Origin of the sequence: Acinetobacter colistiniresistens (genome assembly GCF_000413935.1) — a bacterium.
Taxonomy (GTDB): Bacteria; Pseudomonadota; Gammaproteobacteria; order Pseudomonadales; family Moraxellaceae; genus Acinetobacter; species Acinetobacter colistiniresistens.
Map to the genome: position 1 here is coordinate 230,686 of NZ_KE340380.1, position 57,671 is coordinate 288,356.

Genomic DNA, 57,671 nt, shown 5'->3' on the forward strand with positions numbered 1-57,671 from the left:
ATTCACCTGTATTTAACCGTACGTTGGGCTTATTAACCGGACAAGTGGTTGGACGTTCCCGTTATGCCGAAGATCAACTCAAGGCCGCCATAGCACGAGGTGTAACGCAATATGTGCTGGTTGGGGCCGGGTTAGATTCTTTTACCTTACGACAAGCACAGCAGTACCCACAGCTCAAGATTTATGAAGTCGACCATCCGGATACCCAAGCCGCTAAACAAAACAAACTACAGCAATTGGGTGAGCTGCCAGAGAATGTGGAATTTGTTGCCATCGATTTTGAAAAGCAGTCGATTGCTGATGCATTATCGCGCAGTACTTTTCAACAGGATCATATTGCTTTTTTCTCATGGCTGGGAACAACTCATTATCTGGAACCTGAAACGACATTAAAAACCTTGGCCAGTATTGCAAAGATTGCAGCGCGAGAAAGTGAAGTGGTGTTGGATTATTCGATTGATTATCGAGAGTTGGATGGGATAGAGCGTTTGGGAACTTTGTTTGTCTCTCAATTTACCCGTTTTCTCAAAGAACCTTTAAAAGGGCAATTTAGACCTAGGGTATTGCATCAGGCAGTCATGCAAATGGGATATATCGTCATTGAGGATTTATCTGGCAATGGTTTGAGTGAGCGTTATTTTCATGCCCGTCCCGATCATATCCGTCATACCATTGCCACACATATGTTACATCTGCGGTTACAGAGTATTTGATTCAATTTTAGAAAAGAAAAAGCCCTTAAACACATTTGAGCACTTAAGGGCGGTATGGATTAACGGCGTTGGTTATAAACCGCTAAAGCTGCTGGTAAGTTTTTACGCATATCGCTGATACGTTGAGTATTTGATGGATGCGTTGACAAGAACGAACCACCAGCACCAGCGCCATCTAAACGATTCATTTTTTCCCACAGGCTGATTGCCGCATTTGGGTTATAACCTGCTTTCGCCATGAGCATTAAACCGCCGTAATCGGCACGACTTTCCAAGTTACGTGAGTACGGTAGGCCGACCCCGACTTGGCTGCCTAAATCGATTGCAGCGCTGCCTAGATCACCAATGCTACTGCCAGCATAAGATTTACCAATACCAATCGCAAGATTGGTTAACGCTTGAGCGCCAATTTTGCTTTTAGCATGTTCTTCGAGCGCGTGAGTCATTTCATGTCCCATCACCGCTGCAATTTCATCATTGGTTAAATTGAGCTTGTTGACAATACCGGTATAGAAAACAACTTTACCGCCGGGTGCAACATAGGCATTCACGGTATCAGATTTTAATACCGCCAGTTGCCAGTCAAAACGCTGACCAGTCTGGTTCATTTGATCCGCATACGGTTTTAAGCGATTAAAGACAGTATTGATACGTTGATAAGTACTTGAGCTGCTATCCAGCTGGTTTTTGGCACGTGCTTCTTGGGTCATCTTAGCGAAGCTTTGTGCTGATTGCGCATTTAAAGTTGCGCTATCTGCGCCTGCCATGTCTGCGAAAGAGGCGCAGCCAGAAATTGTCATTACGGTCACAGCACAAAGGCTCAAAGCGAATTTCTTCATACTTATTCTCTCCAAATCAGTATCTTATGAATATAGTCGTGATCAGGGTGGATTATAGAAAAAGTTGGCGGTAGTTAATATTCTGAATAGCTCTATAATCATTGTAATTATGTAATCAGTAAAGCTTATTCTGTATAAAAAATAAAAGCCAGTGACAGGCACTGGCTAGGTTAGAATCAATCCGATCTCAGATCAAATTAATCCTCATCATCATACTCATCTTCAGAGAAGGTGTTTTCTTCTAAAGAAGCATCAAAAATAAGGATGGCTTTACCATCGGTCTGGATCATGCCTTGGTCTTCAAGTGTCTTGAGGACACGGCCAACCATTTCACGAGAACAACCGACAATACGACCAATCTCTTGGCGAGTGATACGAATCTGGCGACCATTCGGCAAAATCATTGCCTCAGGCTGCGCAGATAAGTCAATTAAACAACGCGCGATACGACCTGACACGTCAATGAAGGCCAAATCGGTTACTTTACGTGTGGTGTTTTTAAGACGGCGTACCAGCTGAGCAAATACGGCGTAGCTCAAATCTGGGTATTGCTTGCTTAACTCATGGAAATTGTCATAGGAAATTTCTGCAATTTCGCAGACATCTCGCGTACGTACTTCTGCGGTACGTTGAGGATTCTTTTCAAAAAGACCCATTTCACCAAAGAAATCACCAGGGTTGAGGTAAGCAACAACGATTTCTCGTTCGTCATCTTCACGTAAGATAATTGACACTGAACCTTTTAATATTAAATACAGTGATTTTGATTCCGTTCCAGCGTCAACAATCGTGGTGCGTTTAGGGTATCTATTAATATGAGCACGTTTTAGCAAAGCTTTTACTGATTCAGGTAGTTGACCTGGTGATAAAGCATCAGTGCTAAGTTGTGAAAAATTTGAAGTCATGCTTAAAATTTCCGAATTTGGATAAAACCGATCGCACAGACTCTTGTAAGAGCCTTTTCTACACAGAAGAGATGAAATTCCTTATCAACTCATTTTATGTTAGTGTACAAGAACAGAGTAAATTTATAACGTTTTTCGGGTAGTTGCAATGCAAACAAGTGTACATTGGTTAGAGAATGTTGCTTTTGAGGCGAAATCAGAAAGTGGCCACACTGTGGTGATGGATGGTTCTGCTGAATATGGGGGTGAAAACCGTGGTCCACGTCCTATGGAATTGATTTTAATGGGACTTGGTGGGTGTGCTTCGTTTGATATTGTGACTATTTTAAAGAAATCTCGCCAAGATGTGACGGATGTTGTATGTCAGCTTAAAGCAGAAAGGGCAGATGCCATTCCAGCAGTATTCACAAAAATCCATTTGCATTTCGTGGTCACTGGCAAAGCGGTAAAAACCAAGCAAGTTGAAAAGGCCGTTGAACTCTCAGCTGAGAAATATTGCTCAGCCAGTAAAATGCTTTCAGATGGCGGTGTTGAAATCACCCATGATTTTGAAATTATTGAAGCTGCTTAAGTTATAAATTATTAAGTTCTACTAAAAAGTGATCTATTTTTATAGATCACTTTTTTATAAGCTTTTCTTTTTATTTTAGAAACAATTGTGGATCTACCCGAGCGTTATTTAGACTCATTCCCCAATGTAAATGTGGTCCAGTAACACGTCCAGTTTTACCGACGAGTCCAAGCGTTTCACCTTGACGAATCTGCTGTCCTTTTTGCACATTAATTTTACTCAAATGGCAGAACATGCTGACCAAGCCTTGGCCATGATCAATCAGGACGGTATTACCATTAAAGAAATAGTTGCCTGTTGCTATCACGACGCCATTTGCAGGCGCAATGACGGTTTGTCCAACAGGTGCAGGAATATCTAGACCAGAATGCGGTGCACGCTCTTCGCCGTTGAAAAATCGTTTACGGCCGAAAGAGTTGCTGAATTTACCTGCGGTAGGGCGGATAAAATTGGGAAATTGTGTCCATGTGCTCGGTGTAAATGAGCTGTAAATATCATTCTGCTCTTTGGCTTCTCTGGCATATCGATCAAGTTGCTCTTGATTAGGACTGACATAGTCCTGATTTTTGACGTTGAGCCGTTGCTCCGCGTATGCATACGGTTTGACCTCAACCTGAATCGGATCGTTATTGGTGGTTAAGGTTAAAGTCCCTAAGGGTGCGGAAAGGGGAATACCAAACACGGCATAGCGCTGAGCCCCTTCTTGGGAAATCAAAACAGGTTTTTGTTGATAAAAGACTTGAGTTGTATTGGTCGTTAATGGAATCACTGCAATACCACCTGCACGCCTTGAGTCTTGTGGCAGCTGTGCAAACGCAGCATGAAGTGGAAGAAGAGAAGCAACGCTGAGTAAAATTGTTTTTAGCGACATGATGAGCATTTTTAGTTGAAGCAAAGCGTTAAGCTAAAACGTTCACCTTAAAATCACAATAAGGATTTTGTGCAAAACAGAATAGACAGAAAAATTATACAAAAGATACTTGAAATAGATTGTTTATACACCCATATTAATACTGAGTTTTATCTCTTGATATTTTTATAAAATATTGAAAAATATATAAATTTTATTTGAAATTTTTAAAAGCGTTCCCATCTAAGTGATAAGTTAAAAATTTGTTGTGAGGAATAACAAGAATGCGATTTGAAAAATTTACAAACCGCTTACAGCAAGCACTCTCAGATGCACAATCATTGGCAATGGGTAAGGATCATACTTCAATTTCAGGAATTCATATCCTGACCACCTTACTTGAAGAACCTGCCAATCTGAGTTTGTTGCAACAAGCGGGCGCTCGTTTACCAGAGTTAAAGCAAAAATTGGAACAAGCCCTGCAAAATGCGCCAACCTTGGCCAATCCTACGGGTGATATCAATCTGAATCCTGAAGCGGTAAAGGCCTTGAATTTAGCTGACCGTTATGCACAAAAGGCAGGAGATGAGTTTTTATCTACCGATTGGGTGTTGTTAAGTTTGGCGGAAACGGGTGAAACCAAAACGATCTTAAATAGCGTCGGTGTAACACCTGAAAGCCTACGTAAAGTAATTGAAAATATTCGAGGAAATGACAAAGTCATGAGCAACAATCATGAAGATCAACGTGACTCACTGAATAAATATACCATTGATTTAACTGAACGTGCTTTAGCAGGCAAGCTCGATCCTGTGATTGGTCGTGACGATGAAATTCGCCGTACTATTCAGGTTTTATCCCGTCGTACCAAAAATAACCCAGTATTGATTGGTGAGCCTGGGGTGGGTAAGACTGCGATTGTGGAAGGCTTGGCACAGCGTATTGTCAATGGTGAAGTACCTGAAGGCCTGAAGAATAAACGTGTATTGTCATTAGACCTCGGTTCATTGCTTGCAGGTGCGAAATATCGTGGTGAATTCGAAGAACGTCTAAAAGCAGTACTCAAAGACCTTGCTAAACATGAAGGCGAGATCATCCTGTTTATTGATGAGTTACATACACTCGTCGGTGCTGGTAAGGGCGATGGTGCAATGGATGCAGGCAATATGTTGAAACCTGCGTTAGCACGTGGTGAATTACGTTGTGTCGGCGCGACCACTCTGGACGAATATCGCCAGTACATTGAAAAAGATGCGGCGCTCGAGCGTCGTTTCCAGAAAGTATTGGTCGATGAACCAAGTGTTGAAGATACGATTGCGATTTTACGTGGTCTCAAAGAGAAATATGCCACCCACCATGGGGTGCAAATTTTGGACTCGGCTATTATTGCTGCAGCGAAGATGTCACATCGCTATATCACCGATCGTCAGTTACCTGATAAGGCGATTGATCTGATTGATGAAGCAGCATCTCGTATCAAAATGGAAATTGATTCCAAGCCAGAAGCTCTGGATAAACTTGATCGCCGTTTAATTCAGTTGAAAATGCAATTGGAGGCGGTGAAAAAAGATGAAGATGCTGGCAGTAAAGCCGAAGTCAATCATCTTGAGCAGCAAATTGCTGAAAAGCAAAAAGAGTACAATGATCTGGAAGAAATCTGGAAAGCTGAAAAAACACTGGTTGAAGGTGACAAGAAGGCGCAGGTTGAACTTGATCAGGCACGTGTTGCTTTAGAGAAGGCAAAACGTGAAGGTGATCTGGCAGAAGCAGCACGTTTGCAATATGGCGTGATTCCAGAGTTGCAGAAGCGTTTAGAACAAGCCGAGGTGGCTGAGGAAAATGAAGAGCCGAAGCTGATTCGTACCAAAGTCACCGAAAATGAAATTGCTGAAGTGGTCAGTGCTGCAACAGGTATCCCTGTGGCGAAAATGTTGCAAGGTGAACGTGAAAAACTGCTGAATATGGAAGAGTTCTTACATAATCGTGTGGTTGGACAAGATGAAGCAGTGGTTGCCGTGTCGAATGCAGTCCGTCGCTCACGTGCAGGTTTATCTGACCCGAATCGTCCAAGCGGCTCATTCTTATTCCTTGGGCCAACAGGTGTGGGTAAAACGGAGCTGACCAAAGCATTGGCAAACTTCTTGTTTGACAGTGATGATGCCATGATTCGTATTGATATGTCCGAATTTATGGAAAAACACTCAGTCAGTCGTTTGGTGGGTGCACCTCCGGGCTATGTGGGTTATGAAGAAGGTGGGGTGCTCACTGAAGCGGTACGCCGTAAGCCTTATAGTGTGGTGTTATTTGATGAGGTAGAAAAAGCCCATCCAGACGTATTCAATATCTTATTGCAGGTATTAGATGATGGACGTTTGACCGATTCGCAAGGTCGTGTCATCGACTTTAAAAATACGGTGATTGTGATGACTTCAAACTTGGGTTCACAAGATGTGCGTGAGCTTGGTGAAGGGGCAACAGATGATGAAGTTCGTACTGTGGTCATGAATGCTGTTACGCAGCACTTCCGTCCTGAGTTCATTAACCGTATTGATGAGCTGGTGATCTTCCATTCACTTAAAAAAGCACAGATTCGTGGCATCGCGGATATTCAGTTAGATCGTTTACGTTCACGTTTGAGTGATCGTGATATGGGCTTAACTGTGGATGATACAGCGTTTGATTTATTGATTGATGCTGGTTTTGATCCTGTATATGGTGCACGTCCACTAAAACGTGCAATTCAGCAACAAGTTGAAAATAACTTGGCTCAGAAAATACTCTCTGGTGAGTTTCAACCTGGAGATAATATTTTGATCAAAGGTGATAGTGGTCATCTGGTGTTCGATAAAGTGAAACTCAGCTAAGTTAAACTTGAATGATTGACAAAAAAGATGGTGATGAAAATCACCATCTTTTTTTATATTGGTGCAACTGGTCAGATTTTTGCGGGAATATTACCAATGACATTGCGGCTTCATGAAAAACTTGCTAGTTTCTGAACAAATAAGAAAAAAATTCAGGATGAATTGCAATGGAAAATAAAAGACATCATTGCACAAATGTTTGTGTAATTATGTTGATGATTGCCTTAACTTCAATGGCGCACGCTGTTCAGCCATTAAGTGAGAGTACACTCGCCTTACAAACCGCTATGCTGAACAATGCGCTGCCCAGTATTCTGATTAAAGCACAACAAGATGCCTTGAAACCTGAGGAAGAACGTTGGCGTTCGCAACGAGTCCTGAGTGATAAGTACTTAGGTGAAATTCGTGTCAACACTATTTTGGGAGGCGTGTTATCGCCCCATGAAGAACAGAAAAAAGTGATGGCGGTTGATCCGAGAGATAAGAGGATAGCCACCATCAAGCCACATGAGCAACCATCTGACCGATACATGATTTATGAATTCGAATCAGGCAATGTTCATGTGACCTATAACGATGATGTTAAAGCCGAACTGGTTGTTAGATAGCAGGGTGCTGAATTTTCCAGGCACGATGAATTTTTTGATTGCGTTTAAAATCTAGACCAATGGTTTCTGAGGTGATTTCTTCGACTTGATACATCGCCTCAATTTCTTCATCTAGCTCAAAACCACGGTAGTTATTTGAGAAGTACAAGGTTCCGTCACTGGTTAAACGATTCATTGCACGTTTTAGCAGTGAAACATGGTCACGCTGTACATCAAAAGTTCCATAGAATTTTTTCGAATTCGAGAACGTTGGTGGATCAATGAAGATCAGGTCATATTGTTCATGACCTTCTTTTAACCATTCAAAGCAATCACTGGCAAAGAACATATGCTGTTCATCGGCATGATCTACAGTCAAGCCGTTTAAGACAAAGTTTTCTTTAGACCAGTTCAAGTAGGTATTGGATAAATCGACACTTGTGGTACTGGCTGCGCCACCTAAGGCCGCATGTAAGCTTGCAGTCGAGGTATAGCTATACAGATTAAGGAAGTGTTTGCCACGTGCTTCTTTGGCAATTCTTAAACGCATTTGACGGTGATCAAGGAATAGACCTGTATCTAGATAATCGGTCAAGTTCACCAAGATACGTGCTTTGCCTTCCTGAACGATAAAACGTTTAGATGCGGTACTTTGTTTGGTGTATTGGTTTGCACCGGCTTGTTTTGCACGCGTTTTGATAAAGATCGCATCACGGCCTAAACCAGTTACAGCACGAATAGCTGCAAGCGCCAAGTTAAAGCGTTTTTTTGCTTTTTCTGGATCAATGGTTTTTGGTGGTGCGTATTCTTGAACATGCAAACGATCTCCGTATAGATCGACTGCAACATTAAAGTCAGGCAAATCTGCATCGTATAAACGTAGGCAGAATACATTTTCTTTTACAGCCCATTTTTTCAATGTTTGCATATTTTTTTGCAAGCGATTGGTAAAGTCTTCAGCACCTTCAATTTTCTCAAATTGTTGTGGTTGCCAAGTTGCAAGGAAAGGCTGTGTCACTGTCGCAGGTTTAACTGTACCAAAACGGATATAAATTGGTAATTTACCATTCATCAACCGTAGTGTTTGTGGATCATTGATGGCAAGAACATCTGCCTGTTCAATTTGTGCTGCAATCACAGCAACAGACTGATTTGGGAAATTCTTTTGTAATAGTCCAGACAAACCTAAATAGAATGAACGGCTAGACGCTTTATCACCTAAGCGCTCGCCATAAGGCGGGTTGGTGACGATAAAGGCTTTTTTGCCTTCAGCGTGGAAGTCATCCCAATCTGCCAGAGTACGTTCTTCAATTTGGATCTGATCCAGTAATTTTTCAAAACCAGCAGCGATGATGTTTTGGCGAGTGGCTTTGACCGCTTCCCAATCCGCATCGTAGGCATAGAATTTCGGTAAAGGTTGTTCTAAAGCCTTTTGATGACGCTCTGCTGCTTCAGCTTTGAGTGAGAGCCATAGATCACGGTCATGTCCATGCCAGCCATTGAAGCCAAAACGACGAACTAAACCAGGTGCACGATCGGTCAAGATCAAGAGTGATTCAATAATAAATGTGCCTGAACCACACATCGGGTCAAGGATAATATCAGGTTCATACTGGGCTAATTGGGCTTTTTGCAGAATCGCTGCAGCTAAGTTTTCTTTGATCGGGGCATCAGTCATAAAATGACGATAACCACGTTTATGCAGTGAATCGCCCGATAAATCTAAGCAATAGGTGTGTTCTGTTTTACCAGCTAAAACGTAAAGGGTAATTTCAGGTTGTTTAATATCAATACTTGGGCGTTTACCCACGGCTTCCATAAAGGAATCGACTACACCATCTTTTACACGTAGGGTAGCAAATTGGGTATTAACTTTAATTTCGCGCTCCACATGCAAGCGGACTGCAAAGGTGCTTTGTGGTGCAAAAATCAGTGACCAATCAAAGCTGATCGCACCCTCATAAAGTTCTTCTGCTACATCACGTGCATCATGCGTATGTTCGAGTTCATGCGTATGAATTGGTAACAGGACGCGAGAGGCAAGACGCGACCACATACAAACGCGATAGGCATTTTCGAGCGTGCCTTTAAATATTAAACGCCCAGCAAAACGTTGGATATTTTGAATGCCTAAATCTTCAAGCTCTTGTTGTAATAAGGTTTCAAGCCCGTCCGCACAGGTCACCCAATAGTCTGTTAGACGTGGTTTAGCATTCATTCAAATTTCCAAAACATTTTTAGCAATTGGCTATTTTAACTGATTTTTGTTTGTTCTGTCGGTGCATATTTGTGTGATTGTTAGCTTTATCAGCGATTCATTGCATTTTTGGCTAAATTTCTGCTGCCCTAATTTGTTTATACTGTGATTTAAGTCATTTTTATTCTGAATTTTATTAGAGAGTTGGTATAGCTTTTGCTTCTACATTCGCAGCACATCAGTGAGGTGATTTTAATTAAAACTGATGAACTTTAATAATTTTAATTTGATGGCTGTGAGGATGTTATGAAGGAAAGCATGAAAAACGAAGTATTGGTCAATGCTGAAGCGTTTACGATTGCAACTCAAATGTATGTCCGTTTAAGACGTGTATGTGGTCGTGTGATTGATGTGATGTATTTGGTGAATAATAAAAGCTATGCCCAACATGTGCTTGAGCTTGCCTTGGCGACCGAAGATCCAGAATTGGAGCGCTTTGTGATTCGTTTAAGCCCACTGGTCGATTTATATCCAGAAGCAACTTTACTGGTTGACGAAGCAAAAACCGAGGTGAAAAAGCAATCTGTCGAAGTTTTAGAAAACTATCCAGTGGAAGTGACCGAGGAGGAAATTTATCAGGCACAGGTGCATCATCACTATATTGGTGCATTAAGATAGATTATAAGTCATTAAAAAATAGAAAATAAGCAAGGGGTGTAGCTCGGATGCTTACATCCTTAATTTGTTCTGTTTCGCTAGAGAGTCGCAGCGCAATTTTCAGAAGTAATGCTAATCTCTTGCATACCAATCAAAAAATAAGACGATGAAAAAAATCTAAAAGATTTTTACTTAAGTGCTGAAAAGTTCAACTGCGAATGAAATCCAAAGTCTGTATAATGCGTTAACTTAACGTGTTAGGAATCTCTTATGCACTTGGCGGCATTGCATACTTTGAGTCAGATCCAGCTCAATCAACAAGGAAATCTCAAGCACTTTTTAACCATTGAAGGTCTTTCCAAAGAAACCTTAACCAAGATTCTAGATACAGCGCAAAGCTTCTTAGATGAAAATAATAATTTGATCAATCGTCCGTTGCTTGAAGGGCTGACGGTGATGAATCTATTCTTTGAAAATTCTACTCGTACCCGTACTACTTTTGAGGCTGCAGCAAAACGTTTGTCTGCCAATGTCTTAAATATTGATATCGCGCGCTCAAGTACCTCTAAAGGTGAAACCTTACGCGATACATTGTGGAATCTGGAAGCCATGGCGGCGGATATTTTTGTGGTGCGTCACTCATCCTCTGGGGCAGCACATTTTATTGCCAAAGATGTGTGTCCAAAAGTTGCAATTATCAATGCTGGTGATGGTCGCCACGCGCATCCAACCCAAGCAATGCTGGATATGTTAACCATCCGCCGTGAAACCAAAAAACCATTTGAAGCGTTAAGTGTTGCCATCATCGGCGATATTAAACATTCACGTGTGGCTCGTTCTAATGTCGCTGCGTTGCAGACATTGGGCTGTAAAGATATTCGTGTGATTGCGCCGAATACCTTATTGCCAGTGAGCTTTGATGAATATGGTGAACATGTACGTCTGTTTAATAAAATGGATGAAGGTGTTAAAGGTTGTGATGTGATTATTGCCTTGCGTATCCAAAATGAACGTATTGACTCACCAGCGCTTGCTTCACAAGCTGAATTCTACAAAATGTATGGTTTGAACAAAGAGCGTCTGGCATTGGCCAAGCCTGATTGTATTGTGATGCATCCAGGTCCGATGAACCGTGGTGTCGAGATTGATTCGAGTGTTGCCGATGGCGATCAGTCCGTGATTTTGAAACAAGTCACCAATGGTATTGCTGTTCGTATGGCGGTACTGGCACTTGCAATGCAAGGGCAGTTACAAGAACAAGGTTTAATTGAAGCGATTGCACTGTAAGGGATAGATCACATGAGTATTGTAAAAATTGAAAATGTCCGTGTGCTCGATCCAATTCAAAACACCGATCAAGTTAAAACGGTTTATATCGAAAATGGCAAGCTGATTGATGCTGTAAGCCAGTTTGATGAAAGCATTGACGGTCAAGGCAAATGGTTAATGCCAACCATGGTTGATCTGTGTGCGCGTTTGCGTGAACCGGGGCAGCAACAACATGGAACTTTAAAGTCTGAAGGTAAAGCGGCGCGTGCCAATGGTATTCTGCATGTCATCACTCCACCAGATTCGAAGCCAATCGTGCAGGATAATGGCGCTTTGATTCATGGTTTGATTGAAAAAGCATATTTGGATGGCGGCATTTATCTACATATTATTGGTGCACAAACCCAAGGTTTGAATGGTAAACAACCTGCCAATATGGCGGGATTAAAGAAGGGGGGATGTACTGCGGTTTCAAATGCCAATGCTGCATTTGAAAATGATGACGTGGTCATTCGTACCCTTGAATATGCTGCAGGCTTGGGCTTGACCGTGGTGTTCTATGCCGAAGAACCGCAGATTGCCAAAGATGGTTGTGCCCATGAAGGTTTTATTGCGTCTCGTCAAGGTTTACCGATGATTCCAGCGATTGCTGAAACGGTCGCGATTGCAAAATACTTGATCATGATAGAAGCAACAGGGGTAAAAGCACACTTTGGACTCTTGTCTTGTGGCGCTTCGGTTGAATTGATTCGTGCAGCAAAAGCCAAAGGTTTACCTGTAACGGCAGATGTTGCCATGCATCAGCTACACTTAACTGAACATCTGACCGATGGTTTTAATTCACTTGCGCATGTGCGTCCACCATTACGTTCTGAGCAAGACAAGGCCTTGTTACGCCAGGGCGTTAAAGAGGGGGTGATTGATGCAATCTGTACGCACCATGAACCGTTAAGCAGCTCTGCAAAAATGGCACCATTTGCTGAAACACAGCCAGGTATTAGCGCTTTTGATACCTATGTGGGCTTGGGGATACAGTTGATTCAGGAAGGTGTTTTTGAGCCACTGGAGTGGGTTGCAAAAGTGACTTCAACGCCTGCTCAAGTTGCAAATATGACTGAGCGCTGGCAGCAAGAAGCAGGCTGGGTTTTGGTTGATCCTGAACTACAGTGGGCTGTTTCTAAAGAAACAATCGTTTCTCAAGGGAAAAACACCCCACTACTTGGACAGCAGTTGACCGGTAAAGTGCTGCATACATTTGCCTGAAATGAACTAAAAAACAGCGGAATAAGGCGATAAGGCCTTATTCCGCTTTGTAAAATGTGAAGTAGATATTGTATTTAAATTTTACAAAACTGATAAAGATTAAAAAAATAGATTAAAGTAAAAAAATAAATTGAGATATACCTTACATAAAATTATAAAAATGAGAATTACATTATTTAAAACTTAAATAATTGGAGCTTAACAATATGTCTATGAATCCAATGGAGTTACTTAAGCAAAAAGTATCGTCTATGATTGTGAATGATCAAACCTGTTTGGTTAATGAGAAAAATGATGTCTTATCAAGATTTTATCCAATTTTTTTATCTATTTTTCTAGATAAGCCTGAATTGATTGATCAGCTAAAAGAGAAACTGACCCCTTCAGTTTTTGATTTGCTGGAAGAAAATGCACGGGTAAAAAATGCATTGCTGATAAGATTGGCTGCAGGCAAAGTTGCAGTTACAGAAGTGGAAATCACATTAAATCGAGCCATTCCTAAAAGTTTAGCGGTACTTTCAAACGAAGTGGGGAATGAGGCAATCAGTATTCTGCATTATCTTCGAGAACATAAAGAATCAATCTTTGCCTTACTGCCCAATTGGTCTGATGAAGTGCTTGCATTATTGGATGAGGTGGAGATAAAAGAACCTTTATTAGAAACAATGCATGAACCAGTTGAGCTGCCTCCTGAAAAGAAATCGTATCGTTTATTTCCTTTTCTTACTTTGATTTTTGCCAGTTTCTCTTTGCTGTTTCTCTACCATTTAACTAAGTAATGGACAACCTATCCAAGATATAAGTAGCGCAGTTCAATATGAATCTGGGCAAGGTGCTAAAGCGCTGTCTTTGATCAGTTTTGTAAAGTGTGATGTAAGTATTGTATTTAAATTATTTAAAAACGAGTAAAAACTAAACAAATGATTAAAATAAAAAAACATCAGCTTGCTTGTACTTCGCATTTTTCTTAAGCGATCTGAATATTATAAATTTAACTGATTGGAGTGAATAACAATGTCAATAAACCCAATGGAATTGTTAAAGCAACAAGTAACATCTGTACTTGTAAGTAGCCAAGATAGTCTGGCTAATGAAAAAAGTAACCTGTTATCCAAATTTTATCCGATTTTTCTTTCGGTCTTGACTGCCAAGCCAGAACTGATTCAGAAACTCAAGGAATCGATTTCACCTTCTTTATTCGATTTGTTTGGCCATAATGATCAAGTCAAAAATGCACTTTTATCAAATTTGACAGACGGTCAACTGTCTACTGCTGAAGCAGAACAAACATTAAACCAAGCGATTCCGAAAAGCCTTGTTGCTTTGACCAATGAGGCTGGCAATGACTCTCAGAGTATTGTCAATTATTTAAAACAGCATGCTGATTCCATTCGTTCACTTTTACCTGCATGGGCATTGGGTTTACTTGCGCCATTAGGACTGGTCTCCAGCGCATCTGCCTCTGTTTCAAATTTTGCCAATAATGCAACTGAAACAGCAACCAAATCACGCGCTTGGCTGCCGATTGTGGCGCTGATTATTTTAGCGCTACTGGTCGCATGGCTATGGAAATCTTGTCAGCACCAACAAATGGCTGTACCTGTAAATAATGAAGATACTGCAGCTTCACAGGTGACTGCTACAGATGCTGCTCCAGCCAGCTTGAGTTTAAGTACCGATGCAAATGCTAAAGTTGTGCAGTGTCAGGTGGGAGTGGGTGATCAAGGCTTCTTGAGCAGTATTCAGGCTAAAGTAAAAGAGATTTTTTCGGGTAGTCAGGACTGTACTGTCGATACGGCAACTACCCATGCGGCGACATTTACCGATCAGGCAGGACTGGCTGGCGTACTAGGCCTACTTAAAGGTGTTCCAAATGTTTCTTTGGATTGGGTGGGAGATAAAATTACTTTAAAAGGCGCAGATACCAACAAACTGAATGAGTTACTGGGCAAGATCAAAGCACTTGTACCGAATACAGAGGTCGTGGTTGATGCACCTGTAAATGCAGATGATTCTGTCAGCAACAGCTTGAATGCCGCTCATGATGCATTGGCAAGTATTGATGCAAATCAGGTGGATATTAATGCAGTGATTAAAGCCCTTAATCTGCAAATCATTAATTTCTCGACAGGGTCAAATAAGATTCCTGATGAAAATAAAGCGATTTTAGACAAAGCAGCAGCCTTAATGAAAAACCTCAAGGATGCTAAATTGACAGTTGCTGGTTATACCGACTCTACTGGGAACGCGGATAGCAATAAGGCATTATCTCAAAAACGTGCACAAGCTGTGGTGGACTATTTGGTTGGCCAAGGTGTTGCTGCAACTCAACTGACAGCTGTGGGACATGGTGCAGATAATCCTGTTGCAGATAATGCGACAGAAGAAGGGCGTTTTAAAAATCGCCGTATCGAGTTCTCAATTACCCCGTAACGGATATTGTTTGATGATTTAAAGGAGTTATTATTGTAATAACTCCTTTTATTTTGGCTATTTATTCGATGTTTTAATCTGAATATGCACTGATTTAAATAAAATTAAAGAAAAGACTCGAAAGTCTAGATTTAAATTGAGTAAAATACGCCCGAAAAAAACAAGATTACAGGGCATTCATATGAATAAGTTTTTTATATTCACAACATTAACAGCAGCAGTTTTATTAGCAGGTTGTGATAAGTTCAAACCAAAAGATAAAGTGGAAAATACTGATGCTGCTGCCGTTGCTGAGTGGAGCTGTACCAATCAGGATAATCTGAATAATATTCAGGCTGCATTAAAGAAAGCCTATTTAAAGCAAATTGAACGTAGCTTACGTGAAAGTGAATATCAGGCCGATTATGATGTTCTAGATAAAATCAATAAAGGTCTGAAATTCGAAATTAAAAATGTCCGTACTTTAGATGCGACTGAAACCCAATCCGCTTCAAAAACACTGTTGAGCTGTGATAGCCAATTAATTATTTCTTTCCCGAAAGGGCTGCAAAAGCGTGCAGAAAACGCCTATCTTGAATCGCAAAAGTATCAAGGCGATGGTGAGGGTGACGCACGTGCAACGACTTATACTTTAGGTGATTACTTCTCTGACAGTGAATACCCATTGACTCTGGAAGATGATCAGTTACGTGGTGAGTTTACTTATAATCTGACCAAGACAGATAAAGATGGTTTAGTTGTCGATATTCCAGATCAAAACGCCGTGATTGATGGGGTGGTGTTTATGGCAACCAAGGCTGTACAGTATGTTGCTTACCTAAAAGAAAATCGCCTGATTGAACAAGATAGTGAAAAGGCTCAACAAGAATATAATGCACAATCTTCGGCGCAAATGGACTTGGCACAAAAAGCGATGGACATCCGTAAGAAAGAACTGGATGCGGAAAAATCAAAACAGGTTGAGCGTTTAAATCAGACTTGGGATAAGTTCACGCCTGAACAGAAGACACAATTGCAGCAAGATCAATCAGACTGGTTTGAGAAGCGTGATGTGGATTGTAAGGTGCTGTCACAGAAAAGTGTCTATGATATCCCTGAGAAAGACCGTGAAACATATCAGAAGCAATCAGGTTACTGGAATGAGGCAATGCGTCAACAAGACCAAGCCATGCAATATACCAAATGCTTTACGCAGCGTACCATTGAGCGCATTGTTTATCTCAATAATGTCAATTAATTGACCAACAAGTAAAAGGACGAATTGATTCGTCCTTTTTTTATTGGCATGCTTGAGTTATCACGAAGGTAAAATAGAAATTATGCGAATTACATTGATTGGTGCAGGGCGTGTGGCAACCCATTTAGCCAGAGTATTGCAGTTACAGCATCAGATCGTTCAAATCTTTAGTCGGGATTTACAGCGCGCGCAAGTGCTTGCCAATCAAGTCAATGCTCAAGCAATTAACGATGTCAGGCAACTGAACTCACAAACAGATTTAGTGATGATTGCTGTGAGTGATCAGGCGATTTCCAGTGTGATAGATTCCATTACAGCATATTTGCCTGATAATCTGATTGTGCATACTTCGGGCAGTACGGCTTTATCAATACTTTCACAAGCTCATGTGCGATCAGGCGTTTTTTATCCCTTACAGACTTTTAGTTTGGAAAGAGCGGTGAATTGGTCGGATACACCGTTATTTGTTGAAGCAGTGCAGCAGCAAGATTTAACCTTATTAACCGATTTAGCAAACAGTTTAAGCCAACGTGTTTATCAATATAGCTCCAAGCAACGACTCACTTTGCATTTGGCAGCGGTGTTTGCTTGCAATTTTAGTAATTATTGTTATGACATGGCCAAGCAAGTGGTGGATGCCGAGCAGGTGGATTTTAGCCTATTATATCCCTTGATTCTGGAGACCGCAAACAAAGCCACAGCCAATGGTCCCAAGGATATGCAGACAGGGCCTGCGATGCGTGGGGATCAAAATATATTAAGTATGCATGGCCAGTTATTAACAGAATCGAATCGATCTGATCTACGGGATATATACCAACTGATGAGCGAATCTATTTTAAAACGGCATCATTAAAAAGGTTTAACAATAAATATACAAAATAGACAAATCAGTCTGTTTTGTATACCATGGTTAAAATTTGATTTAATATTTTATAAAAAAATGTTGGCTAATATCTTTCAAGCGTTAGAGCGTCTCGGCCTTACTGCACAAAAACGTGCAATCCATATTCAGTTTTCCAATCAAAATTTAAATACTCAAGTGTTCCTGCAACGGATTGATGGGCAGCATCAACTGAATGCGGGCTTTAAAGCAGAATTAATTTGTCTGTCGACCAATGCGACCATACCCTTAAAACAATTTATTGGTAGCCAAGCCGCAATTGACACCGTTACGGACCAGGGGCAATTGACCCGTGTCACAGGTATCATCACTCAAGCCCTGCAAGGGCAATCGGATGGTAGCCTCACGGTATATAAGCTGACTTTAGAAGATCCAACTGCACTGTGGAAACAACGCCGTAACAGCCGCGTGTTTATGAACAAGAGCGTACCTGATGTCGTGCAACTTATCTTTAAAGAGTGGCAGCAAAAGAGTCCCTTATTTGCATCAAGCTTAACGCTTGATTTAAGCGGACTGAGTCAAGACTATGATATCCGTCCCTTTATTATGCAATATAACCAATCGGATGAAGCATTTTTAACATCTTTGATGCGTAGCGAAGGCATTAACTGGCTGATCGATGAGGCTGAGCGAACCGTTGCAGTCAGCAGTGCAGCCATTCAGCCACAAAAGCTACGTTTGATTGATGACAATAGTCAGTATCAAGCCCTTGATCGTCGACAGATTCGTTACCATCGCAGCAGTGCCACCGAACAATACGACAGCATGACCAGTCTGGTGGGACAACGCAGCTTACAACCGAGCAGTGTGCATGTACAGCGTTGGCAAGCCGATGCACTGGAACAAGAAGATGGTGCAGGCAGTGTACAAAGCACGCATAAACACAGTGCTCAATACGACAATGCTAGTCTAGGGCTAGAACAGGCATGGCACTTTTCACCTGCTTGGATACAAGACCTGAATGGTGAAGATGGGGCAACCGCATCGGGCAATGCACAGATTGAAAAGCTGAATCAGAATCTGGGTCAATATTACGACCTGCAATCCAAACAATTTACTGCCGATAGCACCGTTCGAGACACCTATGTCGGTTACTGGTTTGAATTGACCGAACATCCTGAAATTGATCAACACGATGGCGCAGACAAAGAATTCCTGATTACAGGCAAAAACTTCTATAACCAAAACAACTTGCCTAAAGACCTCAATCAGCAGATCAATCAATTATTAGCGCAGAGTAATTGGCAGCCAACTCAATCTAATAACACAGAAGAACGCCAAGCCAATCAACTGACGCTACAACGCCGCAGTATTAAAACCGTACCCGAATTTAATCCCATACAACACCGTCCAGTCGCTTCACCGCAACGAGCCAAAGTGGTTGGGCCAAGTGGCGAAGAAATTCATGTCGATGAATGGGGGCGAATTAAAGTTCGTTTCCTATTCACTCGTAATGACGACCATAGCCACGATGGTGGTGCAGGTGCCAATGACAATGACACCGATTCAGCTTGGGTTGATGTACTTACGCCTTGGGCTGGTGAAGGCTATGGCGCACGCTTCTTACCGCGCATAGATGAAATCGTAGTGATTGATTTCTTTAATGGCAACATTGATCGTCCCTTTGTCGTCGGTCGGATTCATGAAGGCCATCGCAGCCCGACCAAGTTTGACCATGTAGGCAAGCTGCCAGACACCAAGAAACTGGCAGGGATCAAGTCCAAAGAAGTTCAAGGTGAAGGTTTTAACCAACTGCGTTTTGATGACACCACAGGACAGATCAGTGCTCAGTTGCAAAGCAGTCATGCGGCCAGTCAACTGAATCTGGGGAAACTGAGTCATCCTAAAGATAAAGCCGAAAGTGAAGACCGAGGTGAAGGTTTTGAGCTGCGTACCGACCAATGGGGTGCTGTACGTGCAGGCGAAGGTCTTCTCGTTTCCACGCATAAACAGAATCAGGCGCAAGGCGAACACCTTGATGCCCAACCTGCCAAGCAACAGCTTGAAGGCAACCAGAGCAATGCTAAAGCCTTAAGTGAAGTGGCTAAGAATCAGCAGACCGATGAAATAGAATCGCTGGATCAGTTGAAAGCTTTTGCTGAAGAAATTGAGTCTGATATTGCCAAGTTTAATAAAGCGATGTTGTTGCTTAGTTCACCTGCAGGGATTGGCCTAAGTACCAATGAAGATATTCATCTCTCTGCGGATGGGCAGATCAATCAGTTTGCTGGTGACAGTATCAATCTAAGCACACAAAAAAATTTAGTAGCACATGTCAGTGGTAACGCCAGTCTTTTTACTGCTCAAGGTGGCATTAAACAAGTTGCGGCCAAAGGTAAGTTTGAAGTTCAGGCTCAAGGGGATGGACTAGATTTACTTGCCAAGCAAGGGATTCAGATCATTTCGACAGAAGACCGTATAGAAATCACCAGTCCAAAAGAGATTGTGATTACTGCGGCTAGCTCTCAGATCAAGCTGAATGGCTCAGGTATTTTCCCAACCACAGGTGGCAAGTTTGAGGTGAAGGCTGGACAGCATTTGTTTATGGGCGGGCAAAATATAAATGAAACGATTTTGGAGTTACCAGAATTAAAAGACTGTGAATATAAGATGAAAGATGCAGCTTCAAGCGGTAAATCGAGCGTGAGAGTAAAATGATTAAGGGTAAGTTAAATTTTGAGGATTTTCAGAAATTTAATTACATATTATATGATCAGTATTTGTTTAGAAATTTACTGGACATTTATGAAAATGAAAAAGTGAAGTACAAAATTTTAGCAATTAATGTTTTTAAAGAAAAACAGATTGCTCCAATTGTGATACGTATTGATTCAATGAGCCCAGCTTTATTGCAAGATTACTATGAAAATATTTATTTAGGCTCTAGACTAGCAGATTTACACTTAATTTTACCTAATGAGGTTCCACAGCTCAGTTGCTAACTCATTAGGTTCCCTCATCCAACGCCATTCAGTTTCTTTAAGATGATAATCAAAGTACTCTTTTGATATGCCGTTAAACTTTGCTAGCCTTCTTTTACAAAAGCTCCAAAATGATTCTATTCCATTTATATGGCATTGTCCTCTAGCAAACTCATTTGCTCCGTGATTTACCCTAAAATGCTTTGAATAACCCACATCAACAAGACCATTATAGCCACGCCATCCATCACTATAAATCACACTCTCAAGTGAAACTTTACCAATTATAACCTCTTGTAAAGTCTTCATTTTACAGTCAGGTACGATTTCAGTATAGACGCGCCCATTACGTTCGAATATTCCAAATACTGGCTGTTTTAGAGTCCCACGACCACGCTTTAACTTTCCATGAAACCCACGTTGCCTTTTCGCTCCAAAATAGCTTTCATCTACTTCTATTGAACCAACAAACTTAGCTCTTAAATCTGTTTGATGATCATAGATAGTTTCTCTAAAAAGCATGTACCAATAATTAATCGTATTACGATTTAAATTGAGTAATAAGGCTGTTTTGGAAGCAGGAATATCAACACAAAAGCATTGAATAATTTTTTTAATCTTGTAGTGACTTAATTTACTGTTTTCTATCATTATTCTAGACTAACATAATTATTCTGCTAGTCTAGAGCCTTATTTATTAGAACAAACTGAATATATCAATAAATTTGATCAGATGGCTTTGGTGCAAAATCTGATTAAGACTGATCTAGAGCTAGATGATTTGGCAGAACAGTTAACAAAATTGATGCTCATAAATAAAAATACATTGTTTCGATTCTACGATCCTCGAGTACTCGTGCACCTGTATATGTCGAAAGATCATCAGATTTTAAATACCGATATTGATCGATGGCTCAAACGATATCGTTCAATTTTTGAAACATGGTCATTTGATTTAATGGGGCATTCTTTTGAAATAAATGCTTTAGATCTTAGCTCTGAACAAACTCTTCAAAAGTCTAGAATACAGCTCAAAAATTTTGATCAAATCAATTCCAGTATAAAAGAATTTTCCAGAAAAAATGCTGATTTCCAAGCCTTAATGGACTTTATGCAAAAACAATATTTAGCTTTTGAGGTGAGAAATGACAGATAATACCGTTGCAGAAAAATATAGATATGATCGTTGTGAAACTTGCGAGCGTTTAGGCTCATTCTATCCAGTTCGAATCGCTGTCGCCTTAGAGACTGAAAACTCTGATCATTTTAATATTAAAGACATTTTTGCGAAGAAATTACCTGCTTTACCCAAAGGTTTAAAATATGTCTATAGAAGATTAAATGAAGGCTATTTGTACGCCTATGCAAAAGAATGGCGTGTAGGGCAATATAATGATGAGAATTTACACGCCTATAATGTTAATGCCAATGGTTTTATCAGTGCGATGGATAAAGATAGCATGGGCGTTCAGCCTAAAGCCAAAGACTATGCTTGTTTTATAAATCCGGTTACCAGTAAACAAAAGTCAAGCTCTAATGCGATGTTACTTGATTTGTTTCCAAACAAAGATGTTTCACCCGTTGTAGACTTATTTTATTCAAGGCATCAACTCAGCATTGAAAGTTGTAATCAATTCGAAACTGATGAAAATTTACGTAAGAAGATATGTAGTCAGATCAACGTTAGCAAGCCAACAGATTATCAACTCCCATATATCGATTATACATCTTGTATTGAAAATATAACACAAGATCAAATTGAGATCGTAAAAAAATTAGTTCCTTGGGAAGAGGATTTAATCAAAGATATTGCTAAATATCCGTTTCATGAAACGGATGAATTTAGTGATGAAACAGGGAAAAGTACTTTTAGTTTTCAGGCAATCAAGACCGATAAAAATAATAAACCTGTATTAGACCCTAAAACCAAAGAGCCAATGTTTGATGAGTCAGCTCCCGCTGTTCCGTATGTAACATCGAAGGAACGCGTTATTGTCTTTAATGACCCAGTGGGAATTTTAGAAGATACGCTGTCTATTATTAACTATTTGGCAGAAAAGATTAGAACACCTGAGGAAGAACGGCTTTATCAAAGTGCAATGCAGATTATCAAACTCAAGTGTTTAATTAAAGCTAAAATTCATGGTGAGAAATATTCAGATCTCTGGAACCTTTACGGGTTCCGCTATGGCGCTGAACATATGCTGGAAGGCATTCCTGAACAAGATAAAGTCAATATTCATGTGCCTATGTTTCCCTCTCAGGATCAAGCAGAGAAAGCAGACAAAAGTTTTGAGAAAATCCATGACAATATGATGTTGAAAAGACAACATTATATGGAGAACTTCTTTGATTTTGAAGAAAAAGACATTATAAAAATGACCAAAGATGTCAATGATGAGTTTGAAAATGAGTGGAATAGAAAAAGCTTTCTTGGGATAGTCGGAGATAGGTTTTCCGAAAAATTAAAACAAAAGGCTATGCAGGATTGGCTGGAGCAGCAGGCGGAAAAGATACTCAACTATGGGAAAACTGAAATCGAGCCAATAGTTAAATTTTATATTGAGTGGCTTAAGTCAGATACTTTATTGAACTACATGGAGAATGCTTTTGATCATAAAAGTCCATTTTCTGCGAGTAACTTTATAACGATTAATTCCCGAATTGTTGGTAATGCGGATACCTTGGAGCTATGTTCGAAATATTTTGAAGAGTTGCTACAGGAGGCTAATTATAATAATCGGAAAAATTATTTACTAAGAACTTTTATCTTTGATTCTAATATATTGCAGGATACCGTAAACTCGGTGAATGATTTTTTAGGTAAAAATCAAATCACGACTTTATCGTTTGCAGGAACACAGTTTTTTGATGTGAACAGTATAGCGCAGCATGAAAATTATCAAAAGCAAGCTGACAAGATTAAAGAAAGTATTAAAGTAAAAATCGATATCTTTTCCGAGCAAATCGGCGGCACAGTCGCGCGCGTGTTCCATGGTCGTGCCAATCAAGTTCCTGATGCGGCCAAAACTGTGGCAATGAAAAGCTTTGAGGTTTTTTCTGGGAAAACGTTAACAACAAAAGCATATGCAGGAAAGTTAACCGATATTATTCAGCAAATTATGCGCGATTCGCCTATTAACTTTGATGAGGCTAAATCTCGACAAGCCAAGAAAAATGCTAAAAATGCGTTTAGAGTTAATTTAAAAAAAGCATTACTGGAAAATTTCAATACTGACATAGATTTTCACCGTTTAGGAAAAGTGCGTACCAAAGTTTATATGGTCTTGCATCTGGATACTCAACAGTTAGCGAAAATCAATCCCAATATGACTCAGGCTCAAATCAGTGAAGCCATGCATGGAGTGGTGCGGGGGGCTGGACAAGTCGTAGCAGACCAAAAAATTGCTGGCAATTTGGAACAAACTAGACAATTAAACCAGTTAGAGGGGCAAAGCCAAAAAGTATTTGCCCGGCAAGGTACGGGCTTTGGCTTTGGTGTATTTGCATTTAGTTTACAGTCCTTAGCATTAATTGGTGCAGCGCAAGGCATCGCAACGGATATTAACCGACAATCAGTTACCAATCTTATAGGAGTATTTGGAGCAACTCTTGGCAATGTTGCAGATGTGATGGATCGGCAATTACAAATGAAAATCTTACAATTGGGTGAGATTAAATCATTAGTCAAACTGCAAGGAAGATATGCTTTAGGCGCTAAAATTGGCTTATATGGTGGTGCGATACTATTAGCAGGTGTTGAATGGATGAAAGCTTTTGATGCTTGGCAAAAAGATAAATATGTTATTACGAGTTTATATACTGCAAATGGCTTTATAGCTATTTTAACTACTCATGCCTTTTTAAGTAATAGCTCATGGGGCTTAGCTTCCATAAGTTTTAGAGCAGGTTATTGGGGGATATTTTTGATTGGTGTTTCGATTGCTATTAGTTATGGAATTGATTTTTGGAAAAGAAAGGAAATACGTAATTTCTTGGAAGCATCTGCATGGGGTACAGAGAGTAAAAATTGGACACAAGTAGCTGAAAAAACTGAATTTGAAAAGATTTACGAGTAACTATAGATGTTAAGAGAAGACTACGAAACCAAGTTTACAACACTTAACCAACCCTTTGAGATTGGGATTCCCAATAAAAATGGGCGCTTGCGTCTAAGGGAAATTGATATAAAAAGTCTGAAAACGGATCAGCTTTATCCTCATCGCAAGGTTATTCGTTTTAACTCCACTTTTATGGAAGTAATGGATAGTTGGGAGTTTATCCGTGGTCGAGCGACAGCATTGGCCCTTCCGATGTGGGCGGTGTGTATTTTTGGCCTAATATTATTTTCTATAATGGCCACAGACGGGTGGCTGGATAAAGTGTATTGGTTCACTCTTTTTATATTTATGATTTCATTAGGTGTTCTTTATATAATTTATTCAAATTATAAAATGGCGAAGTATGACTTGTTTGGTTATACCCATTATCCGATTCGTTTTAATCGAAAGGCACAAAAAGTTTATGCTTTTTCCCCCCAACAACAAAAAATCATTGAGCTAAACTGGCAGGATTTACGTTTTTCTGCGGTACAAGAAGGACGGTTTGATATCGAGTTAAGAGCAAGTTTAGTAAATGCGGATAATATTGTGGAAGAAGAAATCATTTTTCCTTTTATTACGAAAATATATGGAAAAGAATTGGTTGATCAGCATTTGGCATTCTTTAAAGCCTATATGCAAGGTTATGATCTAAAAAGTATTGATGCAGCTATTCCAGAGTTTTTTGATGTTTATAACAGGAAAGAAAGCTTTAAGGAAAGTTTTGAACGAGTTTATATGCAGTTTGATGGTGAAGAAATCATTCAGCAAACCCGTCCAGCGGAGCGAGATAATGGAATCGCGACAGTTGCTTTTGCTCTATTCCCACTTATTATATTAAGACGTTTAGGTTTATATTTTTCAAAAATACCTCAATGGCCTACCCATATTGAAAAAGAATGCCAGATTGAAAGTAATGATCCTTATGACTCAACAGGAAAACAGCGTCATCTTGCACCATTGGTGTTTACTTCGACTGAAAAATTTATTTTATTTCTAGGTTGGTTCCTAGGAACAAGTATCTTTATCGCATTTCTGGCAGGATTAGCTTACTTAAGTTGGAACTATAGATAAGAACAAGATCAAATGTTATGAGAAGATTATGAAACAAAATTTACGACACTTAATCAACCCTTTGAGGTTGGAATTCCCAATAAAAATGGGCGATTGCGTTTAAGGGAAATTGATATAAAGAGCCTGAAAATAGACCAGCTTTATCCCCATCGCAAGGTTATTCGTTTTAACTCCACTTTTGTGTTGGCTCAATTGACCAATAAAGGTCAGCTCTAAAGACCCAACCTTTATTTGCTGCTATTTATTTTTTGCATTGTTTCCCTATCTAAGAATGCACGGATACTTTTAAACAAAGGATGTTTGTTCGTGTATTTCTCGCCATAAGTAAGGTTAAACTCATAATCGAAATCATTGGGATTAATGCCTTGATTATGCTGTAAAATAGTTTCTAATTTATCTAAAGCTTTTACAGCAATTGCTTCTTGCGTTTGACCAGCCTCATATTCTTCCCACAGCGCAAGTAACGAGCTTCTTAACGGATCATCTAATGACTGGGTAAGGAATAAGAGATCATTACGTTCTTGGACATTTTTATCAGGATGATTTTGCTTTTCAATTGCTGGGACATCACCATGAATTGTCTCGCCCAAGTCATGAACAAGACACATCTTTAAGACCCTTGAAAAGTCGAGGTATTTCAATTCATCTTCAAATACGAGCGCTAATAAGGCAAGTCTCCAGGTATGCTCAGCGGTGCTTTCATTTCTGCCATTAGATGTGTGGGCTGAACGCATGATATTTTTTAGATTCTCAGCTTCTTTTAAAAAGAGTAAACGCCCTTTAATAATGTCGGTATTCATTCAGCTTTCCGGTTGGTTCCAAAATTAGAGAACTCTACGTTCACAAGGTTGTAGAGCCATTAAAAAATTGTTGTAAGGTCTGGCTTAATATATTTGAACTAATTGCAGCAATTTTTCTCTGGTTGCTGTTGAGATAAAACTTGCGTTTAAAGCATCAATATTCGTTTGTATGAAGTCTTCATCCTGCCAACCAAACCGATCATGTAATAATTGATATTCTTGATTTAAAGTCGTATTCGCCACCGTTCGAGCATCAGTATTAATATTGAGCTTTACACCAGCTTGCTTAAGCTTATCGACGGAATGTTTTTCGATGTTTTCAAAAACATTGCATACGATATTACTACTTGGGCATACTTCAAGTAATATATTCTGCTGCTTTAATCTCGCAACGACAGCATCATTTTCTATACTACGTACGCCATGGCCTATACGAGTTACACTTAATTTATCGAGTACTTCGGTAACACTATCAGCTCCTTTGGCTTCTCCTGCATGCGCTATGACATTGCCGCCCATGTGTCTAACATGTTCAAAAGCTGCGATGTGATTGTCTAATGAATACCGCGCTTCGTCAGCTGCCAGATCAAGTCCAACAACGCCATCATTCATAAAGTTAGTCACTAATTTTGCAGTCTTCATACTATCCTCAAGGCTAAAGTGCCTGAGCGTGCATAAAAGTAGTCCAGCTTTGATATCGTATAGTGCCGATGCTTGCTGCATTGCTTCTAGCACTGTTTCAGTCACTTCTTCTACTGTTAGTCCTAGTCGGGTATGTAAAAGGGGAGCAAAGCGAAGTTCTGCATAAATAACATGGTCTGCCTTCAGTTGATCAAATAGATCATCGACTGCAAGAGCAATGGCTGATTTTGTCTGTAGAATATCCAGAGTGGGCGCTATCTTACTTAAAAAATCCCCTAGATCTTTACATTTATTCGGGGCAATAAAAGTGTCATTAAATGTTTTTAGTCTTAAATCTGGCAGAATTTGCCTCGCACAATAATAGCTAAGGGAGGTGTCTAAATGAACATGCAGCTCAACCTTGGCTAATTTTTTAGGATCAAATAACTTCATAATTTTCTCAGTTTATAAGTAGCGACTAGCTCAACATCGCATCATCAAATGCTGTATCTCAGTATCAATCAATATAAAGTCTTACTGTGACAATACCTTTATTCTTGAGGTGTGCTACAGCTTATGTTCCAATTTAAATTAAAAAAAGGACATATGTCCCTTTTTAAATATTTGATAAAATGTGCTAAGTGAAGAATGTAATTTAGCTCTATGCCACTTATGCCCAAAGTCGGCTTAAAACATAGAGCGACACTGTGTATGCCTGATAGATGCGCGGGCTAGAGAAGAGTTGTAAATGATGAAGAATATGAATAAAAATGAATTAATGCAGACCTATATTGATACATTTTCATTGTGTAGCTATTTCTCTCCAGCATTGTTAGAAAATCTACGATTAAAGCAAATAGAAGAGGGTGAATACCTTGTTGCACAAGGAAGTTTATTAAATAATCTCTACTTACTGGTGGATGGAAAGCTGCAAGTAGAACATTTTCAGCAAGATGGAAGTTATGCTGTATTTTCTATTGAAAAGGCATTCTCGGTGATTGGTGATTTAGAGCTTTTTTTAGATATCGATATGTATACGGTGAGTACTGTTCGAGCGATTTCAAAGTCAGATATTCTTGAAATACCTTTGAGCAAGATTCAGCAATATGGTTTTAATGACCCTATTTTTCTACGCTTTATTTGTACTCACCTGAGTAAAAAACTATACGCTTCGACTCAATTGCTGACGAATGTATCACTTCCTGCATTTGTTAAAGTGCGAAAGTACTTGGCAATCAGGGCTGAAGCTGAAGGAACTGTTATTCACTTAGAGAAACGTGATTCTATTGCTGCTCTGCTTGGAATTTCAACTAGACAGCTCAATCGTGTTCTTAAAGATTTAGCGGAGTTAAGTATTATTCAGTTCAAAAATAAAACAGTGCAAGTACTGGACAGCGATTACCTCTCTGAAATCAAGGCGACAGATTTTTTCTAACTGAAAAGAGATAATTTGCTTACAAAATATAAAACATCTCACTCGGAAGCTTATAAGAAAACTATCGTTTTAATATTTAAAGAAGGAGGTTATTTTAGCCTATGATTTTTTATTGCTTGAGACTAATTCAAGATATTATTTTTTTGATAGTTTTTGAGACTCTAAAAGCATAGCATTGCTAAGAATCTTTTGAATACGATTGGATGATAAAATGGCACTAAAGATATGATATTTAGTGCCATCATTTGGATCTTAAGAGAGCTTGGCTTTGCTTAGACAGTGGGGGTTTTTACTTTATTTTCTTAAAGATAAAGTCATTAATCTTATGACCAGATTCCAGACCACGACGCTCGAATTTAGTCACTGGACGCCATTCTGGGCGAGGGTAGCTATTGCCTTTACCTGCCAAGTTTTCCATATCTGGACGGTTATCTAGGATATCAAGCATCCACTCTGCATATGGTTCCCAATCTGTTGCCGAGTGGAATGTACCACCCAACTCAAGCTTTTGTTCAACCAGTTGCATACGCTCATGAATCACAAAACGGCGTTTAAAGTGACGCTTCTTCTGCCACGGATCTGGGAAATAAAGCTGTACGCAGTTAATGCTGTTATCTGGCATTTCACGTAATACCTGAATCGCATCGGCATCCAGTACAAACAGGTTCTTTAAGCCCGCCATACCCGCTTCATAGACGCACTGTGCAATACCAGGCACATGCACTTCGATTCCGACAAAGTTACGTTCAGGATTGGCTTTTGCCATTAATACCAAAGAGCGACCCATACCAAAACCGATTTCAACAGTTAATGGGCGTTCAGGATGTTCAAAGTGTTGACGTAAATCACCAACAGGGTATTCCAAAATTAAATCACGATAATCTTCTAAAGCAGTACGTTGTGAAGTATTGAGCGGAGCTGAACGACGCATAAACGTCACAATTTCACGGTGCTCAGGCAAATTGTCGAGTTCCGTAATTTGCGTTTCTAACTGATCGTTTGACATGATTCTGGAGATATAAATATAGAAATGCCGTATTTTAAGTGTTCAGGTGGTCAAGTCAAACTTTAAGTGATTTTATTTAGCCAGTCATTTCTGAAATTGATTAAAATTTGTCAAAAAATCTTCATGTAGCTGTCACAGAAATTGCATAGCCTAATTACAATTTTAACACTAAGTAAAAAACGATGAACAATTTCAAATACCATTCGATCGCCATTTGTTTAGGCCTGTTAGGTGCATCTTCAATCTTTTCCGCTGCACATGCACAATTGATGTTTAGCCAATATGTCGATGGCAGTAGTAATAAAAAAGGACTGGAAATTTATAACCCCGATGCGACAGCGGTAAATCTGGCTGATTATGAAATTCAGCAGTTCAATAATGGTGGCACGGTTAAAACCGTAGCTTTCCCACTACAGGGCACGTTGGCCAGTAAACAAAAATTCTTGATTGGTCGTTCTGAATTACAGACGCAATTGGGAGGTAAGGTGAATCAGGTGGCGGGCCTGTCCTTTAATGGTGACGATGCCATTGTCTTGCTCTATCGTGGTACGCCTGTAGATCGTTTTGGTCGCATTGGTGAACGTCCAACAAATGGTTGGGGCACCACAGTGCTAAGTATGGGCAATAGCTTTAAGCGCATTCAAACTGACAACCCTGTCGTCAGTGTTGATCCAACTAGCCCATTTGATTTAGATCAATCTTGGCAGGCATGGACAGATCGGAATGACTTTTCGAATTTAACTGGCTCAACCACCACACCACCGATTACAGATGCAGTCAGTTGTAATAGCAGTGACACGCCGATTGCCAGCCTAGCGCAATCGACACAGAATCAAAACTATACCATTCGTGGTGTGATCACGGCAGACTATCGTTATAGCAATGGTTTCTCTGGTTTTTATGTACAAACACCTGATAGTAAAGCTACTGCAAATGTCAGTAACGCCATCTTTGTCTATATTCCTGCCAGCAGTGCAGTAAAAGGCGGACAGGTTGGCGATGAAGTGATTCTGCGTGGTCGTTTAACCAGTTACCAGAACCAACTGCAAATTGACCAGTTACAGCAAGATATTCAGAGCTGTAACCAGAATATGGCATCGCTGATTCAACCACTGGATTTGAATTTACCTTTTAGCAGCTTAACGGATGCATCTGGGAACTCTCCAAAACGTTATCAGGGCATGCTGGTAAAATTACCGCAAACGCTGACGGTGAGTGAAAACTATAATTTTGGCCGTTATGGTGAATTGTCACTGAGTTTAGGTCGCTTATTCATTCCAACCAATCTTTATCCAGCATTGTCCAATGAAGCAAAAGCATTGGCACAGCAGAATCTGCTTTCCAAGATTATTTTTGATGATGGATATGGCAACCAGAACCGTGCACCGTGGTTGCCACAGAACTTTAGTGCCCTCAATACCTTGCGCTCTGGCTACCAGTTAAAGAATGCACAAGGGATTTTAGAATATCGTTTTAATGCTTGGCGTGTACAACCGATTGCAGGGGCGAACTTGCCAGAAATCGTGACCACCACCAATCCACGCACAACGATTGCAGCGAAACAAAGTAAGCATATTCGTGCTGCGGCATTTAACGTGCTGAACTATGACAACGGTAAAAATGGTTTCCCAACAGAACGTGGTGCCAACAGTCAGGCTGAATTTGATAAACAGCATGCCAAAATCGTGAATGCGTTAAAATCGATTGATGCGGACGTTTATGGCTTAATGGAAATTGCCAACAATGGTTATGGTAGTGATAGTGCGGTTGCCAATCTGACTAAAGCCTTAGGACCAGACTGGAAATATGTGATTCCAGAAGGCCTGAATCAGCTGGGTACCGATGTGATTGCGGTTGCGATTATTTATAACAGCAAACGTGTCCAGCCGGTCAATAAAGCCGCAGTATTGGACTTGGGGGATAAAAACCGTTCAACGCTTGCGCAATCATTTAAACCGGTACAAGGTGGTCAGATCTTCACGGTCATTCCAAACCATCTCAAATCTAAAGGCTGTAAGGGCGTAGATGCCAACTCTCTCGATGCCGATCAAAGAGATGGTCAAGGCTGTTGGAACCCAACCCGTGTTAAAGCGGTTGAACAACTCACCCAGTGGATTGCCAAAAATCCAACCCAAGTGAAAAATCCGAATATCTTGCTCTTGGGCGATATGAACAGTTATGCCAAAGAAGATCCGATCCTGACCTTTGAGAAAGCCAACTATAAAGTCTTGTTGAATGACAGCAAAGTGGGTGAGGGCAGCAAGGCCTATAGCTATGTCTTTGGTGTATCGAGTGATGCCGATGGTTATGGCGGTGCAGGAAACCTTGATCATGCCATTGCCGATGCCAATCTGTATAAGCGCGTGATTAAAACCTTTGCTTGGCATATCAATGCTGATGAGCCAACGGTATTGGACTATAACGAAGAATATAAAACCGATGAGCAAAAAGCACTGTTCTTTGCTGCTGATGCTTATCGTTCTTCAGATCATGATCCTGTAATTGTAGATCTGGACATGAAAAGCTCGGATTCGCAATTAGAACCAAACAATCCGAAGAATATCATCGTTGAATTTTTAAACTCATTATTTGAATGGTTAGGGAAGATTTTTGGTCGGGCGTAACGCGATTTCCGTGACCTTGTTTGATTTGTTTTTTCATAAATTAATCAATCGTCACGGAATATAACTTGCAAGGCAGAAAAAAATTCATTAATAGTAGTGGTGTGGATGTTCTTAGCATGAAAGCTATTATAAATTTTAGTTATTTCTGTTCTTGAGTTTCGTTGGAACGTTCTAGAGCATAAGTCGTTAGATAACAAGGATCAATTATGAAGTTGTATTATTCACCTGGTGCATGCTCATTGGCAGCCCATATTATTTTAAATGAAATTAACGTAGATTTTGATTTAGAACGAGTTGATCTAAAAACACATAAAACCTCAAAAGGTGCAGATTATTACGAGATTAATCCAAAGGGCTATGTGCCTGCTTTGGAAATTAATCCAGGTTTGATTTTAACTGAAAATGTAGCGATTTTACCTTTCTTGGCTCAGCATGATCCAAAACAGGATTTGATTCCGCCTTCAGGCATGGGGCGTGCCAAGGTGCTAGAGTGGTTGGGATACCTCAACTCAGAATTACATGATGCTTATTCAGTCTTTTTTGGCGGTCGATTAACCGACGATGAAAAGACCAAAGCCTATGCCGAAGTTGATCGTTTGCTCAGTTATATCGATAACTACTTAGCTGAATCTGAATATGATTATCTGGTCGATGATAATTTTGGCCCAGCAGATGCTTATTTATTTGTGTTAACTAACTGGTCTAATCATATCGAACATGACTTGACGCCTTATATCAACATTATTGCGTTGCGTAATAAAGTGGCTGAACGTCAGTCTGTGCAAATCGCAATGCGTGATGAAGGCTTATTGAGCTAATTGATGCATCCCAATAAAAAAGCCTCTGTAAACAGAGGCTTTTTTATTTCAACAATAATTGAAATTATTGTTGAGCTTTTTGTTTTACATCAGCAGCCGTTGATTCAACCGCGCCAGCAACTTTAGCAGTTGCATCACGTGCAGCAGCCTCAGTTTTTGCAGCAGCTTCAGCAGTTGCATTCGCAGTGTGATCAGCAGCAGCATCAATTTGGTTGCTTGCTGTATCTACAGCAGTCGCAACATCACTTGAAGCAGCATCAGCAGCATTGTGAAGATCAGCACCAGCTTGGTCAGCAGCATGCTCTAAATGTTCGCCAGTTGTTGCACCTGTTTCAGGCGCTTTATCTTTATTACAGCCTACAAGGGCAACAGTAGCAGCGAGACCTAAAGCAACGAGTAATTTATTCATTGTCATATTTCCTTTTCTTTGTGGCATCCAATAGGAATGGATAGCAAAAATATAAACATAAACTACAGGAATAATAAAGTAGAAAAATTGTTGATAACTTGTAAAAACACGCACTTACATCAGATCATGTAAGTGCGTGCATAGCTATTAGATGAGCTTAAACGCCAGAACGGATCATATAGTCAAAGGCAGACAGTGATGCTTTCGCGCCTTCACCCGTCGCAATGATGATCTGCTTGTACGGTACTGTAGTACAGTCACCTGCAGCAAACACACCTTTGACATTGGTTTCGTTGCGGTCATTAATCACAATCTCACCACGATTACTCAGTTCAACTGCACTGTTCTTCAAGAAGTCAGTGTTTGGCAATAAACCAATTTGTACAAAGATCCCTGCAAGTTCAACAGTATGCTCAACATCAGTGGCACGGTCTTTATACTTCAACGCCGTGACTTGTGAACCATCACCCACGACTTCAGTACTCAAGGCATTCATGATCACAGTGGTGTTTGGCAAGCTGTTTAATTTGTCTTGCAACACTTGGTCAGCACGAAGTTTGGTATCAAACTCAACCAAAGTCACATGCTCAACAATGCCTGCAAGGTCAATGGCTGCTTCTACACCAGAGTTACCACCACCAATCACCGCAACACGTTTGCCTTTGAATAATGGGCCATCACAGTGTGGGCAGTACGCAACACCGCGAGTACGGTATTCTGCTTCACCTGGTACATTCATCTCTCTCCAACGCGCACCTGTTGAAAGAATGATGGTTTTCGATTCAAGTTTGGCGCCATTTTCCAGTTCCACTTTAACCAGACCATTGGCCGTTTGATCTGCACCGGTGATCTTGCTGACACGTTGCAGGTTCATGATGTCTACACCGTACTCACGCACATGGGCTTCCATGTCTTGAGCAAACTGAGGACCTACCGTTTTTTGAACCGTAGTGAAGTTCTCAATGTCCATGGTGTCCATCACCTGACCACCAAAGCGTTCAGCTACGATACCGGTTTTAATGCCTTTACGTGCTGCATAGATTGCTGCTGTACCACCTGCAGGGCCACCACCAATCACCAACACATCAAAAGCATCTTTAGCATTGATTGCGGCTGCATCTTTCTCAGCTGAATTGCTATCCAGTTTGGCTACAATTTCTTCCAGTGTCATACGGCCTTGACCAATATGCTGGTTGTCTTGGAATACCATGGGTACTGCCAAGATTTTGCGTTCTTCAACTTCGTCTTGGAAGAAGGCACCATCAATCATGGTCGCCGTAGTATTTGGATTATTGATCGCAATCAAGTTCAAGGCTTGCACCACATCTGGACAGTTGTGGCAGCTCAAGGACACGAACACATCAAAATTTGCTGTTAAGTTTAAACCTTTGATCTGGTTGAGTACGTCATCAGAGACTTTAGGGGCATAACCCGACACTTGTAATAATGCCAAGATCAAGGAAGTAAACTCATGTCCCATCGGTAAGCCAGCAAAGAACACACGTGGTTGTTCGCCTGCTTTGGCCACACCGAAACTAGGACGGCGAGCGTTTGAACCGTCAAAACGCGCCGTAACTTGGTCAGAAAGTTCAGCAATTTCAGTCACGAGTTCTTTGATTTTGTCTGCTTTATCTGAGTCATCTAAAGCAGCAACCAACTCGATTGGACTTTCTAAACGTTCTAAGTAAGCTTTTAATTGAGTTTTAATATTTTGATCTAACATATATTTCTCCAAACGCTAAGACTTTCAAATCAGCTAAATTCATTCAATAAGGCTATAGTATGCAAAAGTAATGAATAGGTAAAACAGTATGTTTTTATGAGTTTGATCGGTTTTTTGAATTTTTAATGATTTTGTCACTTTTTTGAACATATCTTTCAGTAAAAATTTGAGTACAATCAAAGTTGTTATATAACTGCAATCATTTCGTGGCATAAACAAAGGGTAAACAACATGGCATTACAGCGTGGCATCTATCAACACTATAAAGGACAATTATATCAAGTATTTAATGTGGCTCGTCATAGTGAAACCGAAGAAGAGCTGGTTGTTTACCAATGCCTATACGGGGATTATTCCATGTGGGTACGTCCATTAGCGATGTTTCTTGAAACGGTTCAGTTGGATGATGGGCAGGTTTTGCCACGTTTCAAGTTGATTCAGAACACCTAAATTCGATACTTGTCGGGGACACGTATTGGGAGGATCAGACATGACCAGCACTGTATTTTTACAACGTATTTCTGATTTATATGATGAGTTTAAACAACATGATGCACGGCAGTCTGATCGCTTAAGACGTTATCGGAATATTGAAGCCGAATCGGCCAAACTGCTTGGGATGCTGGTTCGCACCCAGCAATCAAAACGGATTCTGGAAATTGGTACTTCTACAGGATATTCAACGCTTTGGCTGGCAGAAGCAGCTAAGGCTGTGGGTGGGACCGTACAGACCCTTGAGATCAATGCTTTTCGTAGTGCCCAAGCACAAAAATATGCTGAAGAGTTCGGTTTAGATAAATTTATTGATTTCTGGGTAGGAGATGCTGCCGATTATCTGGCACAGGCAATCGACCCATTTGACTTAATTTTATTGGATGCCGAACGTGGCAGCTATGTGAGCTATTGGGAAGATTTAAAACGCTTATTGCAGTCTTCTGGAAGTACCTTGATTGTTGATAATGTGATTTCCCATGCTGCAGAAGTAAAAGCATTTCTTGAACAGATTAAAGATGATGAAGCGTATATGAGCACGATTCTGCCAATTGGCGCGGGTCTATGTCTGGTGGTCTTGAAGTAAGCTTATTTTTTGCTGGTGTTTTAGCCGATAAATTTGCGGACTACAGCCAACGAGCTTATTAAATGCACGGGTAAAATTGGCCGGATTGGAATAACCCAGCTCATAGGCGATATGGGTAATGGTAAATGTAGAATTCTCCAATAAATCAATAGCACGCTCGATGGTGACCTGCTGTTTTAAGGTTTGGAATTCAACACCTTGCTGTTGTAAATAACGCTGTAAGGTTTTGGTAGAAATGTTCAAGACTTTGGCGCATTCAGTTAAGGTGGGGACTTGATTGGCTTGCTTGAGCATCATGCTGACCCATTCCACAATTTCACCTTGATGATAGATTTTCTGAATTTGTTCCTGACAACGTTGTTCAACTACTTTTAAACTATGCGCATCTGCCAATGGTAAGGGCAGTGCCAATTGTTGTGCATCAATGACAACCCGTATGCCTGAGATCCAGGTGTAGTTAAAGTGGAAATTGGCTTTGACTAAATGTAGATAACGTTCTTGATAAACTGGTTCTGGGATACTTAAATAGACTTGATAGCGTTGTAATTGCTGACCAGCCAACTCTAATAAGCTGTAGTAAAAGGCTACCGCAATCGCTTCAATATGAAAGGCCAGACATTGCTTGTTCATGTGTAAAATCGGTTCAAATAACAGTTCAACCTTGTTTGATTCTGCTGGGAAATGAATGCTCAGTTTAAAGCTCGGCATAATCAATCTAAAGTACTGTGCAATCAGTCTAAGTGCATGTTCTAGATGAGGACTGGTCATCAGGGCATAACCAACCAAACTATGTGAACTCAGTTTTAGATTTTTCCCCAGTTCAAAGGCGAGGTCTTGGGTATTGGGTAGGCTTAAACCAATCGCAATGAATTGTTCAATTTGTTGAACTGACAGCAGTTCTGTTTTTGCAAGTTCATCTTTTAAACTGATGAGCAAATCATTATCGTATTGATGTGTACTGATCAGTATTTCAATCAGCCGCAAATAATAACGCGATGGAATAACTGGAATTTGCTGCTTTTGCACAAGAATTGCTCATTAAAGTCTTAAAATGATAATAGCAAGTCTTAAAATGATAATATAGAGGGGTGATAAAAGCACACACTCAATTCAAGCAAAACATTTTGTGTTTGATTGAGGAAATTCTAATGAATATGCATACTCAAATTGATGTAGAGCAGGTAACAACAAACTTTAAAGATAAAAAACGTCATTTATGGTTATTGGGTTTGGCTGTCCCTACAATTGCAATGAGCGGTCTAGCGGGTTATCAATTTGGCCCAAAGAAAACCAAAAAATTCTTCGCTTCTTTTGGTCCATTATTTATTCATGGCGTTATTCCTGCACTGGATAAACTGATTGGTGAAGACACGGAAAATCCGCCATTAGATGCAATCGCAGACTTGGAAGCAGATCCTTATTATTCACGTATTGTGAAGCTTTTCATACCATTACAATATGCGACCAATATTTATGGCGCTTATTTAGCCAGTCGCAAAGATACGCCCGTCGCGGATCAAGTTTTACTTGGAACTTTGGTGGGCATGGTCAATGGGATTGCGATTAATACCGCACATGAACTTAGCCATAAAACTGGACGGCTTGAACATTACCTTTCCCATTTGGCTTTGGCACCATCGGGTTATAACCACTTCCGCATCGAACATCCATATGGGCATCATCGTCGTGTTGCAACACCAGAAGATCCTGCATCTTCCCAATTTGGCGAAAGTTTCTGGAAATTCTTACCACGGACTGTCATTGGCAGTTTTAAATCCGCGATTGAAATTGAAAAGAATCGTTTAGAACGTAAGAAGTTGCCTTTCTTCTGTAAGGAAAATGAGCTGATCCATGGCTGGGCGATGTCTGCCGTGTATCATGCGGCTATGTTTAGCAAGTTTGGCATGCGTTCGGTACCGTTCCAAGTCACGCAAGCTGCCTATGCAGTGACTTTATTTGAATCAGTGAATTACATTGAACATTATGGTTTAAAGCGCGAGAAAAAGGCCAATGGTCAATATGAGCGTACTTTACCTGAGCATAGCTGGAATAATAATAATGTGGTGACCAATTTGTTCTTGTATCAATTACAACGCCACTCGGATCATCATGCCAATCCAACCCGAAGCTTCCAGACCTTGCGTCATTTTGAAGATGCACCTCAATTACCAGCAGGGTATGGTGCAATGATTTTACCTGCGTTTATTCCATCGTGGTGGTCAAAAATTATGGATGATCGGGTCGTGCAGCACTACAAAGGTGATTTAGACAGAATTAATGTTTATCCTGAAGCCAAGCAGAAAATGTTAGACAAATATGCTGAACAGGATAGTGCCGCTTAAAGCTCAATCAGATCCAACGTAAATCAGCCCAATTGGGCTGATTTTTAATATTTTAAGCTGAGATACAGAGCCGTTTAAAATGTAGATCAAATTCAAGATATTTATGCACAAAGGCTGTTTTATCGTTGGTACGAAGCAAATTATTGTAGATAAACTCTGGAACAGGATGATAAAGCTCGCCTGAGCCATTGCTATAGAAAATTTTTAAATAGCGTGAAGAAACATCGTATTTCCAAGAGGTTACAACAACCGGTTTTTCCATATATTCGTCCCCATATTGATTTGATCTTTTAGTACATAATGAATAACTCTGGTGTTTCCTCATTTGACAGTACTCCAACTGGGACGGTCTGACAATTCATAAGTGAAGCTTGCTATAAATTTATAAGTATAAGAATTGTAAAAAATTAGCTATAAAATTTTAGGTTTACTAATCTACGATTTTGAAAAAAACAGGCAAAAAGAAACCACCCTAAGAAGGGTGGTTTCAAACCAATTGGTCTAATCTAAATAATTAGATTTTACCAACTAAGTCGATAGATGGAGCAAGCGTAGCTTCGCCTTCTTTCCATTTTGCTGGGCATACTTCACCTGGGTGAGCGTGAACATATTGAGCAGCTTTAACTTTACGAAGAAGTTCAGATGCGTCACGACCGATACCACCAGCGTTGATTTCAACGATTTGGATTTTGCCTTCTGGATCGATTACGAAAGTACCACGGTCAGCAAGACCAGCAGCTTCGATTAATACGTCGAAGTTTTTAGAAAGAGTCCAAGTTGGATCGCCGATCAATGGATATTGGATTTTACCAATAACATCTGAAGTGTCGTGCCAAGCTTTGTGCGTGAAGTGAGTGTCAGTAGACACGCCATAAATTTCAACGCCTAATTTTTGGAATTCAGCATAGTTGTCAGCAAGGTCGCCTAACTCAGTTGGGCATACAAAAGTAAAGTCAGCTGGGTAGAAGAATACAACAGACCATTTGCCTTTAAGATCCGCTTCAGATACGTCAACAAATTGACCGTTGTGGTACGCAGTTGCTTTAAATGGTTTAACTTCAGTATTAATTAAGCTCATCATTGTCTCCATGATTGAGGTTTTATTGAGAGGCTAACGCCTTACTTGTTTACGAGGTCAAGAATAAATAATTTTTAGTTATTGGGGAAATAGTATTTTTACATGACTAAAATCGGAAAATTGAATAACTCAATCAAAAACGACTTTCACCCAAGGATATCTGTCTTATTTGACCGCATGTAGATGAAGCAAACATGACAAAAGATCCAGAACTAATGTGCATAACAACATGAAGTCTACGCTGTTAAAATTCAAGGGTAAAATTGAAAAAATCTAAAAATATATAAAAAACCAAGATATACGATTAAATTTTCTTCGTTAAATAAGAGCTTTCAATGAGAGGTGTGATACAGCATGACAGTAGCAGCAATTCTTCTTTTTATATATTGCTCTGAAGAGATTATACGGTTTCTTTGCATAGCAAGGTTTTAAGGCGTAAAATAGGCGATTCTTTTTATTTTCAGGAAAGCTGTTCAGTGCAGAGTCATTTAAATGTAGATCAATGGGTTATGGCACGTGACCGTCACCGTTTAAATCGACTGCGCAAGGATAAGAAAACAGAAACAGCAGACATCGAAAAACTATTTGAACAGTCCAATCATAAAGTTAAACAGCGTTTAGCCCGCATACCGCAAATCAAGCTCAATCAAGACTTGCCTGTTACTCAATATGCAGATCGCCTGATTACTGCGATTCAAAAGCATCAAGTCATTATTGTGGCAGGGGAAACCGGCTCGGGTAAAACCACGCAACTACCGCAAATTGCGATGTTGGCGGGTCGTGGTCTTACAGGCATGATTGGTCATACTCAGCCACGTCGATTGGCTGCACGTAGTGTCTCGCAACGTATTGCGGAAGAAGTGGGGCAAAAGCTGGGGGATGCGATTGGTTTTAAGGTCCGTTTTAACGAGCAAGGTTCTCAAGACTCCATTGTACGTTTGATGACGGACGGTATTCTGTTAGCAGAGCTCACCAATGATCGTTTCCTTTCGAAATACGACACCATCATTATTGATGAAGCGCACGAACGTTCACTCAATATTGACTTTATCATGGGTTATCTTAAGCAGTTATTGCCAAAGCGTCCTGATTTAAAAGTGATCGTGACCTCTGCGACTTTGGATGTAAACCGTTTTAGCCAATACTTTAATGAAGCTCCAATCTTTGAAGTGGAAGGGCGAAGCTTCCCTGTGGAAGTGCGTTATCGTCCCATCTCCGAGTTGAGTATTGTCGGTAGTGATGATGATGAGTTCGATGACTTTGAAGAAAATCTACCACGTGCTGTGGTACAGGCAGTCGAAGAATGTTTTGCCGATGCAGAAAGTCGTGGTCATCCTGAACATGCCGATATTCTGATTTTTGCCAGTACCGAGCAAGAAATTCGGGAATTACAGGAAACCTTGCAAAAGCATGGTCCTCGACATACTGAGGTACTGCCTTTATATGCACGTTTGGCGCTGGCTGAACAGCAAAAGATTTTTAGTCCAAGTGGTAAAGGACGGCGCATTATTATTGCCACTAACGTGGCGGAAACGGCGTTGACGGTGCCGAATATTCGTTATGTGATTGATAGTGGTTTTGCCCGTATTTCCCGCTATAACCACCGTTCACGGGTACAGCGATTACCGATTGAAGCGATTTCACAGGCAGCAGCCAATCAGCGTAAAGGCCGCTGTGGGCGTATTGCTGCGGGTGTCTGTATTCGTTTGTACAGCGAAGAAGACTTTTTAAGCCGTCCTGAGTTTACCGAACCTGAGATTAAACGAACCAACTTGGCTTCCGTGATTTTGCAGATGCAAAGTTTAGGTCTGGGCAGTCTGGAAGATTTTGATTTCATTGAACCACCTGATTTTCGTCTGGTGAATGATGGTCGCAAACTCTTGATTGAGTTGGGTGCATTAACAGATAAAAAAGCCCCTCTTTCCCAAAAAGGGGTTGGGGGAGATTCATCTAGAGATAATCCCCCTCAATCCCCCTTTACCAAAGGGGGAAGTCCAGATAGCTTAACCAAAGTCGGTCAAATGATGGCGCGTATGCCGATTGACCCACGACTGGCACGAATGTTGATTGGCGGTGCGCACTTTGGCGTACTTAAAGAGACGCTGATTATTGTTAGTGCCTTGGCTATTCAAGATCCGCGTGAACGTCCGGCCGATAAACAAATGCAGGCCGATCAAAAGCATGCCTTATTCAAAGAAGCAGATTCAGATTTCCTCTTTTATTTAAAACTCTGGAATACCATTCAGACCAGTCCTGACACACAAACCGAAAACAAGCGCCGTCAGTTTGCACGGCAGCATTTCTTGAGTTGGTTGCGCTTACGTGAATGGAAGCAAACCCATCAACAATTGGTTGAACTGGCTGAAGGTTTAAAACTCAGTTTTAATGAAAAAGGTGCGAATTACGAAAACTTGCACCGTGCACTTTTAACAGGGCTGCTTTCATTTATTGCCAATAAAACAGATGAACGTAATACTTTTATGGCTGTACGTCAGCAGAAAGCCAAAGTGTTCCCAGCCAGTACCCTACACAAGACCAATACTGCTTGGGTTATGGCCTTTGAGATGGTGGAAACTTCTCAGGTGTATTTACGTACTTTGGCAAAAATTGATCCTGAATGGATTTTGTTGGCAGCACGAGACCTATTGAAATATCACTATTTCGAGCCACATTGGTCGAAAAAAGCAGGCATCGTCAATGCTTATGCGCAAATTTCATTGTTTGGTTTAATCATTGAACCGAAGCGCATGGTGAATTTTGAGAAAGTAGATCAGCCTGCGGCACATGAAATCTTCTTACGTGATGCTCTGACTACGGGTAATTTAGGTGTTACACCGCCGTTTTTAAAGCACAACCTACTGAAACTCGAAGAAGTTGAACGGGTAGAAGATAAGTTGCGTCGTCGCGATTTAGTGGTCGATGAGGAAACCATTTACCAGTTCTATGCCGAGAAAGTGCCAGAGGAAATTGCCAGTCGTCGTAGCTTTGAAGATTGGCGGGCAACAGTAGAAACAGACAATCCACGCTACCTGTTCGTTGAAGATGATGCTTTGTGGATGAATGATCGTCCCACCACGCAACAATTCCCTGATTATTTACATAATGGTCAGTTACGTTTGGCTGCAAGCTATCGTTTTGATCCAAGTCATGATGAAGATGGGGCAACGGTTAAAATCCCTGTGCAGGCTTTACCGCAAGTAGATGAAAAGCAATGGTCTTGGGGAATTCCTGGTTGGCGACAAGATTTAATTGAAGCTTTGCTCAAAGCACTTCCTAAAGATAAACGTCGTAATCTGGTTCCGATTCCAGATACCGCGAAAAAGTTGATGCAAGGCATTGATGCGGTACATTTACGTGAGCATCTATTTAATTATTTGGCCTTTGCTTTACGTGGTGAACAGATTACGGAAAAAGATTTTTCTTTCGAGCGAATTGATCAATATCTGGTGCCTTTTATTAAGGTACTGGATGAAAAAGGTAAACTCATTGCCCAAGGCCGTGACTTAGATGAGTTAAAAGCACGTTGTCGTGTTGAAACTCATCGTCCAGTGAAACAGCAAGCCGGTGAGTTCCAGACCTTCCCTGAGAATTTTGTATTTGAAGCCTCACAAAAAGTGACGGGCGTGATCGTCAAGCAATATCAGGCTTTGGTTCCAAGTAAGCGATTTGCTGAGCTTGATGCCAAAGATGAATCGGGCGTGGTGATTCAAACCTTCAATGATCAAGATGAAGCGATCAAGCAACATCGTGAAGGGGTGATTCGTCTGGTGCATATGCAATTGGGAGATTTAATCCGTCAATTGAAAAAGCAGATTTCCAAACCGTTGGCATTGGCTTATTCGCCGTTGGGGGATCGTGCCAAACTGGAGCAAATGCTGGTCTATGCAACCTTACAGGTTTCGATTCAGGAACTACCTAAAAATTCAGATGAGTTTCAGCAATTACTGGCTGAAACTAAAAAGCAGTTTTTAGCAAATGGTCAACAGACATTGAGTGATTTAACTGAAATATTTACTCAATGGCAGCAGATTCGCCGTGAACTATTGGTCTTGGATCAGAGTATTTTTGGTCGAAGTGTGGATGATATCGAAGATCAGCTTGATTTAATGTCATTGGCGAACTTTGTGTATAGCCGTCCTCCCGAGATTTGGCAGGAATACCCGCGCTATTTAAGAGCATTGCTATTGCGTTTAGATCGTTTGCCAAATAATCTACAACGAGACCTTGCTGCAATTGATGATGTCGATCCATGGATGGACAAAGTGTTTAAATTTAAAAATGATCCTAGAATCAAAGAATTGTATTTGATGTTGGAAGAACTCAGAATTTCCTTGTTTTCTCAGCCGATGAAAACAAAGCTGCCTATTTCACCAACTAGATTACAAAAACTATGGGATCGATTAGCAATCGGTTAAACTGAGAAATATGAAAGTTAGAAGCATTCTTTACAGGAGTTTTACATGGGCATCCGTATAACTGGTACAGGTTTATTCCACCCAACCGAATCTATTTCCAATGAAGAGTTGGTTGAAAGTTTAAATGCTTATGTAGAACAGTATAACCAAGACCACGCAGCTCAAATCGAAGCAGGCGAGATTGAGGCATTACGCGGCTCAAGCCCTGAGTTTATTGAAAAAGCATCAGGGATTAAACGCCGTTACGTGGTCGAAAAATCAGGTATTTTAGATCCGAATCGTTTACGCCCGCGTTTGCAAGAGCGTAGTAATGATGAGCTTTCACTCCAAGCGGAGTGGGGTGTGATCGCTGCGAAACAAGCGATGGAAAATGCCGGCGTCACTGCAGAAGACATCGATGTTGTCATTTTGGCATGTTCAAATATGCAGCGTGCCTATCCGGCAGTGGCGATTGAAATCCAGTCAGCATTGGGTATTCAAGGCTATGCCTATGATATGAATGTGGCTTGTTCTGCGGCAACATTCGGTTTGAAACAAGCCTATGATGCGGTGAAATGTGGTGCTCGTCGTGTGTTGTTGCTGAATGTTGAGATTACTTCAGGCCATTTGGATTATCGTACCCGTGATGCACACTTTATCTTTGGTGATGTTGCAACTGCATCGATCATTGAGGAAACGGAAAGCAAATCTGGCTTTGAAATTTTAGATATTCATTTGTTTACCCAGTTCTCAAATAATATTCGTAATAACTTCGGTTTCTTAAACCGTAGTGAAGATGCGGTGGTGGACGACAAATTATTCCGTCAAGATGGCCGTAAAGTCTTTAAAGAAGTTTGTCCGCTGGTTGCGAAAATCATTACGGCACAATTGCAGAAACTGGAATTAACCGCTGAGCAAATTAAACGTTTCTGGTTACACCAAGCCAATGCCAATATGAATGAACTGATTTTGAAACTGGTGGTGGGCAAAGATGCTGATTTGGCACGTGCACCAATCATTCTGGATGAGTTTGCCAATACCTCATCAGCAGGTGTAATTATTGCAATGCATCGTACCGGTGAGCAGGTCAATGATGGTGAGTATGCAGTGATTTCTTCATTCGGTGCGGGTTATTCTGTTGGTTCGATTGTGGTACAAAAACATATTGCTTAAGCTTTTGTTTTAATAATAAAAAAACACCACAATTGTGGTGTTTTTTATTTGTGTATCAGGTTTATTTAAATAAAATTGCTAAATCAATCACTTGTGGGGTGGAGCTATTTCCAATAGTCGATGCTGATAAATTTGGTGCGCCATCGACATTAATTGCTAATCTTGCACGAGGTGTTGTAATCGTAGTATCACTATTTATATCAATACGATAGAGTATAGATGGCCCTGATTCATTTGAAACGGTAGCAAGGGCATAACCATTGTCTCCACCCGCAATATCAAAGCCATTATCTAGGCCAAGGTTAATGCCTAAATCTCCAATCAAATTTAGTGTTCCATTATTTGGAGGATTTTGTTTAGTCAGTGTTTTATTACTTTGATCTAGATCAAAAAGTTCTGTACTAAGTGTATCTATAGGTGTTTTAAAACTATTTGTATAAGCTGCTGCTGTTACTTTGGCACCCGAAGCTCCATTGATATCACCATCTTTAATCGTTTCGCCAGTATCAACATTTATTCGTAAGTTTTGCCCTGTATCACTGATCACACGAAGGCGATCGGCTGTTGGATTGAAATCAACTGCAAAGCTCGTGCCTTGTAAAGTCGTAAAACCACTGCCTGCTGCCGGTTTTAATGTAGTGACTAAGCTTGCTAAACCAGAATCAGTGTTAATGGTATACAGATTTGCTTTGTTGCTGAGTCCGTACAGTATGGCTGAATTTCCTGTCGCAGTTCTTAGTCGGTAATCAATACCAATAAGTTTTTCATCAACCAGCAAACCTTTTAAGGATTTTTCTGATACTGAATTGGGATTGCTTAATGCAAAATTTATTAGTTTATTATTTGCGGTTAAACCAAAGCCTTGGGCGGTTGAGTCTGCGGCTCTTTTTAACGCGATCCCGCGAATCCCCATACTATTAAAATGACTGTTTAATTCGCTCGTTGCAAAAATGGCATCATTATTCGTGCCAATATTAGCAAGGTTAAGTTGGTAAAATTTATACGACCCAGACATGAGTTTTAGAGCAGCAAATCCAATATTATTGACTGGGTCAATATCAAATCCGCCGCCACCGTTGGTATTTATATCTGAACCTAGTACGGCTGAACTTCCAAGTGTACCCGCATTAGCATTTTGCAAATAAATTCGATCAGAGTTTTGGTCTATGCTGAAAAGCTTTGTAGATCCTGTGCCTGCAAATGCATTGGTATATGCACCTGCAACAACAGTAGGACTACTCCCTGCTAAATTAATTGCACCATCCGTTATTGTTGCACCTGTATCAACATTAATTCGAAGGTTTTGTCCAGTATTGGTCATAACTCTTAAACGGTCAGCAACTGGATTGAAATTGACTGTGATGAGATTTGCATCACCTATAATTTTTGTAAATGGTTCATTTCCATCGGTGGTATCGGTTGGGTCTGCAATTAGTTTTTTAACAAATGTAGCAACACCTGTTGATGGGTTAAGTGTATAAATGTTTCCTAATAAACCAACTGCATAAAGTTTACTGTCTTTAGGCCGATAATCAATTCCTACAAGTTCATCACCAGGCTGTAAATCGGTAATCTTAAGATTCGAGACAATTGTATTTGGTGTCATTCTATCTATTGAGCTGATCATCCCATTGTTGGTCAAAATTAAGGTATCACCTGTATTGGTATTGACTATCTCGGAGTCATTGTTTGAATCATTATTACAGCCTAATAATATTAAGCTTCCCAGTGTTGCAGCGGTCAGTGTGAATACTCTCTTCTTCATCGTTTTGAATCCTGATTAATGTATTTTTGGTTATAAGAAACTTTGCAGAAATGTTCCCTGTTATTCATAAAACGTTGAGCTTCTAGTAGTTGAATGGCCTAGAGGAGTGGCTTTAAATAAAAATTTCGGCTTTATTCTTTAAATGTACGGTTTAACAACTTTATATTCGGTCTAATCAGGATATAGAGGGGGTAGGTTGAAGTAAATTAATGTTTTTATATGGTTTTTTTGTAGTTGGGTTTTGAGTTGTAATTATTCACACTGATTTCACAGCGAATAAGAAAGTCTATTTTTATACTTAAGTTTATTGAAGCCCGGATTTTGAGATATAAAAAAAGAGAGAATATTAGAATTCTCTCTTTTTTTATTGAAGCTTAAGCTTCAATCGTTTGAACTGCAATTTTCTTGGCAGGATCGACTTTGCGACGTACTGCCGGTACAGGCTCACCATGGTATTGGCGATCAGCAAAGTAGCTTGAGCGAACCATTGGCGCAGACCAGATATTTCTAAAACCGAGTTTACGACCATGTTCTGCATAACGCTCGAACTCTTCTGGTGTAACAAAGCGGTCAATTGGTGCATGTTGCTTAGAAGGCTGTAGATATTGACCAATGGTAATGTAGTCAACATCATGTGCTCTAAGATCATCGAGCAGGGCAATCACTTCTTCTTCAGTTTCACCGATACCGACCATCAAACCACATTTTGTTGGTACATCAGGGCAGTATTCTTTAAACATTTTTAACAGCGTTAAAGAGTGCTGATAATCAGAACCTGGACGCATCGCTTTATACAAACGCGGCACAGTTTCAATGTTGTGGTTGAATACGTCTGGAGGACATTCAGTCATGATGCGTAAGGCAATATCCATACGACCACGGAAGTCAGGTACCAGAATTTCCAATAAGGTTTTTGGGCTTAATGCACGGGCTTCTTTGATACAATCAACGAAGTGTTGAGCACCACCATCCAAAAGGTCGTCACGGTCAACCGAGGTAATCACGGCATATTTGAGGCCGAGATTGGAAATGGTTTCTGCCATATGACGAGGTTCATCTGGATCTAAAGCATTTGGACGACCATGTGCAACGTCACAGAAAGGACAACGACGTGTACAGATGTCACCCATGATCATAAAGGTTGCTGTACCACCACCGAAACATTCAGGTAGGTTGGGACAAGCAGCTTCTTCACATACAGTATGCAGTTTTTGCGAGCGCAAGGTTGTTTTGATACGCTGAACTTCTTCTGGAGCGGTCATCTTGACTCGAATCCAGTCAGGTTTGCGAGGTACTTCAACCGTAGGGATAACTTTTACAGGAATTCTTGCGACTTTTTCCGCGCCACGAAGTTTTATACCCTGTTCAGGTTTACGGTGTTCAGACATATAATTTCTACAGCCTTTGACTTGAGATATCCCGTTATTATAGTCAAATTTGCTGTAATAAAGCATGAAAAGTGGTATTCATTTTGAAAATGTAAATATATAAAAATATATAGTTGTGAAATACATCATCTGCCTGCATATTGGTTATCATATATAAAGCAAAAACGGTTAGAAACAAAGGAGCTTTGAATGCCACGTAAGAAAGAGGTCGTTGGTGGGAATATTGTTAAATATGATGCAGTAATTCTCGGTTCTGGCCCAGCTGGCGAAGGCGCGGCAATGAAGCTTGCAAAAGCAGGTAAACGTGTTGCAATCGTTGATGTTCGAGATCAACTCGGTGGTAACTGCGCACACGTAGGAACAATTCCAAGTAAAGCATTACGTCAAACAGTTTCAAGTATTATTCGTTATCAACGTGATCCAATGTTTCAAAAAGTCGGTGAGTGGAAACAATTCACCATGAAACAGGTGTTGCGTAATGCGCATAAAGTCATTCAACAGCAAGTTGATACGCATACACGTTTTTATGACCGCAATAAAATCGAAGTTTTCCACGGTCGTGCCTATATCCAAGACAAAAACACAGTTTTGATTTTTGGTCAGGATGGCATTAAAGATACCATTATTTGCAAGCAGATCGTGATTGCAACAGGTAGTCGTCCATACCAGCCAAAAGGCCTTGATTTTAATCATCCACGTGTATTTGATTCGGATAAGATTCTTGATCTTGATTATTCAATCCAGAAAATTATCATTTATGGTGCAGGTGTGATTGGTTGCGAATATGCATCTATCTTCATTGGACTCGATCATAAAGTTGATTTGATTAACACTCAGCAAAAACTTTTAAGCTATCTGGATGATGAAATTGCCGATGCATTGTCATATCACTTACGCGAACAAGGCGTATTGATTCGTCACAATGAACAAATCGATCGTTTAGAAACCTTTGATGACCATGTGGTCTTGCATTTGCTCAGCGGTAAGAAAATCAAAGCCGATGCGATTTTGTGGTGTAACGGTCGCTCGGGTAATACCGATGGTCTAGGTTTGGAAAATGTTGGTTTGGTTCCAAATGGTCGTGGCCAGCTCATGGTGAATGATCAATATCAAACTGAAGCTGAAAATATTTATGCGGCGGGTGATGTCATTGGCTGGCCATCTTTGGCATCGGCTGCGTATGACCAAGGTCGTTGCGCGGGTGCAAACATGGTAGGCGAAAAGAATGTCAAGCCAATCCGTGATGTACCAACAGGCATTTATACCATTCCAGAGATTTCATCGATTGGTAAGACTGAGCAAGAATTGACTGAAGAAAAGGTACCTTATGAAGTAGGGCAGGCATCTTTCCGTCACTTGGCACGTGCACAGATTACAGGTGATACAGTAGGCGAGTTGAAGATTCTGTTCAATCGTGACACCTTAGAGGTCTTGGGTATTCACTGCTTTGGTAACAATGCGGCTGAGATTATTCACATTGGACAAGTGGTGATGCACAGTCCAAACAATACGTTGAAATACTTTGTTGAAACGACCTTCAACTATCCAACCATGGCGGAAGCTTATCGCGTTGCAGCGTTGAATGGTATGAATCGTCTGTTCTAAGTGATATAGACGTTGTATGATTAAAATGCCAATCAAATTGATTGGCATTTTGCCGTCTTATGCTTGAGAAAAGTAGATATGAGCTCTCAAAAAAATAATTTGATCATTATTGTCATTATTGTATTAGTTGCTGCTTATTTTGGTTTTGATTTTAAGCAGAAACAAAATACAGATCGTAATTCGCCTACACAGACCTCAAGTAGTCAAGTCTCTATTGATGATCAACAGAAGATCATGCAGGCTTACCAGCAACAACGGAGCAATGTGCAAGTGCAGGCGCAAGGCATCGTGAAAGCAGTTTTGCCAGATGATAACGAAGGTTCAAGACATCAAAAAATGATTCTCAAGCTGGAGAATGGTTTAACGGTTTTGATTGCGCATAATATTGATTTAGCCCCAAGAATCGAAGGCCTTAAAAAAGGTGATACAGTTGAGTTCTTTGGTGAATATGAATACAGCCAGAAAGGTGGAGTTGTTCACTGGACTCATCACGATCCACGTGGCAAACATGTTGATGGTTGGCTGAAATATCAGGGAAGAATGTATCAATAACGTTCTTCCCTAGTGGGTGAGTTGCAAGATGTGCGCTAAATTAGCCTGTAATCGCTGATTTTTGACGAAGTTTCCATTTAGGTAGGACTTTAGCTAAATAAGCGTCCATGCACCATACAGGGCCAATTAGAAGGAATTGCAAGTCTTTAAAGAAAGAAGGCTTCTTACCTTCAACTTTGTGCCCATAAAACTGCCCGATCCATGCAATCACAAACACGCCAATATAGAAGCCAACGCCGACAGGTAAAATCACAATCAGCCATGCCATTACTGCTAATAACGCTGCCATCGCCACAGCTAAAACAATATCTAAACGGGCATAAAAGACAAGGGTTAATACTAAGAGTAATGCGGTTAGCAAGGTACTAAAGTGCGCCAGAATACCAATGATTGAAAATAGAATTGCGGGAACACAGACCCAATGGATTTTTTTGTTGGTTTGGTTTTGGTGGCTGTCACTATATTCGTCAAACCATTCGTCGATTGATTTCACTGCGCGCTCCTTGCTGTATTCATTTTTATGTATTCAATATACCGAAGAATAGGATAGGGCGCAAAGTATTAAAAAATGGCATGTATAAAATAAAAAAAGCCGCAATAAGCGGCTTTTTAGCTGAGGTCTTAACGATTAAGAGTTAGGGCCATCAACACGTTCGATACTCACATTGCCTGTACCTGCGCTCGACATACCCAGTTGCTTAGCAGCACCATAAGATAAGTCTAATACACGGTTACCATGGAATGGACCACGATCGTTAACTTTGACAACAACACTTTTACCATTGTCTTTGTTAGTTACACGGATGTAACAGTTCAAAGGAAGGCTACGGTGCGCAGCAGTCATTGCATTCATATCGAATGTTTCACCGCTTGCTGTTTTGCGACCATGGAATTGACGACCATACCATGATGCAACGCCGCTTTGGCTGAATTTACGAACAGTGTTCGAAGCAACAGTATTCAGTTTTTCAATCACTGAAGGCTCTTCTGCTGGGATATCGATCTTAGCAGCAATCGTTTGGCGACGTACTTTGTCACCTGAACTCTCAGTGATTGAAAGACTATTAACGTTAGAGAAACGAGAATTAAAATTTTGAGAATCTTTGCTTAGAACGCGGGCAGCCAAATTAGAACCTTCCACATCATTTGATAATGATGAAGACTGTACCATTTCAGCATGTAACGGGCTTAAACTTAAGCCTGCCGTCAGCGCTAGAATATATTTTAGCGAAAACTGCATTGTATAAACTCCTAGAGAACATGCTTTTCTATTTCAATAAAAACATCTTGAAATATAGTGCACATGTCTAATTATTCACTTTTGCAATTACTTTATCTTGCGGCGATAATATTCATCGCTTACGAAGTGTGTCTAGTCCTTGACGATAAATAGTTACAAAAAGGGCAAAAACTTACAGTTTCTGGTTAAAAAATAATCAATATTGTAACAATTTATAAAATTTGCTGAATCTGTGTACTTTTTTAATAAAAAATTTATTGACTTTTCATTGTGTTGCAAAAAGCTAGCCTATCGGCTAGCTACTTCTGTGCCTAATAACCATACAGCAGTTGCATACATACGGCTTCTGTTGTAGGTCGTGATGACTTGGAAATTTGGATAAGTAATATAGTAGATTGGACCAAATTGATCTTGTAATTGAATGACATTGACCAAGTCGAGATCATCAATTTTGACCAAAGGGTTGACAGGTGCGATCCCTAATCTTTTCAACTCACCATAAGGTGTTGGTTGGGTTAAATCCTTGGCAATGATGCTATCAGGATTGTTACCTGTATATCGCGCAGGGAAGCCAATTGGGCGATCACGTTGCCAACCATGTTGAGCTAAATAGTTGGCAATTGATCCAATGGCATCTGCAGCAGAATTTCTTAAATCAATATGGCCATTACCATCATAGTCCACACCTAATTTTTGAATATTACTTGGCATAAACTGAGGGTAACCAATTGCACCTGCATAAGAACCCACGATACTGTTGGTCGGGTAACCTTCTTTATAGGTCCAAGAAATCAAGGCCGCGAGTTCATCACTAAAATAGTCAGCACGTCGTGGATAACCAAAGGCCAGCGTTGCCAAAGCATCTCTCGTGATGAAAGAGCCTTTATTGGCGCCATAACCTGTCTCTACCCCTAAAATCCCTAGAATGACTGACTTAGGCACGCCATATTGCTGTTCTGCGCGATTCAGCACATCATCATACTGGTTTTTAAAACGAACGCCGCGTTGGATGGTTCCTTCGGCTAAAAACATTGAACGATATTCGTACCATGGTTTACTTTCACCAGGACGTGTCATGATGTTTAAAATATTGGGTAAGTTGCGTGCACCGCTCATGGCGGCATCAATTTGCTCACCGCTTAAGCCATAAGTTGCCATCGCTTTTTGTTTAAATGCAGGATAATTGGGATGGGTATAGAATTCATTTGCTTGTACCCAATTGCTGCTCAAGAATAAACCAGCGCTTAAAGTCAAAAATTTAAAAGTTTTATTCAAAGTAGGAAGAAACATAAGTTTATAAAATTCCTCATTATCGATGTGTATGAATAGACATAACCAGTCCAAAAGTTGACATAAGAGTAATAATTGCAGTTCCGCCATAACTCATGAACGGCAAAGGCACACCTACTACAGGTAAAATACCACTGACCATGCCTGCGTTTACAAATACATAAACAAAAAAGGACAAACCAAATGCACCAGCAACCAAACGACCATAGTTATGGAAGCTTTGAAGGCCAATTTGGAAGGTTCTAAAAATAATTGCGCAATAGAGAAGAATAAGTAGGGTAACACCAATCAAGCCAAACTCTTCTGAATACGCTGCAATAATAAAGTCAGTATGACCTTCAGGTAAAAAGTGTAGGTGGGATTGCGTGCCCTCCAAAAAACCTTTGCCTGAGAAGCCACCCGAACCAATCGCCGTTTTTGATTGAATAATGTTCCAACCTGTTCCGAGTGCATCGGCTTCTGGGTTGAATAAAGTTAAGACCCGTTGACGTTGATAGTCATGCAGCAAGAATTCCCATGCAATTGGAATAATAACACCTGCTACACCCGCAGCACCCGCGATCAGCTTCCATGAGAGGCCACTGAGGAACAGTACAAAAATACCACTGGCAAGTACCAGTAAAGAAGTGCCTAAGTCGGGTTGTTCAGCAATTAAAAGAAAAGGAACAACAATCAACATTAAAGACAGGATGACTTGTGAAAAGCTCGGAGGTAGTGCTTTGCGTGACAAAAACCAAGCCACCATCATTGGCATGCCAATTTTCATAAACTCGCTGGGTTGCACGCTACCAAAGCCAGGAATATCAATCCAACGCTGGGCACCCATACGCACTTCACCAAAGACCATCACTGCAATCAGGCACAATACACCGAATACATAAAAGTAAGGTGAAAATGCCTGATACACTTTTGGAGGAATCTGAGCCAAACCGAACATGACCCCGAACCCTATCGCAAAACTCATTGCCTGTTTACTCACAAGACCAACATCTTGTGCTGATGCACTATATAGAACAGTTAATCCGAGTGCGGCATTTAGGACTAAAAATAGACACAGCCAAGGGTCGAGGTGGAGTTGTTGCCAACGAGAGGGCTGATTAGCGGTACTCAAGCCATCACGTGGTGCTTGACGCAAAAATTTGTATTGTGAGCTTGGAGACATGCGATTCTAAATCAAGTAAATCAACGCTCCGCGAATGCTAACATAAACACCGATTTAGACAATGCAAATTTAGAAATTGTGACATTTAGAGGTGATTATTTTGGCATAAAAAAAGCGACGATTTTGCAATCGTCGCTTTCTGATCATGGTTAGCTTATTTTTGTACCAAAAGTTGGTCGAAGTGCTTGGTAAAGACTTCAAGTTCAACTTGGCTCAAGCTTGGGATCAGTTTCTTAATGACGATATGAACAGCAGTTTCTACGCCACTGGTCGCAACGCTTGCGACACCGCGTTTCACCATACCCAGACCAAGTGTTTTATTGAATTCAGTCATAAAGTGATGGATCAAGGCATCCGCAAACTTTTTAAACTGTTGCGTTAAAGCATCACGTTGTTCTTTGCCGTTTCCAGCAGCAACTTCTGCAAAGCTCTTCTTCATATCGCTTACGAGACTGTCTGGTAGCACAGTACCGATACGTTGTTTGCCATCATTATCAATGAACAGGCTCTTTTCCATGAACGCTAAAGATTCAAGCACCTGTTCATTAGATGCTTTACCCAGTAGCTGTTTCATTAAGGTTTCAACAATGCCACGAATTTTAATCGCAAGACCTTCAGTCGTATCACGTTTGTCACTTGGTGGAAATTGTTGAACCAAGTGAACCAACATAGTGTCAATTAACTCATCAGTTAGCTGTAGAGAAATTTTGTCACGTAAAGGGTATTGAGGCTCTTTACTGTCACGGTTGGCTTGCGCAAGTTGAATGTCCTGGCTCAAACTTGCTGACGGAAGAATCCCGAAATAACTGGTCATTGAAGAACGTCCTCTATATCAAATTTATTCGTTTTATTGTCGTGCCAAGCGAATTGGCTCGGGCATCCATGACAAATCTGATACTCGGCATGGGTTAATATCCAAGCCCCCGCGGCGAGTATAAGTTGCATAGACCATCAGCTTTTCTGGTTGTAGCAGTTGCCAGATATCCGCAAATATTTGCTCAACACATTGTTCATGAAAACCATTATGCTGACGGTACGAGATAATATAAGCTAAAATGCTGCGATAACAAGGCTTTTTACCTTGCAAACGAATAAAAACAGTGCCCCAGTCTGGCTGACCGGTCACAGGACAATTACTTCTTAATAAATGCGAGTACAGCTCAATTTCAACGTCATCTTCTGCAGTTGTATCTAACTGCAACAAGCTGGAGTCAGGATGTTCTGATAAACGCTCAGGAGTCAGATCATCGATACAGATCCCTTGTGGTTTGGAAATCTCTAAATCATCAACTTGAAAAAGCTGTAACTCAACTTTCGCGCCAGCAGCATGGGATAAATCCCGTTCAACTGTTTCAATAAAAGCCTCTTTAGACTCAAATTGAGTGAAGTTCATGCTATTGAAATAAAGTTTAAGTGACTTTGATTCAATTAAATTGGGTGAACTGGCAGGTAAGGTCAAGCGACCAATGGCGACTTGTGGCAAACCAAGGCTATTTAGCCATGAAATTTCGAATACATGCCACCAGTCTTTGCCTTGAGTAATACCTTCAATATGTGCATATTGTTGGCGAGACTCGGCACGCGCAATTGGAAATAAAACATCTGGCTGATATTGAGTAGGGTATTGGGTATCTTTACCCAATAAAGAATGTTCAACACTCATTCACGCATTCCTGAACCACGAGCTAATAAATGATATGCAATTGCATAGAGGACAACACAACAAAGAGTCACGACACCTAAAGAGAAGGCAACGTTGACATCGCTGTGTCCTAAAATACCGTAACGGAAGGCATTGACCATATATACAATTGGATTAACTAAAGAGACGTTTTGCCAAAATGGACTTAGTGCACTAATGGCATAAAACACACCACCTAAATAGGTGAGTGGCGTCAATACGAAAGTCGGGATAATTGAAATATCATCGAAGGACTTGGCATAGACGGCATTAATAAAACCACCAAGTGAAAACAATAATGAAGTAATAATGACAGTATAGATCGTCACAAATAAATTATAAATTTCCAAATGGGTAAAGAACAGGCTCATTATCGTGACGATCAAGCCTACCAACACGCCACGGCTGACACCACCAATGACATAACCCCATAGGATTAGATGTAAAGGTACAGGGCTCATGATCAGTTCTTCAATACTTTTCTGAAATTTTGCACTAAAGAAGCTTGATGAAACGTTGGCATAGCTGTTGGTAATCACGGCCATCATAATCAAGCCGGGCACAATAAACTGCATGTAGCTAAAGCCACCCATCTCACCGATACGTGAACCAACCAGATTGCCAAAAATCACAAAGTACAAACTCATGGTGATGGCGGGTGGAAGTAGGGTTTGTGGCCAAATTCGCATAAAGCGACGAATTTCTTTAACAACTAAAGTCCAGAGAGCGGTTTGTAATTGACTGAAATTCATTGATCCGCTCCTGCAAGATTCTTTTCGACCATTTTCACAAACAGTTCTTCCAAGCGATTGGACTTATTACGCATACTGCTGACTTGGATATTTTGTGACTGTAATAACAAGAATAAGTCATTCATGTTATGTGCCTTATCCATAGTGACTTCTAAAGTAACAGGATCAATCAGATTAAATTTAAAACCAATAATATTGAGGTCAAAGGCTTCAATTGGCTCAGCTAAATCACAGATAAATGATTCTTCATTTAGCTGATTGAGGAAACCTTTCATGGTGGTATCTTCTTTAATTACACCACGGTCAATAATCGCGATGCGACGACACAGCATTTCTGCTTCTTCTAAATAATGTGTTGTCAGAATGATCGACGTGCCATTTTCATTCATTTCAGTGAGGAAGTCCCACATTGAACGACGTAGCTCGATATCGACACCTGCGGTCGGCTCATCAAGAATCAATAATTTAGGTTCATGCATCATGGCACGTGCAATCATCAAGCGGCGTTTCATACCACCTGAGAGCATACGTGATTGAATATTGCGTTTTTCCCACAAACCGAGTTTTTCTAAATAGTGTTCAGCGCGTTGTTCGGCCAGTTTTTTAGGAATGCCGTAATAGCCTGCTTGAGTCACTAGAATATCGAAGGTTTTTTCGAATTGACCAAAGTTAAATTCTTGAGGAACAACACCAAGACATTGTTTTGCATGTGAAGGATGGGTATCTAAGTTATGCCCAAAAATTTCAACTGAACCAGATGTTTTTTTGGTTAAAGAGCTAATGATACTGATCGTGGTTGATTTGCCTGCACCATTAGGTCCTAATAATGCATAGAATTCGCCTTCAGGAACGGTCAGATCAATTCCTTTTAACGCCTGAAAACCATTACGATAGGTTTTGGACAAATCGCTCAACACCAAAGCATCAGTCATAAACGTCTCACGTTGTTAAATAGAACGAGTATTTTGAGCGATATGAAAAAATAAACCAAGTAGAAAAATAGGTTTATGGCGTGTTAAAAACAGAACGATTATAAAAATAAGAGAAATAATGCAGAAAAGAAGAAATGGTGCGCTCAGCGGGACTCGAACCCACGCCACAGGCTTCGGAGACCTGTACTCTATCCAGTTGAGCTATGAGCGCATGCGTGCCACATCATAGGCAAAAAACACAGGCAGGTAAATATATACCTTCTAATAAAGGTGCTTCTTGATTATTAAAACATCAATTTTATTCTAGATTTATCAAGATTCTGCACATCTAACTATAAATGCTGTACAGAATAATTAATTAATTTCAATGTTTGATTCAATTGAGCTGGTGGAATCCGTGATTCTTGCAAAGAGGTGGT

Annotated in this window: 50 protein-coding genes, 1 tRNA gene and 1 pseudogene (2 of these 52 only partly in view); 27 read left to right on the forward strand and 25 right to left on the reverse strand. The window is 40.4% G+C overall.

Going from position 1 to position 57,671, the window contains the following annotated elements; translation table 11 throughout:
* Window positions 1-713 carry the 3' portion of a class I SAM-dependent methyltransferase gene (locus tag F907_RS09080; protein ID WP_016652189.1) on the forward strand. 166 nt of this gene lie to the left of the window's left edge, so only the last 713 of its 879 coding nucleotides appear in the window; the start codon falls outside the window, past its left edge; the stop codon is at window positions 711-713.
* Window positions 714-772: 59 nt separating this feature from the next.
* On the opposite strand, the gene F907_RS09075 is transcribed toward F907_RS09080, so the two are convergent.
* Both F907_RS09075 and crp read right to left on the reverse strand, forming a co-directional pair.
* A complete protein-coding gene (locus tag F907_RS09075; protein ID WP_016652190.1) occupies window positions 773-1,552 on the reverse strand; it encodes a M48 family metallopeptidase in 780 nt (259 codons plus the stop codon).
* A gap of 197 nt (window positions 1,553-1,749) precedes the next feature.
* Window positions 1,750-2,457: a cAMP-activated global transcriptional regulator CRP gene (gene crp, locus F907_RS09070; RefSeq protein ID WP_004654102.1), complete on the reverse strand. Its 708-nt coding sequence runs from the start codon at window positions 2,455-2,457 to the stop codon at window positions 1,750-1,752.
* A gap of 148 nt (window positions 2,458-2,605) precedes the next feature.
* Here crp and F907_RS09065 point away from each other — a divergent pair, with 148 nt between their 5' ends.
* Complete coding sequence (locus tag F907_RS09065; RefSeq protein WP_005242053.1) at window positions 2,606-3,028, forward strand: OsmC family protein; 423 nt, start codon at window positions 2,606-2,608, stop codon at window positions 3,026-3,028.
* Window positions 3,029-3,098: 70 nt separating this feature from the next.
* On the opposite strand, the gene F907_RS09060 is transcribed toward F907_RS09065, so the two are convergent.
* Window positions 3,099-3,899, reverse strand: a complete 801-nt coding sequence (locus F907_RS09060) for a M23 family metallopeptidase (RefSeq protein ID WP_016652191.1) — start codon at window positions 3,897-3,899, stop codon at window positions 3,099-3,101.
* Between the two features lie 263 nt (window positions 3,900-4,162).
* On the opposite strand from F907_RS09060, the gene clpB reads away from it, so the two are divergent.
* Together clpB and F907_RS09050 are read left to right on the forward strand one after the other, a co-directional pair.
* Window positions 4,163-6,742 (forward strand): ATP-dependent chaperone ClpB, encoded by a 2,580-nt coding sequence (gene clpB / locus F907_RS09055; RefSeq protein ID WP_016652192.1) that lies wholly within the window; start codon window positions 4,163-4,165, stop codon window positions 6,740-6,742.
* A 167-nt stretch (window positions 6,743-6,909) separates the two neighbouring features.
* Entirely contained in the window at window positions 6,910-7,350 is a 441-nt protein-coding gene (locus F907_RS09050) for a hypothetical protein (RefSeq protein WP_016652193.1), read from the forward strand.
* On the opposite strand, the gene rlmKL is transcribed toward F907_RS09050, so the two are convergent.
* The gene (gene rlmKL / locus F907_RS09045; RefSeq protein ID WP_016652194.1) at window positions 7,343-9,547 is read right to left on the reverse strand and encodes a bifunctional 23S rRNA (guanine(2069)-N(7))-methyltransferase RlmK/23S rRNA (guanine(2445)-N(2))-methyltransferase RlmL; all 2,205 of its coding nucleotides are present in this window, start codon (window positions 9,545-9,547) and stop codon (window positions 7,343-7,345) included. The two genes, F907_RS09050 and rlmKL, sit on opposite strands and share 8 nt — an antisense overlap.
* 285 nt (window positions 9,548-9,832) lie before the next feature.
* Between rlmKL and F907_RS09040 the strand changes: the two genes are divergently transcribed.
* From F907_RS09040 to F907_RS09000, 9 genes are all read left to right on the forward strand, one after another.
* On the forward strand, window positions 9,833-10,204 hold the full coding sequence (locus F907_RS09040; RefSeq protein WP_016652195.1) for a hypothetical protein: 372 nt from the start codon (window positions 9,833-9,835) through the stop codon (window positions 10,202-10,204).
* Between the two features lie 249 nt (window positions 10,205-10,453).
* The gene (locus tag F907_RS09035) at window positions 10,454-11,470 is read left to right on the forward strand and encodes an aspartate carbamoyltransferase catalytic subunit (RefSeq protein WP_016652196.1); all 1,017 of its coding nucleotides are present in this window, start codon (window positions 10,454-10,456) and stop codon (window positions 11,468-11,470) included.
* A 12-nt stretch (window positions 11,471-11,482) separates the two neighbouring features.
* Window positions 11,483-12,715, forward strand: a complete 1,233-nt coding sequence (locus F907_RS09030; RefSeq protein WP_016652197.1) for a dihydroorotase — start codon at window positions 11,483-11,485, stop codon at window positions 12,713-12,715.
* Between the two features lie 206 nt (window positions 12,716-12,921).
* Entirely contained in the window at window positions 12,922-13,494 is a 573-nt protein-coding gene (locus F907_RS09025) for a hypothetical protein (protein WP_016652198.1), read from the forward strand.
* A gap of 235 nt (window positions 13,495-13,729) precedes the next feature.
* A complete protein-coding gene (locus tag F907_RS09020; protein ID WP_016652199.1) occupies window positions 13,730-15,148 on the forward strand; it encodes an OmpA family protein in 1,419 nt (472 codons plus the stop codon).
* Window positions 15,149-15,329: 181 nt separating this feature from the next.
* Complete coding sequence (locus F907_RS09015; protein ID WP_016652200.1) at window positions 15,330-16,385, forward strand: hypothetical protein; 1,056 nt, start codon at window positions 15,330-15,332, stop codon at window positions 16,383-16,385.
* Between the two features lie 82 nt (window positions 16,386-16,467).
* The gene (locus F907_RS09010; RefSeq protein WP_016652201.1) at window positions 16,468-17,241 is read left to right on the forward strand and encodes a Rossmann-like and DUF2520 domain-containing protein; all 774 of its coding nucleotides are present in this window, start codon (window positions 16,468-16,470) and stop codon (window positions 17,239-17,241) included.
* 87 nt (window positions 17,242-17,328) lie between these two features.
* Window positions 17,329-19,947 carry a type VI secretion system Vgr family protein gene (locus F907_RS09005; RefSeq protein ID WP_016652202.1) on the forward strand — a complete coding sequence of 873 codons (2,619 nt, stop codon included), beginning with the start codon at window positions 17,329-17,331 and terminating at the stop codon, window positions 19,945-19,947.
* The gene (locus F907_RS09000; RefSeq protein WP_016652203.1) at window positions 19,944-20,231 is read left to right on the forward strand and encodes a hypothetical protein; all 288 of its coding nucleotides are present in this window, start codon (window positions 19,944-19,946) and stop codon (window positions 20,229-20,231) included. Before F907_RS09005 ends, F907_RS09000 begins: the two co-directional genes overlap by 4 nt.
* Here F907_RS09000 and F907_RS08995 read toward each other — a convergent pair.
* A complete protein-coding gene (locus tag F907_RS08995; protein WP_016651315.1) occupies window positions 20,199-20,861 on the reverse strand; it encodes an IS1595-like element ISAcra1 family transposase in 663 nt (220 codons plus the stop codon). The two genes, F907_RS09000 and F907_RS08995, sit on opposite strands and share 33 nt — an antisense overlap.
* 217 nt (window positions 20,862-21,078) lie before the next feature.
* On the opposite strand from F907_RS08995, the gene F907_RS19235 reads away from it, so the two are divergent.
* The 4 genes and pseudogenes from F907_RS19235 to F907_RS19530 all read left to right on the forward strand — a co-directional run.
* Entirely contained in the window at window positions 21,079-21,366 is a 288-nt protein-coding gene (locus F907_RS19235; protein ID WP_228129554.1) for a hypothetical protein, read from the forward strand.
* Entirely contained in the window at window positions 21,356-24,289 is a 2,934-nt protein-coding gene (locus tag F907_RS08985; RefSeq protein WP_016652205.1) for a T6SS effector BTH_I2691 family protein, read from the forward strand. The genes F907_RS19235 and F907_RS08985 overlap by 11 nt, the downstream gene beginning before the upstream one ends.
* Before the next feature lie 6 nt (window positions 24,290-24,295).
* Window positions 24,296-25,384: a DUF6708 domain-containing protein gene (locus tag F907_RS08980; RefSeq protein WP_016652206.1), complete on the forward strand. Its 1,089-nt coding sequence runs from the start codon at window positions 24,296-24,298 to the stop codon at window positions 25,382-25,384.
* A gap of 72 nt (window positions 25,385-25,456) precedes the next feature.
* Window positions 25,457-25,567: pseudogene (locus F907_RS19530) on the forward strand (DUF6708 domain-containing protein); the annotation flags it as partial.
* 44 nt (window positions 25,568-25,611) lie between these two features.
* Here F907_RS19530 and F907_RS08975 read toward each other — a convergent pair.
* Together F907_RS08975 and add are read right to left on the reverse strand one after the other, a co-directional pair.
* Window positions 25,612-26,184: an HD domain-containing protein gene (locus F907_RS08975; protein ID WP_016652207.1), complete on the reverse strand. Its 573-nt coding sequence runs from the start codon at window positions 26,182-26,184 to the stop codon at window positions 25,612-25,614.
* Between the two features lie 84 nt (window positions 26,185-26,268).
* On the reverse strand, window positions 26,269-27,258 hold the full coding sequence (add, locus tag F907_RS08970; RefSeq protein ID WP_016652208.1) for an adenosine deaminase: 990 nt from the start codon (window positions 27,256-27,258) through the stop codon (window positions 26,269-26,271).
* Between the two features lie 295 nt (window positions 27,259-27,553).
* Between add and F907_RS08965 the strand changes: the two genes are divergently transcribed.
* A complete protein-coding gene (locus F907_RS08965) occupies window positions 27,554-28,240 on the forward strand; it encodes a Crp/Fnr family transcriptional regulator (protein ID WP_016652209.1) in 687 nt (228 codons plus the stop codon).
* Between the two features lie 289 nt (window positions 28,241-28,529).
* Here the strand turns inward: F907_RS08965 and trmB are convergent, their stop codons facing one another.
* Complete coding sequence (trmB, locus tag F907_RS08960; protein ID WP_004654068.1) at window positions 28,530-29,246, reverse strand: tRNA (guanosine(46)-N7)-methyltransferase TrmB; 717 nt, start codon at window positions 29,244-29,246, stop codon at window positions 28,530-28,532.
* Window positions 29,247-29,428: 182 nt separating this feature from the next.
* Between trmB and F907_RS08955 the strand changes: the two genes are divergently transcribed.
* Window positions 29,429-31,870, forward strand: coding sequence for an ExeM/NucH family extracellular endonuclease (locus tag F907_RS08955; RefSeq protein ID WP_005274625.1), 2,442 nt, complete (start codon window positions 29,429-29,431; stop codon window positions 31,868-31,870).
* A gap of 206 nt (window positions 31,871-32,076) precedes the next feature.
* Window positions 32,077-32,688 carry a glutathione binding-like protein gene (locus F907_RS08950; protein WP_005242024.1) on the forward strand — a complete coding sequence of 204 codons (612 nt, stop codon included), beginning with the start codon at window positions 32,077-32,079 and terminating at the stop codon, window positions 32,686-32,688.
* A gap of 64 nt (window positions 32,689-32,752) precedes the next feature.
* Here F907_RS08950 and F907_RS08945 read toward each other — a convergent pair whose 3' ends face one another.
* Entirely contained in the window at window positions 32,753-33,097 is a 345-nt protein-coding gene (locus tag F907_RS08945; protein ID WP_005274627.1) for a hypothetical protein, read from the reverse strand.
* A 157-nt stretch (window positions 33,098-33,254) separates the two neighbouring features.
* Window positions 33,255-34,820, reverse strand: a complete 1,566-nt coding sequence (gene ahpF, locus F907_RS08940; protein WP_016652210.1) for an alkyl hydroperoxide reductase subunit F — start codon at window positions 34,818-34,820, stop codon at window positions 33,255-33,257.
* A 231-nt stretch (window positions 34,821-35,051) separates the two neighbouring features.
* Here ahpF and F907_RS08935 point away from each other — a divergent pair, with 231 nt between their 5' ends.
* Both F907_RS08935 and F907_RS08930 read left to right on the forward strand, forming a co-directional pair.
* Complete coding sequence (locus F907_RS08935; RefSeq protein ID WP_016652211.1) at window positions 35,052-35,270, forward strand: DUF1653 domain-containing protein; 219 nt, start codon at window positions 35,052-35,054, stop codon at window positions 35,268-35,270.
* A 40-nt stretch (window positions 35,271-35,310) separates the two neighbouring features.
* Window positions 35,311-35,898 carry an O-methyltransferase gene (locus tag F907_RS08930; RefSeq protein ID WP_016652212.1) on the forward strand — a complete coding sequence of 196 codons (588 nt, stop codon included), beginning with the start codon at window positions 35,311-35,313 and terminating at the stop codon, window positions 35,896-35,898.
* Here F907_RS08930 and F907_RS08925 read toward each other — a convergent pair.
* Entirely contained in the window at window positions 35,875-36,924 is a 1,050-nt protein-coding gene (locus F907_RS08925; RefSeq protein ID WP_016652213.1) for a helix-turn-helix domain-containing protein, read from the reverse strand. The genes F907_RS08930 and F907_RS08925 overlap by 24 nt on opposite strands.
* A gap of 122 nt (window positions 36,925-37,046) precedes the next feature.
* Here F907_RS08925 and F907_RS08920 point away from each other — a divergent pair, with 122 nt between their 5' ends.
* Entirely contained in the window at window positions 37,047-38,240 is a 1,194-nt protein-coding gene (locus F907_RS08920; protein ID WP_016652214.1) for an alkane 1-monooxygenase, read from the forward strand.
* A gap of 52 nt (window positions 38,241-38,292) precedes the next feature.
* Here the strand turns inward: F907_RS08920 and F907_RS0118020 are convergent, their stop codons facing one another.
* Both F907_RS0118020 and ahpC read right to left on the reverse strand, forming a co-directional pair.
* On the reverse strand, window positions 38,293-38,502 hold the full coding sequence (locus F907_RS0118020) for a KTSC domain-containing protein (RefSeq protein ID WP_005204416.1): 210 nt from the start codon (window positions 38,500-38,502) through the stop codon (window positions 38,293-38,295).
* 252 nt (window positions 38,503-38,754) lie between these two features.
* Window positions 38,755-39,318, reverse strand: a complete 564-nt coding sequence (ahpC, locus tag F907_RS08915; protein WP_004772679.1) for an alkyl hydroperoxide reductase subunit C — start codon at window positions 39,316-39,318, stop codon at window positions 38,755-38,757.
* 476 nt (window positions 39,319-39,794) lie between these two features.
* On the opposite strand from ahpC, the gene hrpA reads away from it, so the two are divergent.
* Window positions 39,795-43,733, forward strand: coding sequence for an ATP-dependent RNA helicase HrpA (gene hrpA / locus F907_RS08910; protein ID WP_016652215.1), 3,939 nt, complete (start codon window positions 39,795-39,797; stop codon window positions 43,731-43,733).
* Window positions 43,734-43,778: 45 nt separating this feature from the next.
* A complete protein-coding gene (locus F907_RS08905; protein ID WP_016652216.1) occupies window positions 43,779-44,885 on the forward strand; it encodes a beta-ketoacyl-ACP synthase III in 1,107 nt (368 codons plus the stop codon).
* A 61-nt stretch (window positions 44,886-44,946) separates the two neighbouring features.
* On the opposite strand, the gene F907_RS08900 is transcribed toward F907_RS08905, so the two are convergent.
* Both F907_RS08900 and lipA read right to left on the reverse strand, forming a co-directional pair.
* Entirely contained in the window at window positions 44,947-46,650 is a 1,704-nt protein-coding gene (locus F907_RS08900; protein ID WP_016652217.1) for a DUF4394 domain-containing protein, read from the reverse strand.
* Between the two features lie 374 nt (window positions 46,651-47,024).
* Window positions 47,025-48,038 carry a lipoyl synthase gene (gene lipA / locus F907_RS08895; protein ID WP_032862080.1) on the reverse strand — a complete coding sequence of 338 codons (1,014 nt, stop codon included), beginning with the start codon at window positions 48,036-48,038 and terminating at the stop codon, window positions 47,025-47,027.
* 189 nt (window positions 48,039-48,227) lie between these two features.
* On the opposite strand from lipA, the gene sthA reads away from it, so the two are divergent.
* Together sthA and F907_RS08885 are read left to right on the forward strand one after the other, a co-directional pair.
* Complete coding sequence (gene sthA, locus F907_RS08890; RefSeq protein WP_004806376.1) at window positions 48,228-49,643, forward strand: Si-specific NAD(P)(+) transhydrogenase; 1,416 nt, start codon at window positions 48,228-48,230, stop codon at window positions 49,641-49,643.
* A 78-nt stretch (window positions 49,644-49,721) separates the two neighbouring features.
* Window positions 49,722-50,195: a DUF3465 domain-containing protein gene (locus tag F907_RS08885; protein WP_016652219.1), complete on the forward strand. Its 474-nt coding sequence runs from the start codon at window positions 49,722-49,724 to the stop codon at window positions 50,193-50,195.
* A gap of 40 nt (window positions 50,196-50,235) precedes the next feature.
* Here F907_RS08885 and F907_RS08880 read toward each other — a convergent pair whose 3' ends face one another.
* The 10 genes from F907_RS08880 to F907_RS08835 form a co-directional block, all read right to left on the reverse strand.
* Window positions 50,236-50,688 carry an Mpo1 family 2-hydroxy fatty acid dioxygenase gene (locus tag F907_RS08880; protein ID WP_016652220.1) on the reverse strand — a complete coding sequence of 151 codons (453 nt, stop codon included), beginning with the start codon at window positions 50,686-50,688 and terminating at the stop codon, window positions 50,236-50,238.
* Between the two features lie 135 nt (window positions 50,689-50,823).
* Complete coding sequence (locus tag F907_RS08875) at window positions 50,824-51,435, reverse strand: septal ring lytic transglycosylase RlpA family protein (protein WP_005274656.1); 612 nt, start codon at window positions 51,433-51,435, stop codon at window positions 50,824-50,826.
* Window positions 51,436-51,723: 288 nt separating this feature from the next.
* Window positions 51,724-52,725 (reverse strand): lytic murein transglycosylase B, encoded by a 1,002-nt coding sequence (mltB, locus tag F907_RS08870; protein ID WP_005274659.1) that lies wholly within the window; start codon window positions 52,723-52,725, stop codon window positions 51,724-51,726.
* Between the two features lie 19 nt (window positions 52,726-52,744).
* Window positions 52,745-53,887, reverse strand: coding sequence for a rod shape-determining protein RodA (gene rodA, locus F907_RS08865; RefSeq protein WP_005274662.1), 1,143 nt, complete (start codon window positions 53,885-53,887; stop codon window positions 52,745-52,747).
* 154 nt (window positions 53,888-54,041) lie between these two features.
* Complete coding sequence (locus F907_RS08860; protein WP_005274665.1) at window positions 54,042-54,701, reverse strand: hypothetical protein; 660 nt, start codon at window positions 54,699-54,701, stop codon at window positions 54,042-54,044.
* 33 nt (window positions 54,702-54,734) lie between these two features.
* Window positions 54,735-55,550: an NADPH-dependent 7-cyano-7-deazaguanine reductase QueF gene (gene queF, locus F907_RS08855; protein WP_016652221.1), complete on the reverse strand. Its 816-nt coding sequence runs from the start codon at window positions 55,548-55,550 to the stop codon at window positions 54,735-54,737.
* Window positions 55,547-56,320, reverse strand: coding sequence for an ABC transporter permease (locus F907_RS08850; RefSeq protein WP_005274670.1), 774 nt, complete (start codon window positions 56,318-56,320; stop codon window positions 55,547-55,549). Before F907_RS08850 ends, queF begins: the two co-directional genes overlap by 4 nt.
* A complete protein-coding gene (locus tag F907_RS08845) occupies window positions 56,317-57,252 on the reverse strand; it encodes an ABC transporter ATP-binding protein (RefSeq protein WP_005242001.1) in 936 nt (311 codons plus the stop codon). Before F907_RS08845 ends, F907_RS08850 begins: the two co-directional genes overlap by 4 nt.
* Before the next feature lie 135 nt (window positions 57,253-57,387).
* A tRNA-Arg gene (locus tag F907_RS08840) sits at window positions 57,388-57,463 on the reverse strand.
* A 121-nt stretch (window positions 57,464-57,584) separates the two neighbouring features.
* Window positions 57,585-57,671 carry the final stretch of a hypothetical protein gene (locus tag F907_RS08835; RefSeq protein ID WP_016652222.1) on the reverse strand. The gene runs 495 nt beyond the window's last position, so 87 of the gene's 582 nt are visible here — the last part of the coding sequence; its start codon lies off the right edge, out of view; its stop codon occupies window positions 57,585-57,587.

Bases quoted from the DNA above. Each gene is read 5' to 3' on its own strand.
- lipA (WP_032862080.1), bottom strand. From the start codon at position 48,038: ATGTCTGAACACCGTAAACCTGAACAGGGTATAAAACTTCGTGGCGCG.
- F907_RS09015 (WP_016652200.1), top strand. From the start codon at position 15,330: ATGAATAAGTTTTTTATATTCACAACATTAACAGCAGCAGTTTTATTA.
- F907_RS08965 (WP_016652209.1), top strand. From the start codon at position 27,554: ATGATGAAGAATATGAATAAAAATGAATTAATGCAGACCTATATTGAT.
- F907_RS0118020 (WP_005204416.1), bottom strand. From the start codon at position 38,502: ATGGAAAAACCGGTTGTTGTAACCTCTTGGAAATACGATGTTTCTTCA.
- F907_RS09035 (WP_016652196.1), top strand. From the start codon at position 10,454: ATGCACTTGGCGGCATTGCATACTTTGAGTCAGATCCAGCTCAATCAA.
- sthA (WP_004806376.1), top strand. From the start codon at position 48,228: ATGCCACGTAAGAAAGAGGTCGTTGGTGGGAATATTGTTAAATATGAT.
- crp (WP_004654102.1), bottom strand. From the start codon at position 2,457: ATGACTTCAAATTTTTCACAACTTAGCACTGATGCTTTATCACCAGGT.
- F907_RS08900 (WP_016652217.1), bottom strand. From the start codon at position 46,650: ATGAAGAAGAGAGTATTCACACTGACCGCTGCAACACTGGGAAGCTTA.
- F907_RS08845 (WP_005242001.1), bottom strand. From the start codon at position 57,252: ATGACTGATGCTTTGGTGTTGAGCGATTTGTCCAAAACCTATCGTAAT.
- F907_RS09065 (WP_005242053.1), top strand. From the start codon at position 2,606: ATGCAAACAAGTGTACATTGGTTAGAGAATGTTGCTTTTGAGGCGAAA.
- F907_RS08920 (WP_016652214.1), top strand. From the start codon at position 37,047: ATGAATATGCATACTCAAATTGATGTAGAGCAGGTAACAACAAACTTT.
- F907_RS08955 (WP_005274625.1), top strand. From the start codon at position 29,429: ATGAACAATTTCAAATACCATTCGATCGCCATTTGTTTAGGCCTGTTA.
- F907_RS08975 (WP_016652207.1), bottom strand. From the start codon at position 26,184: ATGAATACCGACATTATTAAAGGGCGTTTACTCTTTTTAAAAGAAGCT.
- F907_RS08995 (WP_016651315.1), bottom strand. From the start codon at position 20,861: ATGATAGAAAACAGTAAATTAAGTCACTACAAGATTAAAAAAATTATT.
- F907_RS08945 (WP_005274627.1), bottom strand. From the start codon at position 33,097: ATGAATAAATTACTCGTTGCTTTAGGTCTCGCTGCTACTGTTGCCCTT.
- add (WP_016652208.1), bottom strand. From the start codon at position 27,258: ATGAAGTTATTTGATCCTAAAAAATTAGCCAAGGTTGAGCTGCATGTT.
- queF (WP_016652221.1), bottom strand. From the start codon at position 55,550: ATGAGTGTTGAACATTCTTTATTGGGTAAAGATACCCAATACCCTACT.
- F907_RS08985 (WP_016652205.1), top strand. From the start codon at position 21,356: ATGACAGATAATACCGTTGCAGAAAAATATAGATATGATCGTTGTGAA.
- F907_RS09030 (WP_016652197.1), top strand. From the start codon at position 11,483: ATGAGTATTGTAAAAATTGAAAATGTCCGTGTGCTCGATCCAATTCAA.
- F907_RS08905 (WP_016652216.1), top strand. From the start codon at position 43,779: ATGGGCATCCGTATAACTGGTACAGGTTTATTCCACCCAACCGAATCT.
- mltB (WP_005274659.1), bottom strand. From the start codon at position 52,725: ATGTTTCTTCCTACTTTGAATAAAACTTTTAAATTTTTGACTTTAAGC.
- F907_RS08860 (WP_005274665.1), bottom strand. From the start codon at position 54,701: ATGACCAGTTATTTCGGGATTCTTCCGTCAGCAAGTTTGAGCCAGGAC.
- F907_RS08935 (WP_016652211.1), top strand. From the start codon at position 35,052: ATGGCATTACAGCGTGGCATCTATCAACACTATAAAGGACAATTATAT.
- F907_RS08950 (WP_005242024.1), top strand. From the start codon at position 32,077: ATGAAGTTGTATTATTCACCTGGTGCATGCTCATTGGCAGCCCATATT.
- F907_RS09020 (WP_016652199.1), top strand. From the start codon at position 13,730: ATGTCAATAAACCCAATGGAATTGTTAAAGCAACAAGTAACATCTGTA.
- F907_RS08980 (WP_016652206.1), top strand. From the start codon at position 24,296: ATGTTAAGAGAAGACTACGAAACCAAGTTTACAACACTTAACCAACCC.
- F907_RS08930 (WP_016652212.1), top strand. From the start codon at position 35,311: ATGACCAGCACTGTATTTTTACAACGTATTTCTGATTTATATGATGAG.
- F907_RS09010 (WP_016652201.1), top strand. From the start codon at position 16,468: ATGCGAATTACATTGATTGGTGCAGGGCGTGTGGCAACCCATTTAGCC.
- F907_RS09040 (WP_016652195.1), top strand. From the start codon at position 9,833: ATGAAGGAAAGCATGAAAAACGAAGTATTGGTCAATGCTGAAGCGTTT.
- F907_RS09050 (WP_016652193.1), top strand. From the start codon at position 6,910: ATGGAAAATAAAAGACATCATTGCACAAATGTTTGTGTAATTATGTTG.
- F907_RS09025 (WP_016652198.1), top strand. From the start codon at position 12,922: ATGTCTATGAATCCAATGGAGTTACTTAAGCAAAAAGTATCGTCTATG.
- ahpF (WP_016652210.1), bottom strand. From the start codon at position 34,820: ATGTTAGATCAAAATATTAAAACTCAATTAAAAGCTTACTTAGAACGT.
- rlmKL (WP_016652194.1), bottom strand. From the start codon at position 9,547: ATGAATGCTAAACCACGTCTAACAGACTATTGGGTGACCTGTGCGGAC.
- F907_RS08850 (WP_005274670.1), bottom strand. From the start codon at position 56,320: ATGAATTTCAGTCAATTACAAACCGCTCTCTGGACTTTAGTTGTTAAA.
- F907_RS09005 (WP_016652202.1), top strand. From the start codon at position 17,329: ATGTTGGCTAATATCTTTCAAGCGTTAGAGCGTCTCGGCCTTACTGCA.
- F907_RS08875 (WP_005274656.1), bottom strand. From the start codon at position 51,435: ATGCAGTTTTCGCTAAAATATATTCTAGCGCTGACGGCAGGCTTAAGT.
- F907_RS09075 (WP_016652190.1), bottom strand. From the start codon at position 1,552: ATGAAGAAATTCGCTTTGAGCCTTTGTGCTGTGACCGTAATGACAATT.
- trmB (WP_004654068.1), bottom strand. From the start codon at position 29,246: ATGTCAAACGATCAGTTAGAAACGCAAATTACGGAACTCGACAATTTG.
- rodA (WP_005274662.1), bottom strand. From the start codon at position 53,887: ATGTCTCCAAGCTCACAATACAAATTTTTGCGTCAAGCACCACGTGAT.
- F907_RS09000 (WP_016652203.1), top strand. From the start codon at position 19,944: ATGATTAAGGGTAAGTTAAATTTTGAGGATTTTCAGAAATTTAATTAC.
- ahpC (WP_004772679.1), bottom strand. From the start codon at position 39,318: ATGAGCTTAATTAATACTGAAGTTAAACCATTTAAAGCAACTGCGTAC.
- F907_RS08885 (WP_016652219.1), top strand. From the start codon at position 49,722: ATGAGCTCTCAAAAAAATAATTTGATCATTATTGTCATTATTGTATTA.
- F907_RS19235 (WP_228129554.1), top strand. From the start codon at position 21,079: ATGTCGAAAGATCATCAGATTTTAAATACCGATATTGATCGATGGCTC.
- F907_RS09060 (WP_016652191.1), bottom strand. From the start codon at position 3,899: ATGTCGCTAAAAACAATTTTACTCAGCGTTGCTTCTCTTCTTCCACTT.
- clpB (WP_016652192.1), top strand. From the start codon at position 4,163: ATGCGATTTGAAAAATTTACAAACCGCTTACAGCAAGCACTCTCAGAT.